Origin of the sequence: Pseudomonas costantinii (genome assembly GCF_001870435.1) — a bacterium.
GTDB lineage: Bacteria > Pseudomonadota > Gammaproteobacteria > Pseudomonadales > Pseudomonadaceae > Aquipseudomonas > Aquipseudomonas costantinii.
Window position 1 is genome coordinate 1 of record NZ_MDDR01000038.1, and the last position, 55,337, is coordinate 55,337.

The 55,337-nt window shown below is 60.3% G+C and carries 54 protein-coding genes (1 of these 54 running past the window's edge); 23 read left to right on the top strand and 31 right to left on the bottom strand.

The window, feature by feature from the left end:
- Positions 1-540: 540 nt before the first annotated feature.
- The 5 genes from accC to BFL40_RS23455 form a co-directional block, all read right to left on the bottom strand.
- The gene (accC, locus tag BFL40_RS23435) at positions 541-1,902 is read right to left on the bottom strand and encodes an acetyl-CoA carboxylase biotin carboxylase subunit (protein WP_071486162.1); all 1,362 of its coding nucleotides are present in this window, start codon (positions 1,900-1,902) and stop codon (positions 541-543) included.
- A gap of 17 nt (positions 1,903-1,919) precedes the next feature.
- Positions 1,920-2,384, bottom strand: coding sequence for an acetyl-CoA carboxylase biotin carboxyl carrier protein (gene accB / locus BFL40_RS23440; protein WP_029297651.1), 465 nt, complete (start codon positions 2,382-2,384; stop codon positions 1,920-1,922).
- A 24-nt stretch (positions 2,385-2,408) separates the two neighbouring features.
- Complete coding sequence (gene aroQ / locus BFL40_RS23445; RefSeq protein ID WP_071486163.1) at positions 2,409-2,864, bottom strand: type II 3-dehydroquinate dehydratase; 456 nt, start codon at positions 2,862-2,864, stop codon at positions 2,409-2,411.
- A gap of 269 nt (positions 2,865-3,133) precedes the next feature.
- On the bottom strand, positions 3,134-5,095 hold the full coding sequence (locus BFL40_RS23450; protein ID WP_071486164.1) for a methyl-accepting chemotaxis protein: 1,962 nt from the start codon (positions 5,093-5,095) through the stop codon (positions 3,134-3,136).
- A 52-nt stretch (positions 5,096-5,147) separates the two neighbouring features.
- Positions 5,148-6,818 (bottom strand): response regulator, encoded by a 1,671-nt coding sequence (locus tag BFL40_RS23455; RefSeq protein ID WP_071486165.1) that lies wholly within the window; start codon positions 6,816-6,818, stop codon positions 5,148-5,150.
- A gap of 312 nt (positions 6,819-7,130) precedes the next feature.
- Here BFL40_RS23455 and BFL40_RS23460 point away from each other — a divergent pair, with 312 nt between their 5' ends.
- The 5 genes from BFL40_RS23460 to BFL40_RS23480 all read left to right on the top strand — a co-directional run bounded on the left by BFL40_RS23460 (position 7,131) and on the right by BFL40_RS23480 (position 12,346).
- Positions 7,131-8,198, top strand: coding sequence for a DUF2333 family protein (locus tag BFL40_RS23460; RefSeq protein ID WP_071486166.1), 1,068 nt, complete (start codon positions 7,131-7,133; stop codon positions 8,196-8,198).
- Between the two features lie 2 nt (positions 8,199-8,200).
- On the top strand, positions 8,201-8,737 hold the full coding sequence (locus tag BFL40_RS23465) for an NUDIX hydrolase (RefSeq protein WP_071486167.1): 537 nt from the start codon (positions 8,201-8,203) through the stop codon (positions 8,735-8,737).
- A 194-nt stretch (positions 8,738-8,931) separates the two neighbouring features.
- Positions 8,932-9,303 (top strand): translation initiation factor Sui1, encoded by a 372-nt coding sequence (locus tag BFL40_RS23470; RefSeq protein ID WP_017849660.1) that lies wholly within the window; start codon positions 8,932-8,934, stop codon positions 9,301-9,303.
- Between the two features lie 143 nt (positions 9,304-9,446).
- Positions 9,447-11,360, top strand: coding sequence for an arginine decarboxylase (gene speA / locus BFL40_RS23475; RefSeq protein ID WP_071486168.1), 1,914 nt, complete (start codon positions 9,447-9,449; stop codon positions 11,358-11,360).
- Between the two features lie 92 nt (positions 11,361-11,452).
- Positions 11,453-12,346: an alpha/beta hydrolase gene (locus BFL40_RS23480; protein ID WP_071486169.1), complete on the top strand. Its 894-nt coding sequence runs from the start codon at positions 11,453-11,455 to the stop codon at positions 12,344-12,346.
- Here BFL40_RS23480 and BFL40_RS23485 read toward each other — a convergent pair.
- Together BFL40_RS23485 and BFL40_RS23490 are read right to left on the bottom strand one after the other, a co-directional pair.
- The gene (locus BFL40_RS23485) at positions 12,291-13,628 is read right to left on the bottom strand and encodes an MATE family efflux transporter (protein WP_071486170.1); all 1,338 of its coding nucleotides are present in this window, start codon (positions 13,626-13,628) and stop codon (positions 12,291-12,293) included. The two genes, BFL40_RS23480 and BFL40_RS23485, sit on opposite strands and share 56 nt — an antisense overlap.
- A gap of 65 nt (positions 13,629-13,693) precedes the next feature.
- Positions 13,694-13,984 carry a hypothetical protein gene (locus BFL40_RS23490; RefSeq protein ID WP_071486171.1) on the bottom strand — a complete coding sequence of 97 codons (291 nt, stop codon included), beginning with the start codon at positions 13,982-13,984 and terminating at the stop codon, positions 13,694-13,696.
- 163 nt (positions 13,985-14,147) lie between these two features.
- On the opposite strand from BFL40_RS23490, the gene BFL40_RS23495 reads away from it, so the two are divergent.
- The 5 genes from BFL40_RS23495 to BFL40_RS23515 all read left to right on the top strand — a co-directional run bounded on the left by BFL40_RS23495 (position 14,148) and on the right by BFL40_RS23515 (position 18,652).
- Entirely contained in the window at positions 14,148-14,456 is a 309-nt protein-coding gene (locus BFL40_RS23495) for a MazG-like family protein (protein ID WP_071486172.1), read from the top strand.
- Positions 14,449-15,198: a methyltransferase gene (locus tag BFL40_RS23500; RefSeq protein WP_071486173.1), complete on the top strand. Its 750-nt coding sequence runs from the start codon at positions 14,449-14,451 to the stop codon at positions 15,196-15,198. Before BFL40_RS23495 ends, BFL40_RS23500 begins: the two co-directional genes overlap by 8 nt.
- 24 nt (positions 15,199-15,222) lie before the next feature.
- Positions 15,223-15,825, top strand: a complete 603-nt coding sequence (locus tag BFL40_RS23505) for a DUF4136 domain-containing protein (protein ID WP_071486174.1) — start codon at positions 15,223-15,225, stop codon at positions 15,823-15,825.
- A gap of 45 nt (positions 15,826-15,870) precedes the next feature.
- Positions 15,871-16,428, top strand: coding sequence for a DUF4136 domain-containing protein (locus BFL40_RS23510; RefSeq protein WP_071486175.1), 558 nt, complete (start codon positions 15,871-15,873; stop codon positions 16,426-16,428).
- Positions 16,429-16,675: 247 nt separating this feature from the next.
- Entirely contained in the window at positions 16,676-18,652 is a 1,977-nt protein-coding gene (locus tag BFL40_RS23515) for a pilus assembly protein TadG-related protein (protein ID WP_071486176.1), read from the top strand.
- Here BFL40_RS23515 and BFL40_RS23520 read toward each other — a convergent pair.
- Positions 18,649-21,381, bottom strand: a complete 2,733-nt coding sequence (locus BFL40_RS23520; RefSeq protein ID WP_071486177.1) for a PAS domain-containing sensor histidine kinase — start codon at positions 21,379-21,381, stop codon at positions 18,649-18,651. The genes BFL40_RS23515 and BFL40_RS23520 overlap by 4 nt on opposite strands.
- Positions 21,378-21,815 carry a TadE/TadG family type IV pilus assembly protein gene (locus BFL40_RS23525; RefSeq protein ID WP_071486178.1) on the bottom strand — a complete coding sequence of 146 codons (438 nt, stop codon included), beginning with the start codon at positions 21,813-21,815 and terminating at the stop codon, positions 21,378-21,380. The genes BFL40_RS23520 and BFL40_RS23525 overlap by 4 nt, the downstream gene beginning before the upstream one ends.
- 72 nt (positions 21,816-21,887) lie before the next feature.
- Between BFL40_RS23525 and BFL40_RS23530 the strand changes: the two genes are divergently transcribed.
- Both BFL40_RS23530 and BFL40_RS23535 read left to right on the top strand, forming a co-directional pair.
- On the top strand, positions 21,888-22,361 hold the full coding sequence (locus BFL40_RS23530; protein ID WP_071486179.1) for a prepilin peptidase: 474 nt from the start codon (positions 21,888-21,890) through the stop codon (positions 22,359-22,361).
- Positions 22,362-22,487: 126 nt separating this feature from the next.
- On the top strand, positions 22,488-23,270 hold the full coding sequence (locus BFL40_RS23535) for a response regulator transcription factor (RefSeq protein WP_071486180.1): 783 nt from the start codon (positions 22,488-22,490) through the stop codon (positions 23,268-23,270).
- A gap of 24 nt (positions 23,271-23,294) precedes the next feature.
- On the opposite strand, the gene BFL40_RS23540 is transcribed toward BFL40_RS23535, so the two are convergent.
- The 8 genes from BFL40_RS23540 to cpaB are packed head-to-tail and all read right to left on the bottom strand — an operon-like array spanning position 23,295 to position 30,710.
- Positions 23,295-23,567: a DUF3613 domain-containing protein gene (locus BFL40_RS23540; protein WP_071486181.1), complete on the bottom strand. Its 273-nt coding sequence runs from the start codon at positions 23,565-23,567 to the stop codon at positions 23,295-23,297.
- Between the two features lie 2 nt (positions 23,568-23,569).
- The gene (locus BFL40_RS23545) at positions 23,570-24,292 is read right to left on the bottom strand and encodes a tetratricopeptide repeat protein (RefSeq protein ID WP_071486182.1); all 723 of its coding nucleotides are present in this window, start codon (positions 24,290-24,292) and stop codon (positions 23,570-23,572) included.
- A gap of 10 nt (positions 24,293-24,302) precedes the next feature.
- Complete coding sequence (locus BFL40_RS23550; protein WP_071486183.1) at positions 24,303-25,196, bottom strand: type II secretion system F family protein; 894 nt, start codon at positions 25,194-25,196, stop codon at positions 24,303-24,305.
- Between the two features lies 1 nt (position 25,197).
- Entirely contained in the window at positions 25,198-26,079 is an 882-nt protein-coding gene (locus BFL40_RS23555) for a type II secretion system F family protein (protein ID WP_071486184.1), read from the bottom strand.
- Between the two features lie 13 nt (positions 26,080-26,092).
- Entirely contained in the window at positions 26,093-27,361 is a 1,269-nt protein-coding gene (locus tag BFL40_RS23560; RefSeq protein ID WP_071486185.1) for a TadA family conjugal transfer-associated ATPase, read from the bottom strand.
- A complete protein-coding gene (locus tag BFL40_RS23565) occupies positions 27,358-28,551 on the bottom strand; it encodes a CpaE/TadZ family protein (RefSeq protein WP_071486186.1) in 1,194 nt (397 codons plus the stop codon). Before BFL40_RS23565 ends, BFL40_RS23560 begins: the two co-directional genes overlap by 4 nt.
- Complete coding sequence (locus BFL40_RS23570; protein WP_071486187.1) at positions 28,548-29,768, bottom strand: type II and III secretion system protein family protein; 1,221 nt, start codon at positions 29,766-29,768, stop codon at positions 28,548-28,550. Before BFL40_RS23570 ends, BFL40_RS23565 begins: the two co-directional genes overlap by 4 nt.
- Before the next feature lie 15 nt (positions 29,769-29,783).
- The gene (cpaB, locus tag BFL40_RS23575) at positions 29,784-30,710 is read right to left on the bottom strand and encodes a Flp pilus assembly protein CpaB (protein ID WP_071486188.1); all 927 of its coding nucleotides are present in this window, start codon (positions 30,708-30,710) and stop codon (positions 29,784-29,786) included.
- 330 nt (positions 30,711-31,040) lie between these two features.
- On the opposite strand from cpaB, the gene BFL40_RS23580 reads away from it, so the two are divergent.
- Complete coding sequence (locus tag BFL40_RS23580) at positions 31,041-31,226, top strand: Flp family type IVb pilin (protein WP_071486189.1); 186 nt, start codon at positions 31,041-31,043, stop codon at positions 31,224-31,226.
- Positions 31,227-31,286: 60 nt separating this feature from the next.
- On the top strand, positions 31,287-31,691 hold the full coding sequence (locus BFL40_RS23585; RefSeq protein ID WP_071486190.1) for a response regulator: 405 nt from the start codon (positions 31,287-31,289) through the stop codon (positions 31,689-31,691).
- Between the two features lie 61 nt (positions 31,692-31,752).
- Here the strand turns inward: BFL40_RS23585 and BFL40_RS23590 are convergent, their stop codons facing one another.
- From BFL40_RS23590 to BFL40_RS23610, 4 genes are all read right to left on the bottom strand, one after another.
- On the bottom strand, positions 31,753-33,435 hold the full coding sequence (locus BFL40_RS23590) for a ShlB/FhaC/HecB family hemolysin secretion/activation protein (protein WP_071486191.1): 1,683 nt from the start codon (positions 33,433-33,435) through the stop codon (positions 31,753-31,755).
- A gap of 185 nt (positions 33,436-33,620) precedes the next feature.
- A complete protein-coding gene (locus tag BFL40_RS23595; protein WP_218176714.1) occupies positions 33,621-35,267 on the bottom strand; it encodes a collagen-like triple helix repeat-containing protein in 1,647 nt (548 codons plus the stop codon).
- A 302-nt stretch (positions 35,268-35,569) separates the two neighbouring features.
- The gene (locus BFL40_RS23605) at positions 35,570-36,418 is read right to left on the bottom strand and encodes a MaoC family dehydratase (RefSeq protein ID WP_071486194.1); all 849 of its coding nucleotides are present in this window, start codon (positions 36,416-36,418) and stop codon (positions 35,570-35,572) included.
- A gap of 2 nt (positions 36,419-36,420) precedes the next feature.
- Positions 36,421-37,773 carry a 3-oxoacyl-ACP reductase gene (locus BFL40_RS23610; protein WP_071486195.1) on the bottom strand — a complete coding sequence of 451 codons (1,353 nt, stop codon included), beginning with the start codon at positions 37,771-37,773 and terminating at the stop codon, positions 36,421-36,423.
- 113 nt (positions 37,774-37,886) lie between these two features.
- Between BFL40_RS23610 and BFL40_RS23615 the strand changes: the two genes are divergently transcribed.
- Positions 37,887-39,164 carry an acetyl-CoA C-acetyltransferase gene (locus BFL40_RS23615; protein WP_071486196.1) on the top strand — a complete coding sequence of 426 codons (1,278 nt, stop codon included), beginning with the start codon at positions 37,887-37,889 and terminating at the stop codon, positions 39,162-39,164.
- A 134-nt stretch (positions 39,165-39,298) separates the two neighbouring features.
- Positions 39,299-40,198 carry a PA4780 family RIO1-like protein kinase gene (locus BFL40_RS23620; protein WP_071486197.1) on the top strand — a complete coding sequence of 300 codons (900 nt, stop codon included), beginning with the start codon at positions 39,299-39,301 and terminating at the stop codon, positions 40,196-40,198.
- A 109-nt stretch (positions 40,199-40,307) separates the two neighbouring features.
- Here the strand turns inward: BFL40_RS23620 and cueR are convergent, their stop codons facing one another.
- From cueR to BFL40_RS23635, 3 genes are all read right to left on the bottom strand, one after another.
- Positions 40,308-40,709, bottom strand: coding sequence for a Cu(I)-responsive transcriptional regulator (gene cueR, locus BFL40_RS23625; protein WP_071486198.1), 402 nt, complete (start codon positions 40,707-40,709; stop codon positions 40,308-40,310).
- On the bottom strand, positions 40,706-42,907 hold the full coding sequence (locus BFL40_RS23630) for a heavy metal translocating P-type ATPase (RefSeq protein ID WP_071486199.1): 2,202 nt from the start codon (positions 42,905-42,907) through the stop codon (positions 40,706-40,708). Before BFL40_RS23630 ends, cueR begins: the two co-directional genes overlap by 4 nt.
- Positions 42,908-43,101: 194 nt before the next feature.
- Positions 43,102-43,482, bottom strand: coding sequence for a hypothetical protein (locus BFL40_RS23635; RefSeq protein ID WP_071486200.1), 381 nt, complete (start codon positions 43,480-43,482; stop codon positions 43,102-43,104).
- A gap of 147 nt (positions 43,483-43,629) precedes the next feature.
- Here BFL40_RS23635 and BFL40_RS23640 point away from each other — a divergent pair, with 147 nt between their 5' ends.
- Both BFL40_RS23640 and BFL40_RS23645 read left to right on the top strand, forming a co-directional pair.
- Positions 43,630-43,827, top strand: a complete 198-nt coding sequence (locus BFL40_RS23640; RefSeq protein ID WP_071486201.1) for a heavy-metal-associated domain-containing protein — start codon at positions 43,630-43,632, stop codon at positions 43,825-43,827.
- Positions 43,828-43,914: 87 nt separating this feature from the next.
- Positions 43,915-45,108, top strand: coding sequence for a multidrug effflux MFS transporter (locus tag BFL40_RS23645; protein WP_071486202.1), 1,194 nt, complete (start codon positions 43,915-43,917; stop codon positions 45,106-45,108).
- Positions 45,109-45,116: 8 nt separating this feature from the next.
- Here BFL40_RS23645 and BFL40_RS23650 read toward each other — a convergent pair whose 3' ends face one another.
- The 3 genes from BFL40_RS23650 to BFL40_RS23660 form a co-directional block, all read right to left on the bottom strand.
- The gene (locus BFL40_RS23650; protein ID WP_071486203.1) at positions 45,117-45,299 is read right to left on the bottom strand and encodes a hypothetical protein; all 183 of its coding nucleotides are present in this window, start codon (positions 45,297-45,299) and stop codon (positions 45,117-45,119) included.
- A 145-nt stretch (positions 45,300-45,444) separates the two neighbouring features.
- A complete protein-coding gene (locus BFL40_RS23655) occupies positions 45,445-46,458 on the bottom strand; it encodes a zinc-binding alcohol dehydrogenase family protein (protein ID WP_071486204.1) in 1,014 nt (337 codons plus the stop codon).
- A 24-nt stretch (positions 46,459-46,482) separates the two neighbouring features.
- A complete protein-coding gene (locus BFL40_RS23660) occupies positions 46,483-46,776 on the bottom strand; it encodes a putative quinol monooxygenase (RefSeq protein WP_071486205.1) in 294 nt (97 codons plus the stop codon).
- A 118-nt stretch (positions 46,777-46,894) separates the two neighbouring features.
- On the opposite strand from BFL40_RS23660, the gene vimR reads away from it, so the two are divergent.
- From vimR to BFL40_RS23675, 3 genes are all read left to right on the top strand, one after another.
- Entirely contained in the window at positions 46,895-47,824 is a 930-nt protein-coding gene (vimR, locus tag BFL40_RS23665) for a transcription regulator VimR (protein WP_071486206.1), read from the top strand.
- A 134-nt stretch (positions 47,825-47,958) separates the two neighbouring features.
- Positions 47,959-48,654: an ArsR/SmtB family transcription factor gene (locus BFL40_RS23670; RefSeq protein WP_071486207.1), complete on the top strand. Its 696-nt coding sequence runs from the start codon at positions 47,959-47,961 to the stop codon at positions 48,652-48,654.
- A gap of 117 nt (positions 48,655-48,771) precedes the next feature.
- Entirely contained in the window at positions 48,772-50,142 is a 1,371-nt protein-coding gene (locus tag BFL40_RS23675) for an MFS transporter (protein ID WP_071486208.1), read from the top strand.
- A 131-nt stretch (positions 50,143-50,273) separates the two neighbouring features.
- Here the strand turns inward: BFL40_RS23675 and BFL40_RS23680 are convergent, their stop codons facing one another.
- Positions 50,274-51,227, bottom strand: coding sequence for an adenosine deaminase (locus BFL40_RS23680; RefSeq protein ID WP_071486209.1), 954 nt, complete (start codon positions 51,225-51,227; stop codon positions 50,274-50,276).
- A gap of 194 nt (positions 51,228-51,421) precedes the next feature.
- Here BFL40_RS23680 and BFL40_RS23685 point away from each other — a divergent pair, with 194 nt between their 5' ends.
- Complete coding sequence (locus BFL40_RS23685) at positions 51,422-52,513, top strand: calcium:cation antiporter (RefSeq protein WP_071486210.1); 1,092 nt, start codon at positions 51,422-51,424, stop codon at positions 52,511-52,513.
- Positions 52,514-52,588: 75 nt separating this feature from the next.
- Here the strand turns inward: BFL40_RS23685 and BFL40_RS23690 are convergent, their stop codons facing one another.
- From BFL40_RS23690 to BFL40_RS23700, 3 genes are all read right to left on the bottom strand, one after another.
- Complete coding sequence (locus tag BFL40_RS23690) at positions 52,589-53,947, bottom strand: 8-oxoguanine deaminase (protein ID WP_071486211.1); 1,359 nt, start codon at positions 53,945-53,947, stop codon at positions 52,589-52,591.
- A gap of 185 nt (positions 53,948-54,132) precedes the next feature.
- The gene (locus BFL40_RS23695; protein WP_071486212.1) at positions 54,133-54,819 is read right to left on the bottom strand and encodes an SDR family oxidoreductase; all 687 of its coding nucleotides are present in this window, start codon (positions 54,817-54,819) and stop codon (positions 54,133-54,135) included.
- Between the two features lie 25 nt (positions 54,820-54,844).
- A complete protein-coding gene (locus BFL40_RS23700; protein ID WP_071486213.1) occupies positions 54,845-55,195 on the bottom strand; it encodes a MerR family transcriptional regulator in 351 nt (116 codons plus the stop codon).
- A gap of 83 nt (positions 55,196-55,278) precedes the next feature.
- On the opposite strand from BFL40_RS23700, the gene BFL40_RS23705 reads away from it, so the two are divergent.
- On the top strand, positions 55,279-55,337 hold the start of the coding sequence (locus BFL40_RS23705) for a hypothetical protein (protein WP_071486214.1). It continues 346 nt past the right edge of the window; only the first 59 of its 405 coding nucleotides appear in the window; it begins with the start codon at positions 55,279-55,281; its stop codon lies off the right edge, out of view.

Below are 55,337 nucleotides of genomic sequence, written 5' to 3' on the forward strand. Positions count from 1 at the left end.
GCGCCTGAGATCAAGATCACAAGCAGATCAAAAGCAGAGCACGGCGGCCTGAAAGCCGACCTGAGTGGTGTGGATCAAAAGCCAGATCAACAGCAGTGGGTGTTTTCCTGATGTATGGAGATTAAAAATGTGGAAGCGGGCTTTCTTGCTCCCACATGTTTTATCGCTTTTGATCTACACCACTCAGGTCGGCTTTCAGGCCGCCGTGCTGTTGATCTTGATCTTAGGCGCCCCATTAACCACGCTGGCCGCAAGTAGGCACGGTGGAGCGGGTAAACCGGCAAGGATGCCGGTTTAGCCGCGCTGGGCCAGGGATGGCCCATCGCGGCGATCCGCGCAGCCGTGCCGGAGTGCGGGCACACCGAGCCACAGCGAGGTGCCGAGTGGTGGGGCAAGAGCCCTTTGGTTACTTTTGGGGCTCTTTTCCAAAAGTGACCCGCTGTAAAAGCGGAACCCATATTAGCCGTTACGCAAATAACGGATATGCCCCCCCCAGAAACAACAGAGCCGCCCGAAGGCGGCTCTGTCAAACCAATCAATTTACTGATTAGCCAGCTTATGTTCCAGGTAGTGAATATTCACACCACCCTCACAGAAGCCCTCGTCACGAACCAGATCCCGATGCAGCGGGATGTTGGTCTTGATGCCATCCACCACAATCTCATCCAGGGCATTACGCATGCGGGCCATGGCCTCATCGCGCGTCGCGCCCCAGGTGATCAGCTTGCCGATCAACGAGTCATAGTTGGACGGAACCTTGTAGCCGCTGTACAGGTGCGAATCGACGCGAACGCCGTTGCCGCCCGGAGCATGGAAATGCTTGACCAGGCCTGGACTCGGGATAAAGGTTTTCGGGTCTTCGGCGTTGATCCGGCACTCCAGGGAGTGGCCGTGGATCTTCACGTCGTCCTGGGTGAAGGACAACACGTTGCCGGCGGCGATGCTCAGCATCTCCTTGACGATGTCGATACCGGTAACCATCTCCGAAACCGGGTGCTCTACCTGCACACGAGTGTTCATCTCGATGAAGTAGAAACGGCCGTTCTCGTAGAGGAACTCGAAAGTACCCGCGCCACGGTAGTTGATGTCGATGCATGCCTTGACGCAACGCGCCAACACTTCGGCGCGGGCAGTTTCATCCAGGCCCGGTGCCGGTGCTTCTTCAAGAACCTTCTGGTGACGACGTTGCAGCGAGCAATCGCGGTCGCCCAGGTGGATGGCGTGGCCTTGTCCGTCGGACAGTACTTGAACTTCCACGTGACGTGGGTTGGTCAGGTACTTCTCCAGGTAGACCATCGGGTTGCCGAACCAGGCGCCAGCTTCCGAACGCGTCTGCTTGGCAGCTTCGATCAGGTCTTCTTCCTTGTGCACCACGCGCATGCCGCGACCACCACCGCCACCGGCGGCCTTGATGATCACCGGGTAACCGACTTCGCGACCAATGCGCAGAGCGGTTTCCTCGTCTTCAGGCAACGGGCCGTCGGAGCCGGGAACGGTTGGCACGCCGGCTGCGATCATGGCGTCCTTGGCCGATACCTTGTCGCCCATCAGGCGAATGGTCTCGGCTTTCGGGCCGATAAAGGCAAAACCGGATTTTTCCACCTGTTCGGCGAAATCGGCGTTTTCCGCGAGGAAGCCGTAGCCTGGGTGGATGCCATCAGCGCCGGTCACTTCAGCGGCCGCGATGATGTTCGAGACTTTCAGGTACGAGTTCGAGGCCAATGGCGGGCCGATGCAGATGCTTTCGTCCGCCAGTTTCACGTGCATCAATTCGGTATCAGCCGTCGAGTAAACAGCGACGGTCTTGATGCCCTCTTCCTTACAGGCGCGCAGGATACGCAGCGCAATCTCGCCGCGGTTGGCGATCAGGACTTTTTGCAGTTTCTTCGCAGGTTTCAACATCGAAGGCGCTCCGCGGTTCAAACGATGGTGAACAGCGGCTGGTCGTACTCAACCGGCTGACCGTTTTCTACCAGGATGGATTCGATGACGCCGGCTTTTTCGGCCGTGATGTGGTTCATCATTTTCATCGCTTCAACGATGCAGATGGTGTCGCCCACTTTCACGGTCTTGCCGACTTCAACGAAGGCTGGCGAGGTCGGTGCCGGAGTGCGGTAGAAGGTACCGACCATTGGCGACTTGACCACGAAACCGTTCAGTACTGGTGCGGCTGGCGCAGCAGGTGCGGCAGCGGCAGCAGGTGCAGCGGCCGGAGCAGCAGCGGCTGGCGCTGGTGCTTGCATTTGTGGTGCGTAGAACTGTTGGGCCGGAGTCTTGCTGTGACGGCTGATCCGTACGGACTCTTCGCCTTCCTTGATTTCCAGCTCGTCGATACCGGATTCTTCCAGCAGTTCGATCAGTTTCTTAACTTTACGGATATCCATGAATCATCAACTCCCAAGGGTCGGTCAGGGGCGCTTGGCCGGTTGTTCAATGTGTTCCAGGGCGGCCTCCAGGGCCAGTCGGTAACCGCTGGCGCCAAGGCCGCAGATCACGCCTACCGCTACGTCGGAGAAGTAGGAGTGATGGCGGAAAGCTTCGCGTTTGTGCACGTTCGATAAATGCACTTCGATGAATGGGATGCTCACCGCCAGCAGCGCGTCACGTAATGCAACACTCGTGTGTGTAAAAGCGGCGGGATTGATCAGGATAAAGTCCACGCCTTCGTTGCGCGCGGCATGGATGCGATCAATCAATTCGTACTCGGCATTGCTTTGCAGGTAGAGCAAATGGTGGCCGGCAACACGGGCCCTTTGTTCCAGATCAAGGTTGATCTGATCCAGGGTCACTGCCCCGTAGACGCCCGGTTCGCGGGTGCCGAGCAGGTTCAGGTTGGGTCCGTGAAGAACCAGTAAGGTCGCCATCGGCTGTTCCTTGTTATTGATGTGAGTACGGCAGAACTCGGCGACTATGCCGCAAAGCCTTTGTGACTGTCCAGTTCTATGCAGTAGGCGGCACGATTAGCGAGGATTGCGCAAAATTTGTGACTGCGGCTCAGAATTCGGTCATTGGTAATACCTGGCGCAAATTCTTTGTAGGAGCTGGCTTGCCAGCGATAGCAGTGGGTCTATGCCAGATTTATATCCTGATAGACCGACATCGCCGGCAAGCCGGCTCCTACAGCGGGTGGTGTTCAGACGCGGAATGCCTGCACGGCAGTGTTGAGTTGCCCGCCCAACACCAGCAAGTGTTCACCCTGACTGCGTCCTTGCCCAATCCGCAGCAAGTTATCCTCACCTAACTGATGAATTCGCTCACTGTTATCGCGAATCTCACTGACGGCGCCACTCTGTTGCGCCGTCACATCGGCGATGCGCACGGCGGTGTCGGAAATGGTCTGGATCGCCCCGACGATTTCGTCCAATGCGCCGTCGGCTGCCTGGGCCTGCTGGGCGGTGGCTTCGGCGTGTTCGACCTGGGCGCGCATGCCCTCCACCGATTGGTGGGCGGCGGTCTGCAGGCTGGCGATCAGGCTCTGGATTTCGGCGGTGGCACCGGCGGTGCGCTGGGCCAGGGAGCGGACTTCATCGGCGACCACGGCAAAGCCGCGTCCGGCTTCACCCGCACGCGCGGCTTCGATGGCCGCGTTGAGCGCCAGCAGGTTGGTCTGGTCGGCAATCGAGCGAATCACCGTCAGCACGCCGCCGATGGTGGCGGACTCTTCGGCGAGTTTCTCGATCATCTGCGCATTTTGTTGCACTTCACCCACCAAGGCATGCAGCCCGGTCAGGCTCAGGCCGATCACCCGCTGGCCCTGTTGCACCGCTTGGCCCGCGCTGCGACTGGCACCCGCGGCCTGGCTCGCATCACCGGCCACTTGCTGGATCGTCGCTTCCAGTTCGCCCAGCGAATCACGAATCTGCGCGGTGTCCCCAGCCTGGCGTTCGGCGCCGTCATGTAGGCCGCTGCTCAGTTCGGCGAGGGCGCGACTGCTGCCGGCCACTTCTTCGGCATTGCCGCGAATGGTGCCCACCAGGTCCACCAGATAAGCGCGCAAGCGGTTTAGGGAGGCCTCGATATCGTGCAGTTCGCGGTTGGTCTTGCCGAGTGCGATCGGTTGGCTGAAGTCGCCTTCGGCCCAGGTCGACAAGGCCGGTGCCAGGTTGGTCAGTACGCGCGCCAGGCGCCGTTGCAAGGTGTCGATCAACAGTGCAATCAGCAGAATCAACCCGATCATCACGCCTTGCATCAGGCGCACTTCGCCCTGGATCTTGCCGTGTTGCGCACGCACCACCGGCTCCAGGCCAGCGATGGCTTGTTGCACGGCGGCGATCTTCAAATGGGTGCCGGCACCCAGTGCGGTGCGTTGCTGGATCTGCTCGCGAGTGCGCTTGAGTTCGGCGGGGTAGCGGGTCAGCAGGCTGTTGAGTTCGCGCTTGAGGTCGACGCCGGTGTCCTGGGCTTCGGCTTTTTCGCTGTTTTCCAAGCCCATCATGGCGGAAAAATCATCGGTGCTGGATTCGGCGCTCGCCTTTACGCCAAGCAATGGCAACTGCGCCAACAGATCGGCCTGGGTGCGAATACTGGCGATCTCACGCTCTACGTCATCCGCCAATTCTGCGCGCCCGCTGCTCACCAGCTTGTCGCGGGCGAGGGAGAGCTTGCCCAGGTGTTGGGATGCAGCCAGCAGTGGTGGCAGATAGCGTGCGGCCTCGGGTGAATTGACGCCCATGGCGTATTGGCCCAGTTGCTCCAGGTTCGCGCCCAACTCGCGCTCTGCCTGCAGCAGCAACGCTTGCGGGTCGCCAGCCAGTTTGCCGGCGGCCAGCAGATCGGTCTTGCTGAACGTATCCAGGTCTACCAGGCTGGGGCGCAGGTTTTGCGCCAGGTCGGCGGGCAGTTCATCCAGGTGCTGTAAGAGGTTTTCCAGGCTCTGGCTGGCGCTGCTCAAGCGCAAGGCATCGCCGCTGGCCAGGTAGTCGTCGATATTGCGCGCGGCCTGATTCTGAAAGGTCTGGGACAGGCCCAAGTAGCGTTCCATCAACAAATAAGGTCGTTCCAGCGCCCGTTGCGACCACCAGAGCGTCGCCCCAAGTGCCAGGCACACGGCCACCAGAAGAAGGGTATTGAGATTGGTCAGCAGCTTCAGGCGCATGCGTGGTTTCAACCGACAGCAAAAGTAAGTGCCTGAAGTTATTGCGTTTTCATTACAGCGTTATGACGGAATCAGTGGATTCCGGTGAAAAGGTGGCACTTTGCTTTGACGTGCGTGCGGTGTGTACGCGGTTACGACCAGCATCCTTGGCGCGGTACAGCGCCTCGTCTGCCTGGGCGGCCATCATCAAGCTGTCGGAACCGTCGCACAGCTCCACCAGCCCGGCGCTGAAGGTGCACCACAAATCCTGGGGCTGGGCCGGGTAGTGGATTTCGGCAAAGCGCTCGCGAATTTCATCCAGCACTTTGCAGGCCGATTCCAGGTCGGTGTCGGGCATCACGATGGCGAACTCTTCACCGCCGTAGCGCCCGATAAAGTCGGTTTTGCGCAAACGCTGCTTGAGAAACAGCGCCAGGCTTTTGATCACGCGGTCGCCCATCGGGTGGCCGTGGCTGTCATTGACCCGCTTGAAGTGGTCGATATCGAGCATGGCAAAGCTCAACGGCTTGCTCTCACGGCGAGCACGGAAGCTGCAGTCTTCGAGCAATTGCAGGATATGGGTGTGGTTGTACAGCCCGGTCAGGCTGTCGCGCACCATTCGCGCTTTCAAGTTTCGCGCACGCGCTGCGCGGTTGCGCACGGTGGTGATCAGGTGGCGCGGTTTGATCGGCTTGGTGAGGAAGTCGTCGCCGCCTTCGCTCATGGCGTCCAGCTGTTTATCCAGGTCGTCTTCGGCCGACAGATAGATGATCGGCACGCTGACATAGCGGTCGTTGTGGCGAATCACTTTGGCCAGTTCGGTACCGGTACAGGCTGGCATATACATGTCGAGGATGATCAGGTCGGGCTGGAAGTCCGCCAGCTCGGCCATGGCCTGGATCGGTTCGATCAAGGTGCGGGTGACGATGCCGGCGCTATTAAGCAGCCGCTCGGTGTGTAGCGCCTGGGCGCGTGAGTCATCGATGATCAGTACTTTATAGGGTTCGTATTGCGCGACGCAGGTCAGCACTTCGATCTTTTCCAGCAGGCTCGAGGCTTCCAGCGTGCCGGTCAGAAATTCCTGACCGCCTGCGCGGACGGCGGCCAGGCGGGTCGGGGTGTCGGTTTCATGCAGGCTGAAAAACAGCAGCGGTAGCTTTTGCTCCAGGCCTTCCTGGGCTTCGGCGGCGAGTGTCAGGCCCAGGCCTGCGCCGCAGAAGTCTACATCCATCACAATCGCCGACGGCAGGCGCTCGGCCATGGACGAACGAAAGGCCGCCACGCTGTCCAGGGACTGGGCGCTCATGCCAAAGAATTCCAGCTGCTTGGCCAGGCGTTCGGCGCGGTCGTGATCGGCCAGCATTACGTAGATCGGCTTGCGCATGGGTGGCAGGAACGTTTGTTCCAGATGGTCGCCTTGACGCAGGCCGGTGCGGGACAGGCGCTGCATCAAGCGATTGAGTTCAGTGATTAACTGGCTGCTCAGGCGACCGCGATTTTCGTCTACTGCCTTCAGGGATTCGCCAATATGTCGCGCCAACTGGCCGTGTTCCGGTTGTTCGAAGCGCTCGGCAAAGCGCAGCAGGCGCAGGTTAGCCTCGCTGAGTTCGGAAAAATCCACGTTCGACCATTCGCTGCGTTGCAGGCGTTGCCAGATCTCAAGAATTTGACGTGCCTGATGAATTACCCGCTGGGCAAAATGGTGCTTGAGACGCTCACGGCTGGGGTCTTCTGGCTCGGTCATATCCTGACTACTAGTTAGGGTGCATGCTGAGGTCGACTGATGGCTCTATGCTAGCACCTCTTTTCTGTTACATGAGTGTCATACGTCAATTAAGTACGAGTCTCTGTTATTCAGTTTTTGACCTTATGGTCGCGCCGCGTAAAAAACGTGCATTCTTTATAGTCGAAGCTCTCTATATTTAAAGCTCGCACGCGCTACTTTGCTTAAAAGCCCCGCGCCGATGGGCACGATGGGGTAGGGTTGTGGTCGGAGTGCTTGAACGCACCCGGACAAATGACGTGCATGAACTCAAGTGATTGAAAGGATATCGCCATGCTGGACTGGAAAAATCGCGCAGGCAGTGCCAAAGGCCCCGCCCCTGAGCCCAAACCTACCAACCGCAGCTACTTTCGCAACTTGCTGATGAGCAAGGCTTTGCTCAGCGTGCTGGCCCTGTACCTGTTGGTCACTGGAGCCCTGGGTTGGTATTGGAGCGAAGAGCCGGCGTTGTTCCCGGTCCAGCAAAATGCCCAGCTTGCCGCCGAGAAGGAAGGCAAGCAGATGGTGCTTGGCTTCACCACCGTCGAAACCCTCAAAACCGTAGCCGGTACCTTGCTGAACAAGCCCGGTGGCTATATTTCCAACGACCGTTTTCCGCCAGGCCTGTGGATGGACAACATGCCGAGTTGGGAGTACGGCGTACTGGTGCAGGTGCGTGACCTGACCCGTGCCCTGCGTAAAGATTTCGCTCGCTCCCAATCGCAGTCGGCTGAAGACGCCGATTTGGCCAAGGCCGAACCACGTTTCAACTTCGACAATAAGAGCTGGATACTGCCGTCCAGTGAGTCGGAGTACCAGGAAGGCATCAATTCCCTGAGCCGCTATGAAGCGCGCCTGTCTGACCCGAATCAACGCGGTGCACTGTTCTATGCGCGTGCCGACAACCTGAACAATTGGCTGGGCGATGTCGCCACTCGACTGGGTTCATTGTCGCAACGCCTGTCGGCCAGTGTTGGCCGGGTCAAGCTGAACACGGCGCTGAAGACTGAAACCCTAGCGCCGGGTGAAGTGCCGCAGCTTGATGAAGAAGTGGTGGAAACCCCATGGATGCAGATCGACAACGTGTTCTACGAGGCTCGTGGCCAGGCTTGGGCCTTGTCCCACCTGCTGCGCGCCATCGAAGTCGATTTTGCCGACGTGTTGGCCAAGAAAAACGCTACCGTCAGCGTGCGCCAGATCATTCGTGAGCTGGAGGCCTCGCAGGAGACCGTTTGGAGTCCTATGATTCTTAACGGCAGTGGCTTTGGCATCCTCGCCAACCACTCTCTGGTCATGGCCAACTATATTTCCCGGGCAAACGCTGCAGTGATCGACTTGCGTCAGCTCCTCAATCAGGGTTGATGATGGACGCTACTCAAAAGGAGGCCGCGCACCGCGCTGCCTCCGATTCTGAACTGATCTGCTGGGTCGACGAGAGAGACAACCTGCTCGGCGAGCTTGTCAGGTCCGACCTTCGCCAGCGCGGCCTGATCGGCCGTTGCACCTTTATCTTCCTGTTCAATTCGGCGGGTTTGTTGTGTGTGCATCGACGCACCCTGAGCAAAGCCCTGTATCCGGGCTTCTGGGATACGGCGGCGGGCGGGATGGTGGCGGCGGGTGAACCCTATGCCTTATCAGCGGCCCGGGAGCTGGAAGAAGAACTGGGCGTCGCCGGTGTGGAATTGACCGAACACGACCATTTTTTCTTTGAAGATGGCGACAGCCGGTTGTGGTGCAAGTCCTACTCCGCGATCTGGGATGGCCCGCTGCGTTTGCAGCCCGAAGAAGTCATGGAAGCGCGATTTTTACCCATCGATGTTGTCCTGCAGGAGGCCGAACAAAAGCCTTACTGCCCGGACGCTCAAGAGGGCTTGCGGCGCTATCTGGCCTCGCGTCGCTAAAGTTGCATAAATTGGCGCCATTTGGCTCTTAGCAAGTCGGCTTTTTGCCGTTACACTGCGCGACTTTTCACCCGAACCACCTTTGCGGTTCGGTAGCGCTGCCCCTGCCTGAGTGGGGCTTCGCGGTCGGTGGTCCCTCTTCTTTTACGAAAGCCGGGCGCCGATCAGTCTTTGTCCTCCCAAGAGGATTGCCGGTGGCCAAAAAAGCCGCATCCTTCGCCGCCCTTGGTGGCTTGGTATTTTCCACCGACGCAGGTCGACACTGCCCGGACTGTCGTCAGCCCGTGGACGCGTGCACCTGCAAACAGACCCTGATCCCTGAAGGCGACGGTATTGCCCGCGTGCGACGCGAGAGCAAAGGCCGTGGCGGCAAGACGGTGACCACCATCACCGGCGTGCCGCTGGCCGAAGATGCCTTGAAAGAGTTGGCCACTACGCTGAAGAAGCGCTGTGGCACCGGTGGCGCGTTGAAAGACGGGGTCATCGAGATTCAGGGTGATCACGTCGAGTTGCTGTTGGCCGAGCTGATCAAGCTCGGGTACAAGGCCAAGAAGTCCGGCGGCTGAGAGCCTCTTCCCGACCTGTGTCTAAACTCTGTCCTGCGAGTGGGGTCTACCCCTCTCACAGGCAAATCGTCATTTTCATTTTTTAGACTGCGCCAGCCCGACAGCGGGCCGGTGTACTTCGACTTCATATATAGGGGACTTCGATGTCCGTACGACGCACACGCAAAGACGATGGCAGCCAATGGACAGTTGCGGACAGCCGCAGTGTTTACGGGATTCGCCATTGGGGGGCCGGGTATTTCGCGATCAATGATGCCGGTCGCGTTGAAGTCCGTCCGAACGGCCCGAACAGCACGCCCGTCGACCTGTACGAGCAAGTCGACGAGCTGCGCAAAAGCGGTTTGTCCTTGCCGCTGCTGGTGCGTTTTCCCGACATCCTGCAAGACCGCGTACGCCAGCTGACCGGTGCCTTCGACTCCAACATCGAACGCCTGGAATACCAGAGCCAGTACACCGCGCTGTACCCGATCAAGGTGAACCAGCAGGAAGCGGTGATCGAGAACATCATCGCCACCCAGAACGTCTCCATCGGCCTTGAAGCCGGCTCCAAGCCTGAGCTGCTGGCCGTGCTGGCCCTGGCGCCGAAGGGCGGTACCATCGTCTGCAACGGCTACAAAGACCGTGAGTTCATCCGCCTGGCGCTGATGGGCCAGAAGCTCGGCCACAATGTGTTTATCGTGATCGAGAAAGAATCCGAAGTCGGCCTGGTGATCGAAGAGGCCGCCAGCCTCAAGGTCAAGCCTCAGGTCGGCCTGCGCGTGCGTTTGTCGTCCCTGGCCTCGAGCAAGTGGGCGGACACCGGTGGCGAGAAGTCCAAGTTCGGTTTGTCGGCGGCGCAGCTGCTGTCGGTGGTTGAGCGCTTCCGCGCTGCGGGCCTGGACCAGGGCATTCGCCTGCTGCACTTCCACATGGGCTCGCAGATCGCCAACCTGGCCGACTACCAGCACGGGTTCAAGGAGGCTATTCGTTACTACGGCGAACTGCGCAACCTCGGCCTGCCGGTGGACCACATCGACGTTGGCGGCGGCCTGGGCGTGGACTACGACGGTACTCACTCGCGTAACGCCAGCTCGATCAACTACGACATGGACGACTATGCCGGTGTAGTTGTGGGCATGCTCAAGGAATTCTGCGATGCGCAGAGCTTGCCGCACCCGCATATTTTCTCCGAGAGTGGCCGCTCCCTGACCGCCCACCACGCCATGCTGGTGGTGCAAGTCACTGACGTCGAGAAACACAACGACGAAATTCCAGAGATTGAAAACAAGGAAAACCTGCCGGAAACCGTGCAATGGCTGGTGGACCTGTTGGGCCCGACCGACATTGAAATGGTCACCGAAACCTACTGGCGTGCCACCCACTATATGAGTGACGTGGCTACCCAGTATGCCGACGGCAAACTGACTCTGGCGGAGAAAGCCCTGGCTGAGCAGTGCTACTTCGCCGTATGTCGTCGCCTGCACAACTCGTTGAAAGCCCGCCAGCGCTCGCACCGCCAAGTGCTGGACGAACTCAACGATAAGCTGGCCGACAAGTACATCTGCAACTTCTCGGTGTTCCAGAGCCTGCCGGACACCTGGGCGATCGGCCAGGTCCTGCCGATTCTGCCGCTGCACCGCCTCGACGAAGAGCCGTTGCGCCGTGCGGTATTGCAGGATTTGACCTGTGACTCCGACGGCAAGATCAAGCAATACGTCGACGAGCAGAGCATCGAGACCAGCCTGCCGGTGCACGCTTTGAACGAAGGCGAAGACTACTTGCTTGGCATCTTCCTGGTGGGCGCTTACCAGGAAATCCTCGGGGACATGCACAACCTGTTCGGTGACACCGACTCGGTGAACATCTACCAGCGTGAAGACGGCTCGGTCTACAGCGCCGGTATCGAGACTCACGACACCATCGAAGACATGCTGCGCTACGTGCACTTGTCGCCGGAGGAGTTGATGACGCACTACCGTGACAAGTGTGCGAGCGCGAAGATCTCCACATCGGAGCGCACCCAGTTCCTCGACGCATTGCGCTTGGGGCTGACCCGTTCTTCGTACCTGTCGTCATAAGTGAAGTGACCCGTTCTAGTGTGGGAGTCGGGCTTGCCCGCCCCCACATTTAGACCTTCGTTTGGCAGTACCTTCTTTGTGGGGTCTGAACGATGTCGAGCAAACTGCTGCAAGCGTTCACCCTGGCGATCGCCGCACTTCTCGCGGCTTGCTCCCCGATCAAAGTGCTTAACGCACTGACTCCCTCCAGCACCTTCACCAAAACATCGGCCATTGCTTATGGCGATGATCCCCGCCAAAAACTCGATATCTACCGCCCCGTCACAGCTCTGCCTGACGCCCCCGTGGTGGTGTTTTTCTACGGCGGCAGTTGGAACTACGGCTCTAAAGATGACTACGGTTTTGTCGGCGAAGCCTTGGCCTCGCGCGGCATCGTGGTGGTGATCGCCGATTACCGGCTTTATCCACAAGTGCGTTACCCCGCTTTTCTTCAGGACGGTGCGAAAGCCGTGGCCTGGGCCCATCGGCACATCGCCGAGTACGGCGCCGACCCCACGCAGATGTATGTGATGGGCCACAGCTCCGGGGCCTATAACGCGTCGATGCTGGCGCTGGACGCGCGCTGGCTGAGCGAGGTGGGTTTGTCGCCTTCGGTGTTCAAGGGCTGGATCGGCCTGGCTGGGCCGTATGACTTCTTGCCGATTGAAAACAGGGAGGTGCGGCCGGTTTTTTTCTTCCCGGATTCGCCACCTGATTCCCAACCGATCAACCACGTCAGCGCCGCAGCACCACCCACGCTGTTGATCGCCTCGACGGACGACAATCTGGTCAACCCCACACGTAATACCGGCGGGCTGGCGAACAAGTTGCGGGCAGCGGGCGTTCCGGTTGAAGCGTTTTATTTCACCCGGACTAACCACGCGACACTGGTGGCGTCTATCTCAAGGCCGCTGCGTTGGTTGGCCCCGGTGCTGGATCGGGTGACGGCCTTTATCCAAGCCACTGATCTTGCCGATTCAAGCGCCAGGCAATCGCCCATAAAGTGAGGCTGCGCAGGGCCATGAACAGCAGGAAGCTTATCCACAGGCCGTGGTTGCCCATACCCTGTAATACCCAGGCAAACGGCAGTGTCAGCAACACCGTCAACAGCATGCCGTTGCGCATTTCCCGGGCGCGGGTGGCGCCGATAAACAGGCCGTCCAGTAGATAACTCCACACAGCTATCAACGGCAGCACGGCCAAGTAAGGCAGGTAGAGGTCGGCGGTTTCGCGCACGCTGGGAATATCGGTTTGCATGGCGATAAACAAGTGCCCGGCGAAGGTGAACAGCAGGGCGAAACCCACACTGGCGATCAGCGACCAGCCGCCTGCTACCACCAGCGAGCGGCGCAAGGATTGGCGGTCGTGGGCACCGATGGCGTGGCCGCACAAGGCTTCGACTGCGTGGGCCAGACCGTCCAGGGCGTGGGCGGTCAGCAACAGACCGTTGAGCAACAATGCATTGGCGGCTACGGTCGCATCGCCCAGTCGCGCGCCTTGTACCGTGATCATGAAAAATACCGATTGCAGCGCCAGGCTGCGGATAAAGATGTCACGGTTCACCGCCAGCAGCGGGCGCCAGCTCTCCCACAATTTCAACGCCGCCCAGGCGATATGCCCGGGGTAGGCGCGCAGGGCTTTTTGCGTCAGGGCCAGGCCGAGCAGGGCGCCGGTCCATTCGGCGACAACGGAAGCTCTTGCCGAACCGACGACTCCCCAGTCCAGGCCGAGTACGAACCACAGGTTCAGGGCGATGTTGACCAGGTTGGTGGTCAGCAGAATCGCCAGTGGCGCGCGGGCGTTTTGTGTACCAAGGAACCAGCCGACCAAGGCATAGCTGGCCAATGCGGCGGGCAGGCCGAACAACCGGGTGTGGAAAAAATCGCGGGTCAGTTGATTCAACTCGGGAGAGGGTTGCATCCATTCAAGGGCCAGTTGGCTCAGGGGGATACCCACCGTCCCCAAAAGCATTGCCAGGCCCAGGGCGAGCAGCAGGCCTTGCAGCAGGATTTGCCGGAGTGCTGCGCCGTCATTGCGCCCGGCTGCCTGGGCGGCGAAACCGGTGGAGCCCATGCGTAAGAAGCCCATGGCCCAGGCGAGGAATGTGTAGAGGCTGGCTCCGACGGCCACGGCGCCCAATTGATGGGCGTGGGGGAGGTGGCCGATGACCATGCTGTCGACCAGCGCTACCAGCGGCACCGAGATGTTCGACAGAATCATCGGCGCAGCCAGGGCCCAGACGCGACGATGGGTGGGGCGGTGGCGCCAGTCGGTGAGTAAGGTGGGCATGCAGGCTCCTTGGGGGAGCGGTAGTGTAACTGGGAGCGTTTGAGAGCCGCCCCGCAATCTGAAATTTAATGCACGATCCAGCTCAGCAACCACAACCCCAGCATCAACCAGATAATCCCCGCGATAATCGACGCTCGCATAAACGCGCGCACTGCCGAGTACAGCAGCATCAGGCCGAGGATCAGGGTGATGATGCTGATTATCGATGTGTCCATGCCCAGGGACTTGGAAAGCCCGTCGACAAAGTCGCCGCCGGCATGTGACAGCGTGTTAAACAGCCCGCTGAACAACTCGACGATAAAGTGGATGATCTGGCCGATTTTGAGACCCAGCCATCCGAAAAAGTCTGTTTGCATGTATGTGTCCTGATGAAAGGGTGGGCGTAGCTGCCGGACCTGAGACTTTGGTCGTTATTGGCTCGCGCGAGTTCCCTTCTAGCATAGAGGTTTATGGCGTGCAGGGATTCACTTGCCTTCGCCGATCATCCCCCCGAAGCTATACACCTTCAGGAGCCCCCGCATGAACCTTGAACACCTCACCGAACGCCTGCACCGCATCCGCGATACCAATGACTGGAAGCAGTTTCACAGCCCGAAAAACCTGGCCATGGCCGCCAGTGTGGAAATGTCTGAGCTGGTGGAAATCTTCCAATGGCTGACCGAAGACCAGTCGCGCCAGTTACCTGCCGACAAACTCGCGCATGCTGGGCAGGAAGTCGGCGATATCGTGTTGTACCTGCTGTTGCTGTGCAGTGAGTTGGGCCTGGACATGAACGAGGTGGTACGCGCCAAGTTGGCCGACAGCGAGCGGCGGTTTGCCCATGAGTGATCGTCATTTCGACCAACTGGCCACGCGCTTCGCCGAGAAAATCTACGGTGGCGCCAAAGGTGCAATTCGCTTGGCGGTGCTGCAGGCCGACCTGACCGAAGCGCTGCCGGATCGCCCGCTGCGTGTGCTGGATATCGGCGCGGGCCTGGGGCATATGTCGTTATGGCTGGCCGAGCGTGGTCATCAAGTGACCCTGGCCGAACCCGCCGAGCCGATGCTCGAAGGTGCGCGTCAGCGTTTTGCCGAGGCGGGGCAGACCGCAACCTTTATCCACGCACCCTGGCAAGACCTGCTCGGCCAACTCACCGAGCCCTACGACCTGGTGCTGTGCCACGCCGTGCTGGAATGGCTGGCTGAACCCCACGCAATCCTGCCGGTGTTGCACCAACTCACGGTGCCCGGCGGCTGGTTGTCCTTGGCGTTCTACAACCGCGATGCGCTGATTTACCGCAATTTGCTTAAAGGGCACTTTCGCAAAATGCGCAAGAACGACATGGCCGGCGAAAAGCAGAGCCTTACACCGCAACAACCGCTCGACCCACGCGAGCTGGCGGCGCAACTAGAAGGGCTTTGGCAGGTCGAAAGCCAAAGTGGCGTACGGGTGTTCCACGACTATATGCCGGTGGAATTCCAGGCCCGCGCCGATTTACAGGATCTGTTGGAGATGGAACTTGCTCACCGTCGTCACCCAAGCTTTGCCGGACTTGGGCGTTATTTGCACTGGATCTGCCGTCCGGTTTAAGCGGCCCAGTTTGCGGAGGTCGAAATGCGTCGTCTCTGTTTGATCCTGTTGTCTTTGGGTTTGGGGGCTTGTTCTACCCCTAATCCTTACGTGGCCGCCTCGGCTCCCATGCCGCCGGCTCCGCCCCAAGCGGCCACTACCTTTGATGCCAGCGCCTATCCGGCGCCAGTACGTGACTACGGCGCCTACCGTAATTGGGGCTGGCTCAACGGCCAACTGCCGGCGGGTTCGGCCTGGGCCGACTCGGCACAGATTGCCGAGGCGGTCAGCGGTGCGCTTGACCAGCGTGGCCTGCGCCCGCTGCATGACAACCGCGCCCCGGACCTTCTGGTCAGCGCCGATGTGCGTCTGGAGAAGCGCCTCAAACAAGTCCAGGACGACTACGGCTACGGATATGGTGGTTACAACCGCTACGGCAACGGCTATGGCATGTACAACTCGGTGCCGGTGGTGCGTACCTACGAGGTGACGGTGGCGGTGGTGCGGGTCAATTTGTTTGATGCCCGCAATGGCCAGCCGGTCTGGAGCACCAGTGCTGAAACCGCCAGCCAAGGCAGCCTCAGCGAGCGCGCCGATGCCTTGCGCGAAGCCGTGCAAAAGGCAATGACGGCCTATCCGCCCAGTTAACAGCTATTCTCATCTAAAGCGCCGGTCGCTTCTTGGAGAACAATCATGTTTCGTCGTATCGCTACGCTCGCTTTTGTAGTGTTGCTGGGCGGTTGCCAGACCAGTCAGGTCAACCACGACTTTGACGCCAGCCGCGATTTCGGCGCCTATCGCAGTTGGGCCTGGAAAGACCCGGCCCTGCAATACCGCCCGGATGATCCACGGATCAAGAGTGATCTCACCGAGCAACGCATCCGCCAAGCCGTTGGCGAACAACTCGATCAACGCGGGCTGCGTCCTGCCGCAGCGGGTACCAAGGCCGACCTGAATGTGCAGACCTACCTGATCGTCGAAGACCGCCAACAGCAAGTCACTACGAACTACGGTGGCGCCTGGGGTGGCCCATGGAATGGCTATTGGGGCGCGCCGATGTACAACGAAACGCGCAACATTACCTACAAAGTGGCGACCATCCAGATCGACCTGCTCGACGGCAAGGACGGCAAGCTGGTATGGCGCGGCAGTGACGAGCAGATGATGAGCAGCACGCCGAATCCGCAGGATCGCAGCACTGCCATCCGCGCCACCGTCACCCAAATCCTTTCCAACTATCCACCCCATTAACAGCGCCACCTAACCCCGTAGGAGCTGTCGAGTGCAAGCGAGGCTGCGATGGGATCGCCTCGGCCTACCTGCCAGCCCGAGTCGTCTGCATCGCAGCCTCGCTTGCGCTCGACAGTGTCTACGTTAGTTTGGGGCGTCCTCAAGTTTTCTGTCAGTCGCCTTCATGGCGACGCCCCAGCCCTTGTCTACACTCATCTACACCTCAGGAGCGTAAGCGCCGAACAGTTCGCCGGCACAGGAGTGCTCGATGTCTCCCCGATTTCACAACAAGCAGCAAGGTGTCATTGGCCTGATGGCAGCCGGCGTGTTGTCATTGGTCTTGATCTGCACATTGTTGGTGGTCGACAGCGGCCGCTTGTACCTGCAAAAACGCGAGTTGCAAGGGGTGGCGGACACGGCGGCACTGGAGGCGGTCAGCCGCAGTGGAACGTGCCTGGCGGGCTTGAGTGCGGCGACTTACGCGGCGCAGAGTGTGGCGCGCAATAATTTTGTGGTGGGTAACGGAAATACCCTGGTGACCAGTTGCGGCACCGTGACCACCGGTGCCTCGGGTTTTCGCACGTTCAGTGCAAACCCGGCAGTGTCGTCGGCGATTCAAGTGGTGGTTACGCAAACCGTCACCACCAGCGTGGCCGGTGGGATTTGGGCAATGGTTTCCGGCGCAACGGTCAGTCTCAACACCGTGTTGACGGCGACAGCGGTGGCGGCGACGCCCGCGCCAACCCTGGCCCAGTTGACCATCAACAGCACCCTGGTCAGCATCGACACTGGCAGTTCCAGTCTGTTGAACCCGCTGTTCGGCGGATTGCTCGGCGGCAACGTCAACCTGACGGTCGCCGGCTGGAATGGTTTGCTCAATACCAACATCAACCTGCTCAGTTACCTCAACCAACTGGCGATCAACCTGAACGTGGCCGCCGGTAACTACACCCAACTGCTCAGTACCAACGTCACCGCCACGCAGTTGATCCAGGCTGCGATCACGGTGCTGACCGCCAACGGTGCAACAGCCGATGTGTTGACTGCGTTGGGCAGCCTGCAAGTCGCCGCGATCAATCAGGCGCCGCTGACGCTGGGGCAGATCCTGCAATTGCAGACAGGCACCACTGCTGCGGCGCTGAATGCCAACCTGCAGGTGTTTCAACTGATCCAGGGCGTGGTGCAACTGTCCAACAGCCAGAGCGCGGTGGCGGCGACCTTGCCTGTGAACCTGCTGGGGCTGGCGAATATCACGACCCAGGTCAAGGTGATCGAGCCGCCGCAACTGTCGGCGATCGGTAACCCGGCGCTGGCGGTGGCCAACCCGCTGGGGCCGAACAAGATTTACGTGCGTACCGCCCAGGTGCGCACCGAGGTGACGGTCAGCTTGCCGGTGCTGAGTAGTTTGTCGGGGTTGACCACGGCGGTGAATAACCTAGTGGGGCCACTGACGCCGGTGGTTAACGGCTTGCTGAGTTTGAACCTGGTTACCACGCTGAACTCGGCGTTGTGCCTGCTGGGGGCTGGCTGCCAGCAATTGGATTTGCTGGTGTTGCCGGGCAACCTGTCGCTCAATATCGTGCTGGATGCCGGGGGCGCCAGCAGTTATGTCACCGCTTACAGCTGCCCAACCGGCAATGCAGGTACTAAGAGTCTGACGGCTTACACCACCACCTCGTTGGCGTCACTGAATGTGGGGACCATCACCAATGCATTTTCCACCACGCAGCCGATGACGGTGGCGCCTTTGGCGTTGATTGATATTGGCACCAAGACCTGCCATGAAATCCTCGGTATTGGCTCCTGTGATACCCGCGTGCCATTCGCCGGTGGGGGGATTGGAATCATGGTGCAAAGCCCGATCGCTGGGAGTAACCAAACCCTGGTGTTTTCCAGTAGCACACCGTTTGCCACACCGCCTAACGTCGGTCTTACACCCACCTACCAGGCCGCCGCACCAGCCACTAACGTGGTCAGCAGCCTTTCCACCACGCTTAATGGCGTAGGCATCACGGCTTATCAGCCGGTGGGGAGCAATCCGTTGGGCAGCCTGGTGGCGAACACGGTGTCGTTGCTCAGCGGCGTTAGCGCCGTCGTGGCGTCGGTGGTGGATAACCTGCTGGGCCCACTGCTGAACCCGATTCTCAACAACCTGCTGAACATGCTGGGCATCAGCCTGGCGAATGTGAACGTCGGTGCCAACCTGACCTGCGGCCAGACCGGCGGAGCCTACCTGGTGATTTAAGCGTCGGTGGCCCTTGGCAGTTCCACGCAAAACCGTGCGCCGTGCTCGCCGTTGCTGACGCTGAGGCGCCCGCCCATGTTTTCTACGATGCCGTAGCTCACCGACAAGCCTAAGCCCGTGCCCACGCCAATCGGCTTGGTGGTGAAGAACGGCTCGAAGATCCGCTCCAGTAACCGTGGGTCGATGCCGCCGCCGTTGTCTTCGACCCAGATGCGCACGTGACGGCTGTCGTGCTCGGTGTGCAAGGCGATCCACGGGCGCAGCTCGGGGTTTTTTTCACGCTGGCTCAGCAGGGCATCGCGGGCGTTGACCATCAGGTTGATCAGCACTTGCTCAAGCTGGTCGACGTAGCCTTTGACCTGCACCGGAATCTCTACCTGGGTCAGGCGCACATCCACACCTTTGCCGCGCAGACCTTCGCTGAGCAACGACAGCGTGCCCTCGACCGACTGCGCCGGGTCGAAGGGCTGCTGTTCGACTTCCGAGCGGCGGCCGAACACGCGCATGTGGTCTACCACCCGCGCCGCACGTTGTACCTGTGCGTCGATGCGCTGGAGTTTCTCGGTGAGGTAATCGATTTGCACATCGCCATTGCTCAGGCGCTTGAGCACATTGACGATGGCCATGCGCATCACGTTCAGTGGCTGGTTGATCTCATGGGCCAGGCCCGTGGCCATTTCGCCGAGGGTGGCCATTTTCGCGCTTTGGGTCAGTTGCTGCTGGGAGCGACGCACTTCGGTGTTGTCGCGGCCCACGGCCTGCACTTCCACCAAAACGCCTTGCTCATCAAATACACCACGGTCAGACCACACCCACCAGGCATGTTCGCGCCCGGGCAGTTGCAGGCTGATTTCGGCGGTGCTGACGGGAAACTCCGGCGTCAGTTGCTGTATGCGCAGCACAAATGCCTCGCGCTGCTCAGCCGACAACCAGTTCCCCAGGTTTATTCCCCGCAACTGTGCAGGCAGGCATTCCAGGTAGTTGGCCAGTGGCGTATTGCCGAAGGTCAAGGTCAGGTCGGGGCGGTAGCGGCAGATCATCGCCGGGGAGTCTTCAACAAGGATTCGGTAGCGCTCTTCGCTGTCCTTGACCTGTTGCGCTGCCAGTGTCGCCTCGGTGACATCCAGCCACAGGCCGACCGCTTCCACCGGCACGCCGAGGTCGTCGCGCAACAGCTTGGCTTCGTCGAGCAGCCAGTGGTAGTCGCCTTGTTTATCCTGCACACGGTAACGACTGCGCGCACTGCCTTCGCGCAGCAGTTGGCGGGTGCGTTGGAAGTACAGGTCGCGGTCGTCGGGATGCACCCATTGCACCAGACTGTCGTGGGTACATTCGGCGAGGGTGCGGCCCAGCAGTGGCAGCAGGCTGTCACTGAAAAACACCGGCTGCAGGGCGCCGTTCACATAGCGCTGCACGTAGATCACCGCCGGTGAGCTGGCGATCACGTTGTCCAGGCGCGCATGGGCGGCGGCGGCTTCCAGCTGTTGGTTCTTGATGTCGCTGATATCGAGCATGAAGCCGATGCAACGGCGCCGTTCGCCCGCGCCCAGCACTTGGCCCTGCACGCGATACCAGATAGGCGCCTGGGCGCTGTCGTCTCGGTTGAGGCGCACGCTGGCGAGCAAGGGTTTGCCCAGGGTCTGCAAATCGCGCAGGCGGCTGTGCAGTTCCTGGCGGTCGGCAGGGTGGATCAGGTTCAGCCAGGTGTCCAGCGCTTGCCGGGTGGGGCCTTCTTCCTGGTCCAGGTTGCGCATCAACTGGGGAGCGAGTTGGATTTCACCGCTGGCGGGCAGTAACTCCCACCAGCCGGTACCGAGCAAACCTTGCAGGGCTTCCAGGCGCTCAAGTTGTTGGTGGTGGCGTTGTTCACGCAGGCGGCTGAGCAGCGGTGCCGCGAGGGCGGCGGCGAGGTTCAGCCAGTCACGGTCGCGGGTGTGCGGTTGGCCACTGTAAGCGCCGCACAACAACCACGCAGCAATGCCTTGGCCATCGCGATAGGGCACAAGGAAACCATCGGCATTACCGAATATGCTGTGCAAACGTGGGTGCTCACCACGCCCATACGGCGCTTGCAGGCTCAACGGGGTGGTGCCGTCGAGGCTGTCCAGGCAAGTGCCGAGGCGCTGCCCGGTGTGCCAGAACAGCGGCGCGTCATGGTTGGCGTACTGGCTGTAGATCAGCCAGCCCTGGTCCTCTTGGTCGAGCAACGCGAGGGCCACACAGGGGATGCGCCAGCGCTGCGCCACGCTGCACAGTTGTTCGTTGAACACCTCGGGCAGTCGGGTGAGGCTGCACACGCGCAGTTGCTCACTCACCAAACTGGTCAATTGATGATTCTGTTCGCGTTGCTCGGCGAGTTGCCTGCCGCCAAGCAAATCGCCGATATCCACTGCATGCAACAACCACCCGTTGCCGTGCGCTTCAACCGTGCCTCGGGTGTGCAGGACTTGCCCGGCGGTGCCCTGGAAATCCAGGTCGAGGCTGTGGCGCTGCCAATCGGCTGGAACGCCTTCAACCGCCAGGGCGCTATGCGCGCACAGCAGGTCTTGCAGGCGCGGCGACGTAGCGTACTGCGCCAGTTGTGGGCGCAGCGTGCCGCTGATGTCGAGCACATGGCCTTGAGCGTCCAACTGCACGTGCAACCCGGCGCAAGAGAGCGCCGGTGTGTCGATGGCCAGCGCGCTGGCGCGGCCGAGCAGGCGACCGAAGAGTTTGTCCCCCGAAGTCAAAACTGCAGGCTCGACTGGGCCTGCAGCGTCACCGGCAATTGCGGCACGCTGCCAATGCCGGGCAAGACAATAAATGGCATCACGTTCTGGAGATTGGTCGATGGGTAGTTGATTTGCACCAATAACAAGCCGTTGACGAAGGTGGTGCTGATTTGGCTCGAGTTGAAATTGAACGCGGGTGGAATCCACCCCAAGCGACTGGCGACCGCCGTATTGGCGGCGTTCACCACCGCGGCATTGTAGCCCTGCATGGTGGGGTCCAGCCCTACGCTCACGCGCACGGCTTCGGCGGTCGCCTGGTTGAACGACTGCATTAACAGCAACGGCAGGCTATAGCTGACCATCCCGTAGAATACGGCGAAAAAAATCACGAACACGCCAATGAACTCGATCGCTGCCGTGCCTTTTTGCTTTCTGGGGAGGCTTGTTTTCATCACCGCGTCTACCCTGACGGCTATTACTTGATATCAGCATAGAATCATTCAGCGAAAAGGGATGTTTTTTACGTGATCCAGTGCGTGGTGGTGGTGGTGTGGTTGGTGGTGTGTGCGGTTCAGGACGTTCGGCAGCGACTGCTCGCCAATCGTCTGACGCTGGGCGCAGCCCTGTTGGCGTTGATCTATCTGCTTTGGACGGGGACCACTTGGCTCGGTGCGTCCGTAGGTGAGGGAGTGTTGGCGTTTATTTTGGCGCTGCTGTTGACCTTGCCGGGCTATGCCCTGGGCCGCCTGGGTGCCGGAGACGTGAAGCTGCTCGTGGCCTTGGCCTTGGCATCGAATGCCCAGTACCTGCTGTGGTCGTTTATAGGGGCTGCGGTAGCCAATTTACTGTGGATCTTACTGGCGCCAAAGCTGTGGCCGTTTATGAGTCCGGGGGTTAAAGCCTGCTTGGGCTACCTGGCACCGCAAGCGTCAAAAAAGCTGCCTTTTGCCCCTTTTTTGCTGGCGGGCTTTGCCGCTGCCTGGTTTTGGATCCATTAGTCGTCATATCGGACTAACGCTATGTACATAGTAGGAAAGTAGGTCTACGTTTAATAAATAGGTGTGTAGGAATATTCGTCGTTAGGGATGGGTCAATCTTTTGGCTGTCCAGGCATGGAGTAGCGCGTGAACAAGCTAGCCTCTGCGGTAAAAGTGCTCGTAGTCGACGATCAGCCGCTGATCGTGGAAGAACTCTGTGAATTTCTTGAAAGCAGCGGTTTCCGCTGTGTCCCGTGTGAATCCAGCCAGCAGGCCTTGAAGCGTTTCAGTGAAGACGATGGTATCGGCCTGGTGCTGTGCGACTTGCATATGCCGGACATGGACGGCATCGAATTGGTCAAGGCCCTGCAAAAGGTCGCCGGAAAACAGCGGGTCTTTGAAGCGATCATGCTGACCGGTCGCGCCGACAAGCAGGATGTGATCAAGGCCCTGCGCGCCGGGATCGCGGACTACTACCAGAAACCGATCAATCTCGAAGAATTGCTGGAAGGTTTGCAGCGCCAGGAAGCCGCGTTGGAAGAGCGCAAAAAGGATCTGCAACTGGGGCACTTGAACCAGAAGCTGCAGTTCCTTTCCGAGTCCATCAACGATCTGTACCAGGACCTCGACAAAGTGCGCCGCAGCCCGCCAGGTCTGGAGGGTGAAGACGTGTCGGCCGAAGACGCCGGGCCGGTGGAAATTCCGGCAATCTTCAACCAGTTGTCACCGCGCCAATTGGATGTCGCCCGACTGGTTGGGAAAGGGCAGACCAACTATCAAATTGCCTGCGAACTGGGCATCACTGAAAACACGGTGAAGTTGTACGTGTCCCAGGTGTTGCGTCTGACGCATATGCACAACCGCACCCAGTTGGCGCTGGCACTTTCGCCTAACAATTCGGCGATGCGCCAACGCGTAACGGCCCACTAAGCGGTGAGTAAAATCCAGCGGCAGCTAATTGCTGCCGCTTTTAGCCTGCCCCCCCACCTTCTGCTCAAAATACTCCGGAATCGGGTGCTTGAAGCTTTCCAGCAAGCGTTGGGACGTCAGGTCGCGCTCGGCGGCGGAGGCCTTCTGTGGTGTTGTTGACGCGACTTTTCCGCTGGACTGCAACGTCAGCCAGCTCTCGGTGACGGCCTGTTGCGGGGACGAGGGGCCGGGTTCAATGGCCATGACGCTCAGGGGCAATGCCAGCACTGCCAGGCTGGCGAGATAAGTCACTTTCATCATCAATTCCTCGGGTTGCTGGATGCATCGCTGACCGTGGCGATCTGGTCTTTGGCCTTGGCGACGGGTGCGCTTGAGCCCTTGAGTTTTTCGGCCCTGGCCTGGGCGTCGGTGACTTGTTCGGGGCTCAGGTTCATTTGGCTGACCAGTTGCGCGGCCTGCTTCCAGTCGTCCTGGTAGATCAGCAGTGTCACCAGATTGATCGCCGCCAGCGGGTCGCTCTGCTTGAGTTCCATAGCCGTGATGAATTCAAAACGGGCGTCTTCCAGGCGCAGTTGGTTGAGGTACACCACGCCCAAGTCATTGCGGATTTTCTCGTCAGTGGGGGCCAGCCGTGCGGCGCGCTGCAAGTGAGCCATGGCTTGCCCATTGTTGCCCTTGGCCGAGTCCAATTGCCCCAGGCCGTGTTCACCTTCGGCGGCCATGCAGGTGCCGAGCAGGCTGCGGTACAACGGCTCGGCCTCACTGCGGCCGAGTAATCGATACGCCTTGGCTTGGCGCAGGCGGACCTGAGGCAGGTTGGCCGGCAAGTTCTGCAGATTGGCCAGGCTGGCGTGCAGCTTGCCGTCGTTGGCCATTTCATCGGCCAGGTTCAGCGACAATTCCTGGTCGGAGCCGGGCTTGGGGCAACTGCCGGTGGCCGTCAGGGCGCCCCACGGGCTTTGGCCATTAGTGGCGCAACCGCCAAGCAGCAACAGGCTCAAACCGGCTATCAACGCTTTCATCGGGCGCTCCTCATAAGTTACTCAACGCCCGGGTGATGCCGATAAACGCCGGCCCCCCGAGCACGATCAGCAAGGCGGGAAACAAAAACACCATCATCACCACCGACATCTTCGCCGACATCTTGGACACGAATTCCTGTATCCGGGTCAGGCGCCGGTCATCGAGCAATTGCTTGAGCGCCAGCAACGATTTCATCGCGCCGCCGCCTTGGTGAACCAGTTGCTGGAGAATGACGCAGGTGTCGGTGAACTCATCCACGGCCAGCAGCTTGGCGGTCTTGCCCAGCTCTTCGCTCAGTTCCAGGCCGGAGTCGACCCGTGCCAGGACCAGGCGCAGTTCATGGGTCAGGGCCGGCAGCAAGCGCTGCGCTTCAATACTGAGCACGCGTAGCGCTTGTTCGACCGCCATGCCGGCCTCGAACAAGATACGTAGCAGCGGAATGAAGGTTGATACTTCGCGCGAGATGCGTTGTTGCCGGGCTTTGGCTGCGCGGGCCAGGATGCGCTTGGGCAGCAGGTAGCCGACCCCCAGGGCGATCAAGGGCGCAAGCCACGGCGAGGCAACTTTGGGAAACAGCAACTCCTGGGCCACCAAGACAATGCCCAACAGCACCAGCGGCGTGCCGATCTGGCAGGCCGCGAACATGGCACGCTGGCTGGATTTGCGCCAGCCGATCCGGTTGAGCAGTATTTGGGTTTCGTTGTCCAGACTGACTGAGCGTTGCGCGATCGGGCTGTTACCCAATTGCCGCATCACGCTGCCGAAGGTGTTTTCACGACCCATCCGGCCCTGCAAGCGCTGGGCAACCAGGCGTTGGCCGCGCCGGTGTTTCATCAAGTTGGCAAGCAGCAGCGCCAGGGCTGCCAGGAACATCACGGCGCTGATCAGCAGCGAAATAGCCATTTCATACGCTCCTCAACATGCGCCACAAGGTGAGGCCGCCCAGCATCTGCATGCCCAGGGCCACGAATAACAGGATGCGGCCGGTGCCGTCGTTCCACATGGTCATCAGGTACGCGGGGTTGACCGCCAGGAAATAGCCGATCATCGAGATGGGCAGGGCGCAGAGTACATAGGCGGTCACACGGGTCTCACCGGTCAAGGCGCGTAGCTGGCGAGCGGCTTGCTCGCGCTCGCGGATCATCTTGATCAGGTTCTCCAACAATTCGCTGGCATTGCCGCCATAGCGGTGGTTGACCTTCAAGCCCAGCGCGAACAGGCGGAACTCGTCGCGCTCATAGAATTCGGCGAAATCGTGGACAGATTCCGGCAGGCTGACGCCCAACTGTACGTTGCGCTGAATACGGCCCATGGCGCGTTGCAGTGGGTCCTCGGCAACCTCGATGCCGCCCAGCACCGCGTCGGCCAGGGTGCGCCCGGCCTTGAGGCTGCGCACCGTGTGGTCGAGCAATTGCGGCAACTGTTCGATCATTCGCGTGATTAGCCGTTGGTAGCGCCAGGCGATGTACAGGCGCAGCAGCAGAGGCGGCAATACCAACATCACCAATAGGCCGATCCAACTGGCAACCATCAATCCCAGCACGGCGCCCAGGGCCCATGCTGCTAGCCAAAGCCCCAGGCTGTCGGTGGGTTTGCCCAAGCCTGCGCGTAGGAACATGCGTTCTACACCGCTCCATCGGCTGGCCTCTTCGGCATACTGCGGCTGACCTTCGGCGAGACGGCTCAAGACGCGTTCGGTCTGCGCACGGCGCAGGCCGTTTTGAAACGATCGAATCGACAGTCCGATCAGGATCAGGCAGATGAGTAGCAGGATGGCCCCGGTCATGGTTGTGTCCCTTTCAAGGCAGTGCCGGTTCGTGGCGCAGTTTCTCGCCGGCGGGGTTGACCGCCTCACGCAGGAACCCGAAGCCGGTACGCCGGTCATGGCGAAACAGGGTATTGGTCACATACACGTCTTCGCGTATGCCCACCACCTCGACCACTTCGCTGACGCAGCGGCGGCCATCCGGCAGCCGGGTCAGTTGAATCACCACATCCAGGGCCGCGCAGATCATTTGCCGCAGGGTCTTTTCGGCCACCACCCGACCGGTCAAACCCACCAGGGTTTCCAGGCGCAGCAGAGCATCCATGGCGTTGTTGGCGTGCACGGTACTCATGGAGCCATCGTGACCGGTGTTCATCGCGGTCAGTACGTCGAGCACCTCCACGCCACGGATCTCGCCGAGAATAATACGGTCGGGGCGCATCCGCAGGGCGTTGCGGATCAGGTCGCTGGCCTTGACTTCACCGTGGCCTTCGGCGTTCGGCGGTCGGGTTTCCAGGCGCACCACGTGGGGGTGGCCCAGTTGCAATTCGGCCACGTCTTCGATGGTGACGAGACGTTCATGGGGGTTGATCAATTGGCTGAGGATGTTCAGCAGTGTAGTTTTACCGGTGCCGGTCCCCCCGCTGATGAGGATGTTGCAGCGCTTGCCCACCGCCACCTGAAAGAAATCGAAGATGTTCTGGTCGATGGTTTGCATGGCCACCAGATCGCTGCTCTTGAGCATGTCCTTGCGAAACTTTCGGATCGACAAGCACGGCCCGTCCAGGGCAATCGGCGGGATGATCGCGTTGACCCGGCTGCCATCGGGCAAGCGCGCATCGACCATCGGTGACGACTCGTCCAGGCGCCGACCCAAGGGTGCAAGGATGCGTTGCATGACGCGCTCTACGTGGTGGGAGTCGATAAAGCGCAGGTCACTTTGGTGCAGCAAACCGTCACGTTCGATAAACACCCGGTGCGGGCCATTGACCAGGATTTCAGTGACGGAAGGGTCGCGTAGCAGCACTTCCAACGGGCCGAAACCGGTCAGCTCGTCGACGATTTCTTCGGCCAGGCGCTCCATCTCGTAGCGGGAAATCGCCAGGTGCATGCGGTTGATGTATTCGGCCACCTTGTCGATGACAAATTGCGTCAACAATTGGCGCGAACCTTCCAGCAGATTTTTCCCCGACTCCTCAATGGCATCGATGATGTAGCGATGCAGCACCAGCTTCAGGCCATCGTGGTCGGTGTTACCACCGATACCGCGAGCGGGCGCGCCGAAGAGTTTCTCGCCGTTCATTTACCCGTTCCCAGCAAACGTTCCAACCAGCGGGTAGCCGGTTTTTGGCCAGTTTCCGAGCGTTTTGCCAGGCGCTCGCCGAGGCTTTTCAGACCGAGTGTCAGGCTTTCTCGCGGGACCAGGGCGAATAGGGTTTGCCCCTGGTTTTTCGCGTTCAGGCGTACCTCCGGGCTTAACGGCAACACGGCGATCACCTCCAGGCCAAAGCTTTTGCCCAAGGCTTCGGCGTCGGGCGCGCAGCCTTTGATATAGCGATCGACCAAGAGCTTGGCGTGCTCCAGCTTCATGCCTTTTTCGCGCCACTGGTTCAGCACGGCGAGGTTGCGGCGGCAGTCCAGCACGCTCTGATCGGTACACCACAACAGCTTGTCGCAGTGGCTGACAAAGGTGCGCAAGGCTTCGCTGTCCGGCTGGCCGGACAGGTTCACCACAATGTGCTGGAAGTGCTGGCGCAACGCGCTGAGCAGCATGTAAAGCTCGGCGGCGCTGGTCAGCTCCAGGGGCTCATCATTGGGCGCGTAGGCGAGGATGCGCAGGCCATCTTCCGTCGAGGTAAAGGCGCTGTTGATCAAGGTGGTGTCCAACCGCCTGAGGTGGCGCAACGCATCGCCGAAATTGAACGAACTTTCCAGCCCCAGCAGCGCCAGGCTGTCCCCTCGGGGCAGACCCAGGTCCAGCAGCAGGGTTTGCTGGCCGCTATTTTGTACCACCAGCGCCAGGTGGCTAGACAACAGCGCGCCGTCGGCATTGCTTTGGGTGCCGTACAGCACGGTAAGGCCGCCCAGTTGGGTGTTAGTGGTCACGGGAGGCATGCGTTTGCTCAGGCGGCGCACCAGCCCCGCCACTTCACTGGAGCGTGAACCGTAGGCGACAAAATCCCGTGCGCCGGCACGCATGGCATTCAGTACCAACTGATTGTCCATGCCGTCCCCGAGGGCGACGATGGCCAGCATCGGCTTGGCTTCCAGCGCGCCTTCGATCAGCGCGCTTTGGGCGACCACATGCTCGCGGTCGAGGCCGATAAACACCAGGTTGGAGAAGGTCACGTCCACCAGGGCAAGCAATTCATCAAGGGTGCCGCTACCGGCGCTAACCACTTGACCAAGCGGCGCCAGCGCGCCCTGCAGCCATTCCAGGTCGGTGGTGTTACGGGTGATTGCCAGAAACGTCTGGCTCAGGCTATCGCTCATTGGGACAACCCGTTGAGCCGGTCAAAATTACCGTTTTCCAGGAAGTACAGGCGGTACCAGTTCGGGTCGTAATTGCGCAGCTTCTCACCCGGTAAGGATGGCAATTGGGCGTTGGCCGCCAACGGTTGCACCAGGTGCGGCGTGACGATCATCAGCAGCTCTTTGTCCTGGCGGTTAACCGAGGAGTCGCGAAAAAACGCACCCAGGATCGGGATGTCGCCCAAGCCGGGAAACTTGCTGATGCTGGTGGTATTCGTGCTGCTGATCAGGCCGCTGATCACGAAGCTTTCGCCGTCAGCCAGGGACACGCTGGTGTCGGTGCGGCGGACGGTCAGGGCCGGCACCGAGATATTTTGAATGACCACGGCATTGGTGTAGTCCAACTGGCTGACTTCCGGTGCCACTTTGAGGGAAATCCGGTTGTGGTCGATCACGGTGGGGGTCAGGGTCAGGCGAATCCCGAATTCTTTGTACTCGATCGAGATGTTGTTACTGCCACTGCTGGGCACCGGGATCGGTATCTCGCCACCGGCGAGGAAGGTCGCGCTTTGCCCGCTCATGGCCACCAGGCTTGGGCGGGCGAGGGTGTAGGCAAAGCCACTGCTTTCCAGGGCGTTGATCATCGCTGAGACTCGGCCACCCCCAAATCCTATATTGAAGTTGTCAGTACTCACCGGCAGTTTGAAGGTACTGGGTGTGGGGGAGACCAGGTTGGGACTGCCGAGAAAAAAGTTGTTACCGATGCCCAGAATCTTGGTGCTGGCCTCCTTGAGCTTAGTGCGGCTGACCTCGACAAAACGGATGTCGGTCTGCACTTGGCTGGGCAGCGAGGGGTCGTCCGACGGCGACAAAGACAAGCTGGTCAGTGCCGAGGTGGCCTTGCCCTTGACGAACACCATGCTCTGGCGTGGCGTGTTGGAGCACGCAGTCCAGACCATCAGGCTGGTGGTGCCGGGGGCAACGCCGGTCAACAGAAACCCTCGGTCGCCATTAAGGTGGACATCGGCGACTTTCGGGTCGCCAATCGCCAGGCGCGTGATGGCGACCGGTGACTGCAGTTCCTGTTGCATGCCCTCGCCTACCGAGAGGGCGGCGGGCAATTGGCCCAGGCTGCCGCAGTTGCCTGGGGAGGCCAGGGCCAGGCCCACAGACAGGTTCGACAGCATCAGGGCGCAGGCGATTTTCAGCGTGAACACTGGTGCGAAACGTCGGCTCATGCAAAGCATCCTTGTTCAGTCGGGCGTTTGTTGGGTTGCTTGATTGCCGCGTATCACCTCGACGCCGGAACGGCGTGGGCCGCTCAGGGCCAGTTTTTTCGGTGCTTGGGCGAAGGCTAGTTGAGTGAATTGGTAGAGGTCGCGGTTGGCGCTTTGCAACTTGTCCGGTGCATCGTTTTCGCCCGCCCAGTAGTGGCTCAGCAAACGTTCATCGGCGCTGCGCACGGCCAGGCGCAAAGTGCCGGCCTGGGTGGCCAACATCAGCCGGCTCAGCAAAGGTTCGGGCACAGCCAGCACCACGGTGCGAGCGGGTGCACGGCGTTGGGCTTTTTCTTCAGCGGTTGCCGGTGGCAGCGAGGCGGGCGTGCCGTCGTTGCTCAGGCCCATTTGGTCACCGATGCTGAGTACCCGCATGGCGGGGACCACGACTTGTGCCGATTGCTCGAGGTTGGCGGCGTCTTGGCGCAGGTACAGCAGCACATCCACGTAGTCGCCTGGACTCAACTGGCCGCCAGCGCCAATCACTTCATCAATGGCGACGGCCAGGGCGCGTTCATCCGGACGGATCATGCGGGCCAACGGGCCACCCGAGGTGAAACTTTCTTCATTTAGCCAGGTGCCGGCGCGCAAGGCCCTCCACGGCGTACGGCCGATGGCTTGGTCAACATTGGTCATGCTGCCAGCCGGCGCCGTGCGCAGTTTTTCTACAGTGAGGTCAGCGGTGGTCAGGGCAACAAAGGGCGGCACATCGTGAGCCAGTACGACTACCGGTTGGCGGGTTTGGTCTTCCACCACGGCAATGGTCTTTTCGACAGGAGCGGCCTGTGGCGGCGGAGGCGGTGCTGGAGCAGGCTCCCGGCTGAGGACCAACCCCCAATAACCGGCAAATAACGCACCGACCAAGAGCACACCGGCCAGTATCATGCTGAGACGAGTGTTCATGACGGCTCTCCTTTTCCTGTTGCACCACACAGCCCGTGTATCCGAACGGACTCATTTCGCAACTTGGCTGCTATGAACAGTGACTAACTATTTCGCTATTTGAAGGTAGTTCAGCTAGGACAAAATGCCATTACTGACAGAAAGATTTCTTACAAATACGAAAGGATCCTTTGAAAACACGGATTTAAGGCGCCAATAAAACGCTTACTACTTTGTGATTAATCCATTCTTACAGTTGTGAGGGTGAGGTTTGTTGACAATGCTCCAGTGGCACATCGCAATTACTGTGCAGCACTGTGATAGGGCGCCGAGTCGCCAAAGGAGAGTCTTATGTTCCTTGATCTTTTGATGAAGCTTAACGTTCAACTCCAGCTGCTTTTTAATCGCAAAGATGGCGCGACGGCGATTGAATACCTGATTCTCGTGGCGATTGTGGCGTTGATCATACTGGCCGCCGGGACTACGCTGTCACCACAGATCACTGCTCTGTTTACAAAAATCACAAACGCCATTTAGTGACCTTCACAGCACCTTATGAGCACACTCGTCAGTGACTGGTCACGTTAGGAGTTGCTCATGAATGCTGCTTCACCTCTTCGCCAACAGATCCTGTTGGTGGACGACGAAGAAGATGCCCTCGTTGAACTGGCTGAGTCGCTGGAGAACGAGGGTTTCGTCTGTTTCACCGCCACCTCCGTCACTGCCGCTTTACAGGAACTGACCCTGAATCCCGATATCGCTTTGGTCATCACTGACCTGCGCATGCCTGAGGAAAGTGGTATCTCCCTGATCAAGCGCCTGCGTGAACACACCGATCGCCAACACTTGCCGGTGATTGTGATGTCGGGGCATGCCGAGATGGATGACGTCAGCGATATGCTGCGCTTGCAGGTGCTGGATCTGTTTCGCAAGCCCATCTACCTGGTGCGGCTGATCGATACCCTCGACAGCCTTTTCCCCCTGAGAAAATCTTCGCTGTAGGCGCGGGCTTCTTGTGGTGAGCGGGGTTACCCCGCTCGCCACACATCCCCCGTCCTCTCATTCAGAGTTGGTAGCTGAAACTCAACGTATACCGCGGCCGCCGGTTGAAACTGTCCAGGGCGATATCCGACATCGGCTTAGCTGCCTCCAGAGCAATGTTGTAGTACTTGTTATCACCGAAGCGCAGGCCCACAGCGGCCGATGACATGTCGTTACCTTTGACCGGCAGCTCGTTGAACCAGGTCTTGGCGCGGTCGAGCACGACGTAGGGTTGCAGGATCTTCACCCAGTCACCGGCGCGGTTGAAGCTGTAGTTGACCTCATATGCCACGCCCCAGCCCTTGTCGCCCGAGGCCTGATCATCGGGGTAGCCCCGACCGAAGTTTTGCCCGCCGAAAGTAGCGCGCTCGCTGTCGGGCAGGGTGTTATCACTCCAGTAGAACGCCCCCGACGCCACCCCTTGCCAGTTATCGAAGAACTTGTCGCTTTGCACACCAGAGAGACGCAGGCGGAAGAAGTCCAAGTCCGGCTTTATCCCCGCCAGGTCGCTGCGGGTGCTGGCGCCCAGGCTGTTGATGCCCTGGTACAAACCGGCGCTGAGGATGCGCAATTGTCGCGTGTCGGATTTGCGCCAGTCGCCCTCGAAGGCCAGCGCGCGCAGGTTGGTTTCGATGTCGAAGCGCTGCGGGTAGCCCACCAGTTGATAGCGTGTGGTTTGATCCACTGCATACAGGCGCGTGCCCAGGGTCAAGGACTCGGTGGGCGAGGCAATCAGCGGGTGGCTCAGGCCAATCGTGTAGCGATCAATCGACTGGTGCGGCTTGAGTTCAAAACCGCCATCGAGTTGTACATTGGTCTTGGGGTCGGCGCGATAACGTTCGGCGCCGAACGCCAACTGGCTGCCCTCGGCATTGATGAACTGGCTGTAGCCCACGCGGTAGTAGTGCTCTTTGTCGTCGCCTGGCGGGAACAGGCCGCTGACGTTGAGCTGCTCACCCATGGATGTCTGGGAGTTGCTGGTGGCGGTGAGCAACGCTTGCGTGCCACTGCGGTTGTTGTCGACCAGGCTCATGCTGGTGGTGAACGGCTTGCGGCTGGCCTGGATCACCATGTGCGTGGCGCCATCGGTAGTGCCCGGCGGGGGCACTTGCGCTTGCAGGGTCACTCCGGGGATACGACTCATGAGGGTGGTATAGCGTTCGAAGGTCTTGCGCGTCAGCGGGCGTTCGGCCAGGAGTTTGTTGGCAAGCTTGTCGACGTAGGCCGACACCGAGCCGATGTCGCCGCTTTGTTGGTAATCCTTGATGTAACCCTCCACCAACACCACGCGAACCAGGCCGTTTTCGAAATTTTGTTGCGGCAGGAATGCGTAGGACAACAGATAGCCGTCCTCTTGGTAGCGACGGGTGATGCTGCGAGTGGCTTCGATCAATTGTGCGAGGTTGGTCTCATGACCAATCAACGGCGCGTAGGCCTTGGCCGTCTCGGTGAGTGGGTAGATCGTGCCGCCGTCGATCTGCAACTTGCGGATGGTGACCTTGGTGTCCATCAACAAGGGTTGGCCTTGGGTGGGCGACGCCTCCGGCACTTGGGTCTGTGGTGTGACAGGTCGATAGGCGTCGGCGGGGAGGTTAGGCACCGGCAGGTTGCGGATGGTGTCGTTGCTGTTAAGGAAGCTGGGAAGGGTTTCGGCCTGGACGTAGGCACTGAGGGTAAGCAATAACAACGGCGTCAACACGCGCATAGGACACTCCATGGTCAAACTGCAGCAGCGTTTCGGGCCCGCCGCGTTCTGGGACGCGGTTCGGGAAAGCCAAGCATCGTTCTTTAAAACAAGCCCCATAAAAAAGACGAGAGACTTATAGGGTCTCTCGTCTCAACCAAGCGTAGGCGCTGTAGGGGAGGCCGTCTATTCGGCCAGGTGCAATTCTATTTTTTGCCGGTCAGTCCACCCAACAAACCTCCAAGGCCGCCACTGGTGCCAGTGCTTGTGCTGCCACCGGTCGAGGCGCCGCCTATGTTCAGGCCGCCGAGCAGGCCGCCACCGCTGCTGGTACCGCCAGTCACCAGCCCACCCACCGAGGCCACGGTACCGCCGACTGCCGTTACGGTGGTGCCCAGGGTGTTGGTGATCGGGTTGGCGTTGGCTGCGGTCAGGTTAGTACCCAGGCCACTGACAGCACCGCCGACTTGAGCCACCAGACCGTTGACTGGAGCGCCAAGACCCGTGGTGTTACCGATGTTTTGAGTCAGGCTGGCGACACCGGACGTCACAGGGTTCAGGGCTGCGCCGACATTAGTGGCCAGGCCTGCGACCGGAGACGTGGCGGCGGTGTTGGTGATGCCATTGCCGCCGATGATGGTGCCGAGGGAGGCGACAGTGCCGCCCAGTGCGCCACCGGTTACACCGGCTGCACTGACAGTGCCGTTGGTGTTGCCGGCATTCAGGCCGTTACCCACGTTGGCAATCAGGCCACCCAGCAGTTCCGGCAGGCCGGAAGCTGAGCCGCCACCGGCGGGTGCGACATAGCCACCGGATTTGTCGAGCACGCCGCCGACGCCAGTCAGTACACCGCCTACGGCCGTGGTGACAGGGTTGCCTGTACCGCCCGCACTGGCGACTTGAGTGCCCAGGCCTGTCACGGTGGAGCCGACTTTATCCAGCAGGCCATTGACTGGGCTGCCCAGGCCGGTGGCCGTGCCGAGGTTGCCGACGGTGTTTTCCACCAGGGACACCACAGGCACGAGGACTTTGCCTCCGACAGTATTTGTCAGCGAGCCCAGTGGGCCAGTTGTACTGGCGGTACTAAGGGTATCGCCGAGCATGGTCACGGCTTGGCCGACCTTATCAACCAGGCCTCCCGCTGCGCCGCCGACACCACCGGTCAAACCACCTACGACTGGAATACCACCCAGCGTGGTTCCCAGGGATTGACCCACATCCGAAACGCCGGTGCCCAAATCAGCGACGCCATTGCCTACGCCAGCGACGGTTATGCCCAGGGAGTTGCTGTTAGTGCCCAGGGAGCCAAGGCCCGTGGTAACGCCGGTACCGATGCTGGTCACGGCGTTGCCGGTGGCAGTGACCAGACCGCCAGCTGTCACACCGACAATGGGAACGCCGGTCAAGGCCGAGCCGAGATCACCGACCGCCGAGCCTACATTACCCACAGTGCCGCCCACGGCGCCGACAATTTGGCCCGTGACCAGAGGGGTTGTCGAACCTGTGCCGCCGCCAGTACCACCACCTGTTCCACCGCCGGTGCCACCGCCAGTACCGCCACCTGTTCCACCACCAGTGCCACCGCCAGTACCGCCACCTGTTCCACCACCGGTGCCACCGCCAGTACCGCCACCTGTTCCACCGCCAGTGCCACCGCCAGTGCCACCACCAGTACCACCACCGGTGCCACCGCCTGAACCACTACCGGTTCCGGCCCCGGAATCAGGAGAAGACGCCGCAACGCTGGTGTGGTGTCCGCCACCACCGCTGCTGCAGCCGCCGAGGCTCATCGCCATGATCAGGGCCAGCGCGGTACTTGTTTTCCACAGCACTACTTGAGTTTGAGTTTTCATGATTGAGTTCCCTTGCACCTGTACAACCTGGGTTGTTTTCAAACACTCGTTATTTCTAGGGATAACGATGCGTTTGTCCGTGTGGCTATAACAGGCCAGGGCACTCTTTCATGCAATGCTCAACTTGGTATTAACGATTTATATACTGACGAGGCTTAAGTGCTTGGTGACTAATCCTAAAGGTGTAGTTGGTGGGTTGTGTGTGGGGTTTATGTGTTTAAAATCAGTGTATTAAGTAAAGTAGATAGCTTGATAAGTATCGCTATAACTTAAGGTGTATATATACAATTAAGCCGTGTTTTTCAGGCGATGGGCTGCCACTTGCCTATCATGTGTTCAATGTTGTTCGTTCCGTTTAACAGTAATTCACCGCGGGGGCCGGGAGCGCTGGTTAGTAAGGTGACTTCACTGGGTAGGCGTACCGGCTTATTAAATTCGACGAGTATTTCAACGTTGGCGACAGGCAGGTGTTCGCCCAACGCCGCGAGGGCGTGCGCCTTGTTCCACAACCCATGAGCGATGGCCTGGGGAAAACCGAATAACTTGGCGGTCAGTGCGCTCAGATGGATCGGGTTGTAATCGCCAGACACTCGGGCATAGCGCCGGCCGATGTCGGCGGGGGCTTTCCAGCGGGTCAGTTCGCTGACCCGCGTGGGGCTGGGTAAGGTGCCATCCGCCGACTCGCCTTCGAGCTTCACGCCTCGGCAGAGCATGCGGCTCTCGGCTTCCCACAGCAGGCCGAGGGAGTCCTCGATGCGGGTCACCACTTCAAAGGTTGCACCCTTGGCGTGCGGCTTCAGGTTTTGCGTGTGCACAGTGACAGTCAGATCACTCACGGAACCCAGTGGTCGATGGATACGTATGCAGTTGCGCAGGTGAATCAGCCCCAGGAGTGGGAACGGAAAGTTTTTGGCGGTCAGCAGTTGCATCTGTAGGCCAAACGCAAGGATGTGTGGATAAGTCGCCGGTAGAAACGGGCTGTCGGCAAAGCCACAGACTTTGCGATAGGCCGCCACGTCCTTGGGATTGACGCTCACTCGGCAGCGCAACCCTTGCTCTGGCAATGTACTGCCGGTGATCTTGCGTTTGAGCGCCGCGCGCCAATACAGCGGCGGTAAAAACGGCGTGCTGCCTAAGGTCTGCCAATCCATGCTTACGCTCCCAGTAAACTTTGCCCACATACCCGTAGTGCCTGACCGCTGACTGCACCGGAGCCCGGTTGACCGAGCCAGGCCACCGCTTCAGCGACGTCTTGCGGCAGGCCGCCCTGGCCCAACGAACTCATGCGCCTCCCGGCTTCGCGCAGAGCGAAGGGGATATGCGCAGTCATCTGGGTTTCGATAAAACCAGGCGCCACGGCATTGATGCTGATGCCGCGTTCTTTGAGCAGCGGTGCCCAAGCCTGGGCCAAGCCGATCAAGCCCGCCTTACTCGCGGCATAGTTGGTTTGCCCGCGATTGCCGGCAATGCCGCTGATCGATGCCAGTAGCACCACGCGAGCGTTGTCGTGCAGTGTGCCGCTGTCGAGCAGGGCCTTGGTCAGCACTTGTGGTGCATTGAGGTTGACCGCCAGCACCGCATCCCAATATTCCGGGGTCATATTGGCCAGCGTCTTGTCGCGTGTGATACCTGCGTTGTGCACCAGAATGTCGAGGCCGTCCGGCAGATGTTCAACCAATTGGCTGGCAGCGTCCTCGGCGCAGATATCCAGCACAACAGTGCGCGCACCCAAGCGTGCAGCCAGGGCTTCGAGGTCGGCTTTGGCCTGGGGCACATCGAGCACGATCACGTCGGCGCCGTCGCGCGCCAGGGTTTCGGCGATGGACGCACCAATGCCACGGGCGGCGCCGGTGACCAGCGCTTTGCGCCCGGCCAGGGGGCGAGTCCAATCCTCGACGGGCGTGGCGCAGGCTGCCAGGCGAATGACCTGACCCGAGATATAGGCACTTTTGGGCGACAGGAAAAACCGTAGCGCGCCTTCCAATTGGTCCTCGGCGCCTTCGCCCACATACAGCAGTTGCAACACACCACCGCTGCGCAATTCCTTGGCCAGGGAGCGACTGAAACCCTCCAGGGCTCGCTGGGCGCTGGCGGCGAATGGATCGCTGAGACTTTCTGGTGCACGACCAAGAATCACCAGATGCGCACTGCTATCCAGGTTTTTCAGCAGCGGTTGGAAGAATTCGCGCAGTTGCTTGAGCTGGTCGGTGTGCTGCAATTCGCTGGCGTCGAACACCACCGCCTTGAGTTTTGGGCTGTGCCCAGGAATCCATGCGGTCAGGGTCAACGGTTCAGGGCCGTAGCGGTAAATGGCGTCGGTAAGTTTGTTGGCAAACACCGCTACCTTGGCTGCCAGCGCCCCTCCGCCTAGTAGCAACGCCCCTTCCACCGGGCGCAGGCGCCCGGCTTGCCAGCGTTCCAAGCGTACCGGCGACGGCAGGCCAATGGCGGCGACCAAGCGATGGCCGAGGCTTGAGTTGGCGAAGTCGATATAACGGTCAGACATGGAACGCTCTCCAAAGGCTGGGGTTCAAAAGGTTGACCACCCCGGGGCGGTAGTCGTTCGATCAGCCTAGGCTAGGCTTGATGATTCCACCCACATCCATCAGGGAGCTTTCCATGACTCAATTGCGCCGTGTAGCGATCATTGGCGGTAACCGCATTCCTTTCGCCCGTTCCAATGGCCCGTATGCCACGGCGAGCAACCAGGACATGTTGACCGCTGCCCTGGAGGGCTTGATCGAACGCTATAACCTGCACGGCCTGCGTCTGGGCGAAGTGGCCGCTGGCGCGGTACTCAAGCATTCCCGCGACTTCAATCTCACACGTGAATGTGTGCTGGGCTCGCGTCTGTCGCCGCAAACCCCGGCCTATGACATTCAACAGGCCTGTGGCACCGGGCTTGAGGCGGCGTTGCTGGTGGCTAACAAGATCGCCCTGGGCCAGATTGAGTGCGGCATTGCGGGCGGGGTGGATACTACGTCCGACGCGCCGATCGGCGTGAACGAGGGGCTGCGCAAGATCCTGCTGCAAGCCAACCGCAGCCAATCCATGGCGGATAAATTAAAACTCCTGTTACAACTTCGTCCGCATCACCTCAAGCCGGAGCTGCCGCGCAACGGCGAACCGCGTACCGGATTGTCCATGGGCCAACACTGCGAATTGATGGCGCAGACCTGGCAGATTCCCCGCGCCGAACAGGACCAGCTTGCACTGGAAAGTCACCAGAAAATGGCTGCGTCCTACGCTGAAGGCTGGCACAACGATTTGCTCACGCCGTTTCTCGGCCTCACCCGTGACAACAACCTGCGCCCCGACCTGACCCTGGAAAAACTCGCCAGCCTCAAGCCGGTGTTTGAGCGCAGCGAAAAGGGCACACTCACCGCAGGCAACTCTACGCCACTCACCGACGGTGCATCGTTGGTGCTGCTGGGCAGTGAGGCCTGGGCCAAAGAGCGCGGCTTGCCGATCCTCGCGTACTTGCGTGATGGTGAGGCGGCGGCGGTGGACTTCGTCAACGGCGCCGAAGGCCTGTTGATGGCCCCGGTGTATGCCGTGCCTCGTTTGCTGGCGAGGAATGGCCTGACATTGCAGGACTTTGATTACTACGAAATCCACGAGGCATTCGCTGCCCAGGTTTTGTGCACGCTCAAGGCCTGGGAAGATGCCGACTACTGCAAGACGCGCCTGGGGTTGGACGCGCCACTGGGCTCCATCGACCGCAGCCGGCTCAATGTCAAAGGTAGCTCTCTGGCAGCAGGGCATCCGTTTGCTGCTACTGGTGGGCGCATCGTCGCCAACCTGGCCAAGCTGTTGGACGCCGCCGGTAGGGGGCGTGGGCTGATTTCGATTTGCGCCGCCGGAGGCCAGGGTGTGACGGCGATTATCGAACGCTGATAAAGCATGAAATTGGCATATCTGATGCATTCTTCGGTGGTCAGAGGTCGGTAGCCCCTCCCACCGGCGAGCCGATTGCCGTATAACGAGTGCCACACGCGTGTTTGGTAATACAGGACCCACAATAAAAGCTGATGAAGACTCCTAAACGCATTGAACCCCTGATCGAAGACGGTCTGGTCGACGAAGTGCTGCGCCCACTCATGAGTGGTAAAGAAGCAGCTGTTTATGTGGTGCGCTGCGGCAATGAATTGCGTTGCGCCAAGGTTTACAAGGAGGCAAACAAACGAAGTTTTCGTCAGGCGTCCGAATACCAGGAAGGCCGTAAGGTCCGTAATAGCCGTCAGGCCCGCGCCATGGCCAAGGGCTCCAAGTTCGGTAAGAAAGAAACCGAAGATGCCTGGCAGAACGCTGAAGTGGCGGCGCTGTTCCGCCTGGCCGGTGCGGGCGTTCGCGTGCCCCAGCCGTTCGACTTCCTTGAAGGCGTGCTGTTGATGGAACTGGTGGCCGACGAGTACGGCGACGCAGCGCCGCGTCTGAACGACGTGACGCTGGAGCCGGACCAGGCGCGCGAATACCACGCCTTCCTGATTTCCCAAATCGTGCTGATGCTGTGTACCGGCCTGGTGCACGGTGACTTGTCCGAGTTCAACGTACTGCTTACGCCAACCGGCCCGGTGATCATCGACCTGCCCCAGGCGGTGGATGCGGCGGGCAACAACCATGCGTTCAGCATGCTGGAGCGGGACGTGGGCAACATGGCTTCCTACTTCGGGCGCTTTGCCCCGGAGTTGAAGAAGACCAAGTACGCCAAGGAAATGTGGGCGTTGTACGAAGCCGGCACCTTGCACCCGGCCAGCGTCTTGACCGGCGAGTTCGACGAGCCGGAAGAGCTGGCGGACGTGGGCGGTGTAATCCGCGAGATCGAAGCGGCGCGGCTGGATGAAGAGCGTCGCCAGGCGATTCGTGCGGCGGATGACGCGCCACCGAGCAAGGTGTCCGACGAGCCACCGCCACCGCCTTGGATGCAGTGATCTCCCGGAAAATGATCGTTCCCACGCTCCGCGTGGGAATGTAGCCAGGGACGCTCCGCGTCTCAAGAGCGTCCAGTGAGGCGTTCCTACGCGGAGCGTAGGAACGATCTCAGGCGCAGCAGTTGCCCGATGCCAACTCCTTGAGAATCGGACAATCCGGCCGATGATCGCCCTGGCAGTGCTCCACAAGGTCCTGCAACGTATCGCGCAGTTGTCCCAGCTCGCGAATCTTCTGGTTCAACTCCTCAATATGCTGGCGCGCCAAGGCTTTCACGTCCGCGCTGGCCCGTTGCCGGTCTTGCCACAGGGTCAGCAGCTTGCCGACCTCTTCCAATGAAAACCCCAGATCCCGCGAGCGCTTGATAAACGCCAGCGTGTGCAAGTCGTCAGGACCATACACGCGGTAGCCGCTGTCGGTACGGTGGGCCGCTTTCAGCAGGCCGATGGATTCGTAGTAGCGAATCATCTTCGCGCTCAACCCGCTGGAGCGGGCAGCTTGGCCGATGTTCATGGGCGTTGATCCTCCAAGTCCTTGGGTTTCCAGGTTTTCAACAGCAAGGCATTGCTCACGACGCTGACGCTGGATAACGCCATGGCCGCGCCTGCGAGTACCGGGTTGAGCAGGCCGAACGCTGCGAGTGGAATGCCGATCAAGTTATACACAAAGGCCCAGAACAGGTTCTGGCGAATTTTTGCATAGGTCTTGCGACTGATCTCCAGCGCGGCCGGCACCAGGCGTGGGTCGCCGCGCATCAGGGTGATACCGGCCGCGTGCATCGCCACGTCGGTGCCGCCGCCCATGGCGATGCCGATATCGGCCGCCGCCAGCGCCGGGGCATCGTTGATACCATCGCCGACCATGGCCACCACGCCGGTTTTTTTCAGCTCGGCGACGGTGGCGGCTTTGTCGGCGGGCAGCACTTCGGCGTGTACATCGTCGATGCCCAAGGCTTGGGCGACTACGCGAGCGCTGCCTCGGTTGTCGCCGGTGAGCAAGTGACTACTGATGTGCTTGGCCCTGAGTTGTTCTACGGCCTCCAGCGCGCCAGGTTTGAGCGTATCGCCAAACGCGAACAGCCCAAGCACGCGGGGTCGTGCGCCTTGTTCGATCAGCCAGGACAATGTGCGGCCTTCGGCTTCCCAGTCTTTGGCGGAGCTGGCCAGGTCACCCGCGTTCAAACCGCTTTCTTCCAGCAGACGGCGGTTGCCCAAGGCCAGTGGCCGACCCTCGAGTGTGCCTGCAATACCGCGCCCGGTCAGGGATTGGCTGGCGCTCACATCGGCCACGTTCAAGCCTCGCTCGCGGCAGGCATCCAGTACGGCCTTGGCCAACGGGTGTTCGCTGCCGCGTTGCAGCGCGCCGGCTTGTTGCAGTAGCAGGGCTTCATTGCCGTCCACCGCCGCCAAGTGGGCGATTTTGGGTGCGCCGGACGTCAGGGTACCGGTCTTATCGAAGACTACGGCGCTCACTTCATGGGCGCGCTCCAGGGCTTCGGCGTCCTTGATCAGAATGCCGTGGCGCGCAGCAACGCCGGTGCCGGCCATGATCGCGGTTGGTGTGGCCAGGCCCAGGGCGCACGGGCAGGCGATCACTAATACGGCGACTGCGTTGATGATCGCAGTCTCCAGCGATGCGCCGTAGAACCACCAACCGACCAGCGTGATCAAGGCCAGCACCAGCACGGCCGGTACAAATACCTGGCTGACTTTATCCACCAGTTTCTGGATGGGCGCCTTGGCGGCCTGTGCGTCTTCCACCAGGCGAATGATTCGCGCGAGTACACTTTCAGCGCCGAGGGCCAGGGTGCGCACCAGCAGACGGCCTTCGCCGTTGATGGCGCCGCCGGTGACGATGTCGCCCGGTTGTTTCGGCACCGGCAGGCTTTCGCCACTGATCAATGCCTCGTCGGCATGGCTTTGGCCGACCACCACTTCACCGTCCACCGGGAAGCGCTCGCCGGGTTTAACCAGCACCAGGTCATTGAGCTTCAACGTGCTGATGGCGACGTCTTCTTCGCGACCTTCAACTACGCGGATCGCGCGCTCCGGGCGCAAGGCCTCCAGGGCGCGGATGGCGCTGGCGGTCTGGCGTTTGGCGCGGCTTTCCAGGTACTTACCGAGCAGCACCAAGGCGATCACCACCGCCGACGCTTCGAAGTACAGATGGGGCATGGTGCCCGCTGGCGCGGTAAGCCATTCATAGATGCTCAGGCCGTAACCGGCGCTGGTGCCAATGGCCACCAGCAAATCCATATTGCCGGCGCCTGCGCGCACGGCTTTCCATGCGGCTATATAGAAACGCGCACCCAGGATGAATTGCACCGGCGTGGCCAGGGCGAACTGCACCCAGGCGGGAAGCATCCAGTGCAGGCCGAAGGGTTCCACCAGCATCGGCAGCACCAATGGCAACGCCAGCAGAATAGCCAGCAGCAAGGCCCAACGCTCGCGATGCAGGCGCTGGGCTTGATTGGCTTGGGTGGTGGTTTCACTTTGGGGCAGGGTGGCGGTGTAGCCCGCTTTGTCGACGGCGGCGATCAATACGCCGGGGTCCATCTGGCCCAGCACTTCGACATGGGCGCGCTCGTTGGCCAGGTTGACGCTGACGCTTTGCACTCCCGGCACTTTGCCCAGCGCGCGCTCGACACGGCCGGCACAGCTGGCGCAGGTCATGCCGCTGATGGGCAGGTCAAACGTGGTCGATCCATTCATGGGGCAGTCCTCCAAGAGAAGTTGCCCCTAGGATCAACCTTGACCTGTGGGGAAGGTCAAGCGCCGATTGTTCCCACGCTCTGCGTGGGAATACACCCCGTGACGCTCTGCGTCACCCTTGCGCTGAGGTGTCGGGACGCGGAGCGTCCTATGAGGCATTCCCACGTAGAGCGTGGGAACGATCCTTCAGGAAATCAGTATTCCAATGCGGCGGGTTTCAGGTACATGCCGTCCGGGCCTTGGGCAATGCGCAGCTTGCGCACATCACCGGCTTTCAGCGTGATGTTCTGCGCCGGCGGCGCGAGCATGCCCGGCAGGCAGCCTGGCGACTGGCCCGGCAGCAGCTTGAGGCGCAATGACACATTGCCAGCAGGCAAGTTGAACGAGGTGGCCTGTTCCTGGAACAGGCGCCCGGCCAACTGGTCCTGAATGTAGAGGCCAATCTCGCAATTGGTCGGCACTTCCAGGCGTTCCCGGGAAATGATCAGCACCGCATAGTCCTGATCGGCGCTGACCTGGGGCGCAACAGCAGACAAGCTCATCAGGCCGACAAGGGCAAAAAACGACCAGCGCATGGCGAATGCTCCGTGGTTCATATCTAAGATGGATGAAGCTTGGCCGAGGCGGCTGCCGAATACCAGCCCGGCCGATATTTTCAGAACTTGACCTTGCCATCATGGCAAGGTCGACACTGCACTCACCCTCATTAAAGGAGTCATGTCATGCAAGTATTCAGCGTTGAAGGAATGACCTGCGGCCATTGCGTTCGGGCGGTGACCCAGGCGGTGCAAAGCCAAGACCCGGCGGCGAGTGTGAAGGTCGACCTGGCGGCAAAAGAAGTGGGCGTTGAAAGCCGTCTGTCTGCCGATCAGGTCATCAGCCTGATCACCGAAGAAGGCTACAGCGCCAAGCTCGCGTAATATTTCCGATAGTTAGCGAGCTAACGTAATGTTCATGGCACCCAAGCGCGGCTAGACTGTCGGGCTGCCGACTCACTTGGGTGTCTGATGAACCTCCGCATAATTTTGATTCTGGGCGCCTTGAGCGCCTTCGCGCCGTTGGCGATCGACTTTTACTTGCCGGGCTTTCCGGCAATGGCCACAGCGTTTGCCACCGACGAAAAACATATCCAACTGACCCTGGCGGTGTATTTCGGCGGCTTGGCCATCGGCCAATTGATCTATGGCCCGCTGGCGGACCGCTTTGGTCGGCGCGGCCCGCTGCTCAGTGGCGTGACCCTGTTTACCTTGGCGTCTTTCGCGTGTGCCTATGCGCCGTCCCTGGAATGGCTGATCGGCGCGCGTTTCGTGCAGGCCCTCGGCGGTTGTGCGGGCATGGTGATTTCCCGTGCAGTGGTCAGCGACAAGTGTGATGCCGTGGGTTCGGCGAAGGTGTATTCGCAACTGATGTTGGTAACGGGCCTGGCACCCATCCTCGCGCCGTTGGCGGGCGGTGTGATGGTCGGGATATGGGGCTGGCAGTCGATCTTCCTGGCCTTGTCGATCTTCAGCGTGATGGCGGCCATCGCCGTGGCGCTCGGGTTGCCGGAGACCTTGCCGGCCAATCAACCACGTCAGCCGCTGTCCGGGTCGCTACGCCGGTATGTCAGCCTGTTGTCAGACCGGGTCTATCTCGGTTACGCCCTCACGGGTGGCATCTCGATAGCCGGGATGTTTGCCTACATCGCGGGTTCACCCTTCGTCTTTATCAAACTGTATGGCGTGCCCGCAGAGCATTACGGCTGGGTGTTCGGCTCCAACGCCGCCGGCTTTATTCTGATGGCACAAGTGAATGCGCGATTGCTGTCTAAACGTGGCCCGGCGTTTTTGCTGTCGCGCACGGTATGGCTTTACATGCTGGCCGCGTTGACGCTGCTGGGCATCACCGCCTTGCACACCGATGCCCTATGGCCGTTGCTGGTGCCGTTGTTTATCTGCATCGCAAGCCTGGGCTGCATTTTGCCCAACACCTCGGCCTGCGCCATGAGCGGGCAGGGCGCACGGGCCGGCAGCGCGTCGGCGTTGCTCGGTTGCATTCAGTTTGGTGTGGCGGCGGGTGCCGCGTCGCTGGTTGGCGTGTTGCACGATGGCACGGCAATGCCGATGGCGATGGTCATCAGCTTGTGCGGTGTATTGGCGGTGACGGTGGCCGTATCGACCCAGCGCCTGCAACGGGCGAGAGCCGCGCAGGCGCAGGTCTGAAGTGCGGATCAGCCAGCGGCGGAGCGTTGCTGGCTGAGGGGAATGCGGTGGGGCGCCTGAATACGCGCTTGCAGGGTGTCGGCAAAGGCGCGGGCCTCGGCTTCGTTGCGGAAGGTGAAAGCGTCGCCGTCGAGACTGACCTGCCATTTGTGGCCTGGGGATTTTGCTAACGCTTTTATCAGGATCTTCATTGCTGACTTCCTCACGTAAAAGAATCGTGGCAAAGGCGGCCAATATAAACCCGAATACGTTCACAAATATGACAAAGATCAACTCTCGGACTAATGGTGCCATCCATCACTGCGGTGAATAACAGACGGCACCGATACCTCTTTTTCAGAACCCTTCCAGCACGATCTTGCCCTTGGCTTTACCGCTTTCCAGCAACGTGTGGGCACGACGCAGGTTCTCAGCGTTGATAACGCCGAAGTGCTCGCCTACCGTGGTTTTCAGGGTGCCGGCGTCGATCAGCTCAGCCACGCGGTTGAGCAGGTTGTGCTGTTCGATCATGTCCGGCGTCTCGAACATCGAGCGGGTGTACATGAACTCCCAATGCAACGACAGGCTCTTGCGCTTGAGCTTGCTGATGTCCAGCGCCTTTGGATCGTCGATCAGAGCCAGCTTGCCTTGGGGCTGCAGGGCTTCGACCAGTTGATCCAAGTGATGGTCGGTCTGGGTCAGGCTGGCAACGTGGGTCACGTGCGGGTGGCCGGCTGTTTTCAACACTTCGCTCAGTGGTTGGCTATGGTCGACGACTAAGTCTGCGCCCAGGGCCTTGGTCCACTCTTTAGTTTCCGGGCGCGAAGCGGTGCCGATGACGTTGAGTGCGGTGAGTTGCTTGGCCAGTTGGGTCAGGATCGAACCCACGCCACCGGCGGCGCCGACGATCAGCAGGCTTTGGCCTTCATCCTCTTTACCCTCACGCACTTGCAGGCGCTCGAACAACAATTCCCAGGCGGTGATGGCCGTCAGCGGCAGCGCGGCGGCTTCGGCAAAACCCAGGCTTTCTGGCATATGGCCGACGATGCGCTCATCAACGGTATGCAGTTCGCTGTTGCCGCCTGGGCGAGTCAGCGAGCCGGCGTAGAACACCTTGTCACCGGTCTTGAACAGTGTCACTTCGCTGCCGACGGCCTTGACCACACCGGCCACGTCCCAGCCCAACACTTTGGCCGCGCCGTTTTCCGGGGCGACGTTCTGGCGCACCTTGGTGTCCACTGGGTTGACCGAGATGGCTTTGACTTCCACCAGCAGGTCGCGTGGGCCGGCGACCGGCTCGGGCAGTTCGATGTCTTGCAGGGATTTTGGGTCGTTGATCGGCAGTGAGGCGTAGTAGGCAATGGCTTTCATGGAGGCTCCGGAAAAGGGTGGTAGTCAGGCGAGAAACTTCAGGCGCTTGAGGTCGAAATGTTCGAGCACGTCAGCAGCCTTGGCGCGAAAATTCTGGATATGCGCGCTTTGGTCATGATCGGCCAACGCCGCGTCGTCGCTCCAGCGTTCGAGCATGTAGAAGGTCTCGGGGTGTTGCAGGTCCTGGTGCAGGTCGTATTGCTCGCAACCGGCTTCCAGGCGAGTGGGTTCCAGCAGGCCGCGCAGCAGGGACTCGAGGATGGCGTGTTGGCCGGGCTTGGCGATCAGCGTGGCGATGACGTTAAAGGCTGTGGACATTTTCAACTCCTGGCACGTGATGAACGGGATGGGCAGATGATTGGCTATTTCCCGTGAAGATAAAAGCGGCTAAAACAGAGGTCTGTTTCAACAAAATTTTGATAATGGACGGAGATGCATGCTGCGCTTTGATGATTTGCAATTGTTTGTGCGCGCGGCGGACCTCGGCAGTTTGTCGGCCGCAGCACGGGTCATGGACCTGTCGCCTGCAGTGGCCAGCGCTGCGCTCAAGCGTATCGAACAGCAACTGGGCACGCGCTTGCTGGCGCGCTCCACCCGCAGCCTGCGTTTGACCGCCGAAGGTGAAGGCTTCCTGGAATACGCCCGCGCTGCGTTGAGTTCGCTGGACGAAGGACGACGTTTATTAGCCAGTGGCCAGGATCATGTCAGCGGTGTGCTGCAACTGTCGGCACCCTCGGACTTCGGTCGCAACCAGCTGTTGCCGTGGCTGGATGAGTTTCAGCGTGAATACCCGCAACTGAGCGTGCGCCTGTTGCTGGGCGACCGGATTGCCGACTTGTTCCGCCAGCCGGTGGACATCGCCTTGCGCTACGGCGAGCCCGAGGACTCCAGCCTTATCGCGCTGCCCATCGCCCCGGACAATCTGCGGGTTTTGTGCGCCGCCCCCAGCTACCTCGCACGGCATGGCGAACCCCTGCATCTGGAGCAGTTGGCCCAGCACAATTGTTTGTTGTACATGCTCGGCAGCCGGGTGCACGACCATTGGAGTTTTCACGACGGCAAGCGCGAAGTCAGCCTGACGGTTACCGGTGACCGCTTCAGTGACGACGCCGACGTAGTGCGACGCTGGGCGGTGGCGGGTGTGGGTATTGCCTACAAGTCCTGGCTGGATGTGAGCGCTGACGTATTGGCGGGGCGCTTGCGCGTGATCCTGCCGGAGCTGCGCGGCGAGCGTACGCCGCTGAATTTGCTGTGTGCCCATCGCGCGCAATTGAGCAAACCCATCAACCTGCTGCGGGAAATGCTCGTGTCCCGCTGTGCGACATTGACTGCGCAATGGCCGGAGCGATTGACCGCTACGCAATAGCCTCCAGCAAAGCAGGAAATTTCCCTCAGATCCCGTCCCTATCCACGCTGTCAGACGTCGCGGAACCGGCGGCTTGCGCCCCTATACTTTGGCGCCAACCGCAGCAGACAAATGATTTAACAGGGAGTGAACACATGGAAGAGGCACCTTGCATCAGTCAGATCGCCAGCTTGCTCGCCGAGCCCAAACGCACCGCCATGCTCTGGGCCTTGATGGACGGCTCGGCCAAGTCTTCAGAGGAATTGGCGACGCTTGCCGGGCTGTCACCGGCGTCGGCCAATGCCCATTTGGCGCGGCTGACCGGGGGCGGTTTGCTGCGGATTGAGGCCCAGCGTGGCAAGCGGCTGTTTCGTGTGGCGGCCGATGATGTCAGCTCTGCCATCGACGCCTTGGCCAGTACCACCTTGGCCAGTGCTGCGCGCAGTACGCCGAATACTCCACCGCTGGCCTTGGTGGCGCCGTCTCCATTACGGCATGCGCGGTTGTGCCGTGGTCACCTGGGCGGTGAGCTGGCGGCGGGGCTTTACCAGCGGATGCTGGAAGCGGGTTGGATCGAGCGTCATGAGCAGCGCACCGACGTCACCGTCAAGGGCGCGCGGCATTTGGCGGGCTTGGGTATTTTTACCCAGGCGTTGGCATCGCCCGTGGCCTGCGACTGTTTTGATTGGAGTCAGCAGCAAGCGCACCTGGGTGGTGCATTGGGGGCGGGGTTGCTGCAGCTATTTTTACAGTCCAATTGGGTCAGCCTGATCAACGAGTCCCGCGCGTTGCTCGTCACTGACAGTGGGGTTTCGGAAATCAACCGACTGGCCGCGCCCGAACGGTCTTAGTCTCGCCCTTGCAAGATCAAGCGTCGTTCAGAGTTTCAATCAGGTCGTATCCAGCAATAACCAGGCAAAACGATGCCGCACACTCGCTTTGGGGATTTTTCACATAGGGGGTGCGGCATGGGTATGCAAGGCTATAGCGCAGCGGAACGGCTGGAACGGTTACCCATCAGCGGTTACCACCGAATCATCTTCATCATCATTGCCCTGGCGTTTTTCTTCGACTCCATGGATTTGGCGATGATGACCTTCCTTTTAGGTTCGATCAAAACCGAGTTCGGCCTGAGCACGGCCCAGGCCGGGTTGCTCGCCAGTTCGAGTTTTTTCGGCATGGTGGTGGGGGCTTCTTTATCCGGGATGTTGGCGGATCGCTTCGGGCGCAAGCCGGTGTTCCAGTGGAGCATCGTGTTGTGGGGTATCGCCAGCTACCTGTGTTCCACGGCGCAGACGGTGGAGACACTGACGCTGTTTCGTATCCTGCTGGGGATTGGCATGGGCATGGAGTTTCCCATCGCGCAGTCGATGCTCTCGGAGCTGATTCCAGCCAAACGACGCGGGCGGTATATCGCCTTGATGGATGGCTTCTGGCCGCTGGGCTTTGTGGCGGCGGGCGTGCTGTCGTACTTCTTGCTGCCGGTAATTGGCTGGCGCGACATCTTCCTGGTGTTGGCGGTGCCGGCGGTGTTTGTGTTGGCGATCCGGTTTTTTATCCCGGAATCACCGCGCTGGCTTGAGCAGGCCGGGCGGCATGAGACTGCGGATAAGGTGTTGCAGGGCATTGAGCAGAAGGTCCGTCATTCGCTGGGCCGTGCCGATTTGCCGGAACCGATCCGCTTACCGAGGGTGGAGAGTACGCCGGGGAATTTCTTCTCGGCGTTTCAGCAACTGTGGTCGGCGCAGTATCGCCAGCGCACCATGATGATCTGGAGCGTGTGGTTCTTTGCCTTGCTCGGCTTCTACGGGCTGACGTCCTGGCTGAGTGCGCTGTTACAGCAGTCGGGTTTTGCCGTGACCCAGTCGGTGTATTACACGGTGATCATTTCCCTGGGCGGGATTCCCGGGTTCCTGATGGCGGCCTGGCTGGTGGAGCGCTGGGGCCGTAAACCGGTGTGCGTCGTGACCTTGCTGGGCGGCGGGGTGATGGCGTTTCTGTATGGGCAAAGCGCTGTGTTTGGCGGCAACGTGGGGTTGCTGATTACTTCAGGTTTGTTGATGCAGTTCTTTCTGTTTGGCATGTGGGCAGTGCTGTACACCTACACGCCGGAGCTGTATCCCACGTCGGCGCGGGCGACCGGTTCCGGGTTTGCTTCGGCGATTGGTCGGGTGGGCTCGTTGTTGGGGCCGTTAGTGACCGGGCTGGTGTTTCCGATTACCGGGCAGGGCGGGGTGTTTGCCTTGGGCGCGCTGTGTTTTGCGGTGGCGGCGCTGGTGGTGTGGCTGTTTGGGATGGAGACGAAGGGGAAGACGCTCGAAGAGCTGAGCGAAATTTAACAGGCAACACAAAACTACTGTGGGAGCGGGCGTGCCCGCGATGGCGGTGTGTCAGTCACCTTCAATGTTGACTGTTCAACCGCTATCGCAGGCAAGCCCGCTCCCACATTTTTTAGCCAGCGCTTACTCAGTTATGGCTTTACCAACCGCGCATCCAGGCTGTTTTGTGCCAGGCGTTTGGCCTGGTCCTGGGTCATGCCCAGCGAGGTATACAGCGCATGGAAGTTCTCGGTGACATAACCGCCGAAATACGCCGGGTCATCCGAGTTCACCGTTACCTTCACGCCACGCTCAAGCATGTCGAGGATGTTGTGCTGGGACATGTCGTCGAACACGCAGAGTTTGGTGTTGGACAGCGGGCACACGGTCAGCGGGATCTGCTCGTCGATGATGCGCTGCATCAAGCGCTCGTCTTCGATGGCGCGCACGCCATGGTCGATACGCTGGATTTTCAGCAAGTCGATGGCTTCCCAGATGTACTCGGGCGGGCCTTCTTCGCCGGCGTGGGCCACGGTGAGGAAGCCTTCGTGACGCGCACGGTCGAACACGCGCTGGAACTTGCTCGGCGGGTGACCCATTTCCGAACTGTCCAGGCCTACGGCTACAAACGCATCACGGAACGGCAGCGCCTGGTCGAGGGTTTTCTCGGCTTCGGCTTCGCTCAAGTGGCGCAGGAAGCTGAGGATCAAACCGCTGGTGATGCCCAGTTGCTGCTCGCCATCCTTCAGTGCTGCGGCGATGCCATTGAGCACCACTTCGAACGGCACGCCACGGTCGGTGTGGGTCTGCGGGTCGAAGAAGGGTTCGGTGTGGATCACGTTCTGAGCTTTGCAGCGCAGCAGGTACGCCCAGGTCAGGTCGTAGAAATCCTGGGAGGTGCGCAGCACGTCGGCGCCCTTGTAATACAGGTCGAGAAACTCTTGCAGGTTGTTGAAGGCGTAGGCCTTGCGCAGGGTTTCGACGTCGTTCCACGGCAGCGCAATCTTGTTGCGTTCGGCCAGCGCGAACAGCAGCTCAGGCTCCAGCGAGCCTTCCAGGTGCAGGTGCAATTCAGCCTTGGGCAGGGCATTGAGCCAATCGTACATTTTCTAAATTCTCATCAGGTGCAATGGTGGCATTCTACAGGCCATGGCTGAAATAATCGGCAAAACCTGACCAGCAGGAGAGTATTGGATTTATTCACGCAAGGGCGGCGTGAACTAAGGTGTAACGAAACGTTAGCGACGTGGTGCAGTCTGTACCCCATCAATGACTGATTAGCCGTACGAAAAGGCCCGGAATGCTCACATCCCTCAAGCAAGAAAAATTCATGTTCCTGGCGCTGATTGCCGCCATCGCCGCTTACCCACTGGAGCACTGGATGCTGAACAGTGGGCAGGGGGTGGCTCTGCTCGGTGGCATGGTGTTGATCGGCTTTATCGTCGTGGCCTCGATGCGCGTGGCGCACCACGCCGAACAATTGGCGGAAAAGGTCGGCGACCCTTACGGCACCATGATCTTGACCTTGGCTGCCGTGCTGGTGGAAGTGGTGATCCTGGCGATCATGATGAGCAACGAGCCATCGCCCACCTTGGTGCGCGACACCATTTATTCGGCGGTGATGCTCGATATCAACGGCATTCTCGGCCTGGCCGCGCTGATGGGCGGCATCAAACATGGCGAGCAGTCCTACAACGATGACTCCGCGCGCAGCTACAGCGTGATGATCCTCACCGCGATGGGCGTGTCGATGGTGGTACCGGAGTTTATTCCCGAGGCCGACTGGAAAATTTACTCAGCCTTCACCATCGGCGCGATGGTGTTGCTCTACACCCTCTTCCTGCGCATGCAGGTTGGGCCGCACAGTTACTTCTTCAGCTACAGCTACCCGGAAAAACGTCGCAAGAAGCAGGCGGAAGAAGAGGCGTCGCCGCCGATCAACCTGGCGTTTTCCATCGGCACCTTGGTGTTTGGCGTGATTGTGATTGGGGCACTGGCCGAGGTGATGTCCAAGACCCTCGATCTGGGCCTGGAAGGGACGGGCGCTCCGCCGGTGATCACGGCGATCGTGGTCGCCGCCATTTCGGCGGCGCCGGAAATTTTGACCGCATTGCGTGCGGCATTGGCCAACCGCATGCAGTCGGTGGTCAACATCGCGTTGGGTGCGTCGTTGTCGACGGTGATCCTGACGGTGCCGGTGATGGAGGCCATGGCGCTCTACACAGGTCAGCCGTTCCAGATGGCGATGACGCCGGTGCAAACCGTGATGGTGTTTATCACGCTGATTGTCAGCGCGATCAACCTCAACGATGGTGAAACCAACGCCATCGAAGGGATGACCCATTTCGTGTTGTTTGCGACCTTTATCATGTTGTCGCTGTTGGGGTTGTAATCGCTTTTCCAGAACACCACAGAACCTAATGTGGGAGGGAGCAAGCCCCTTCCCACATTTTGGTGTGTGTTTGGCTTAGGTTCCGGCGATCAGTTGCCGCGCCGCCTGGGTGTGATCGGCGATCAAACCTTTCAGGTCGAGGCCTTCAACTTGGCCGTCGATGACTCGCCACTTGCCCGCCACCATCACCCGGTCCGCACGATCGGCGCCGCACAGCAGCAGCGCCGAAATCGGATCGTGGCTGCCCGAGAAGCGCAGCTCGTCGAGCTTGAACAGCGCCAGGTCAGCCTGTTTGCCAACAGCCAACTCACCGATATCCGTACGGCCCAACAACTGCGCCGAACCTTTGGTGGCCCAGCCCAGCACACCTTCGGGGGTGATCTTTTCCGCGCCGTAACGCAGCCGCTGGATGTACAGGGCTTGGCGTGCTTCAAGGATCATGTTCGACGCATCGTTGGAGGCGGAACCATCCACACCCAGGCCGATGGGCGCGCCGGCGGCGAGCAGGTCCAGGGTCGGGCAGATACCCGACGCCAGGCGCATATTTGAGCTAGGGCAATGGCAGATACCGGTGCCGGCGGCGCCGAGGCGTGCGATTTCGTCCGGGTTGAAGTGAATGCCATGGGCCAGCCAAGTGCGCGGCCCGAGCCAGCCGACGCTGTCGAGGTAGTCCACGGTGCGCAGGCCGAAACGCTGCAGGCAGAAGTCTTCCTCATCGAGGGTTTCCGCCAGATGGGTATGCAGGCGCACGTCGAGGTTGTCTGCCAGCTCGGCGCTGGCTTGCATGATTTCCGGTGTGACAGAAAACGGTGAGCAGGGCGCCAGGGCAATCTGGATCTGCGCGCCGTCGCCGCGTTGGTGGTATTCGCGGATCAGGCGTTGGCTGTCTTCGAGGATTACTTGGCCCTGTTGCACGGTTTGCTGTGGTGGCAGGCCGCCGTCGGCTTCACCCAGGCTCATGGATCCGCGGGTGAGCATGGCGCGCATGCCCAGTTCGCGCACGCTTTCAACTTGCACGTCGATGGCGTTCTCCAAACCCTCGGGGAATAGATAGTGGTGGTCCGCCGCCGTGGTGCAGCCCGAGAGCAGTAATTCGGCCAGTGCGACTTTGGACGCCAGCGCGAGTTTTTCCGGGGTTAGCCGTGCCCAGACCGGGTACAGGGTTTTCAGCCATGGAAACAACGGCTGATTAACCACCGGTGCCCAGGCGCGGGTCAGGGTTTGGTAGAAGTGGTGGTGGGTGTTGATCAGCCCGGGAAGGATCACATGTTCGCGAGCGTCGAACACTTGCCCACAGGGCACCGCGGGCTCTCGTCCCCAGGCCAGCACTTCGGTGATCACACCGTCTTGCAGCACTAAGCCGCCACGGGCGTCGAGGCCATTGGCAGTGAAAATCGCGAGGGGGCTTTTTAACCAGATACGGGTCGCAGGCATTGGCCGGCTCCTCTGAATGATGGGTTCAGGTTTGCCAGCTCAGTGTTGCCCTGTCTGCTGATCCAGGGTCGCCGGTGAAGGCGAGGTGGGTAGATTACGTGTAGTTCGAGATCTGGTCTAGCTGTAGGAGCGTGGTGTCCTTGAGTCTATCGCGGGCAAGCCCGCTCCCACATGTTGACCGTGGTTTACCAGGCGATGGTGTCGCCTTTGTAGTCCACGAAGTGATGGCCGCCTTTACCGGTGAACGCATTCACCTGATCCACCAGGCCGCGCACGCTGGTGTCGACGTCGATGTGCGCGTTTTCACCGCCCATGTCGGTCTTCACCCAGCCCGGGTGCAGCGACAGCACGGTGAGTGTGTGATCGCCCAGTTGGGTGATAAAGCTGTTGGTCATCGAGTTGAGTGCCGCCTTGCTGGCCTTGTACAGCGCCAGGTCCGAGCCGTCGGGAATGGTCACGCTGCCCAATACCGAACTCATGAACGCCAGCACACCGCTGTCTTTGCGGATCTGCCCGACAAAGCGTTGTGCGAGGTTGATCGGCGCCACGGCGTTGGTGAAAAACAGCTGCCCGACTTCCGCCAGGGTGGCGTGGCCAGGTTCCTGATTGGCCGGGCCTTTGACGCCAGCATTGACGAACAGCAGGTCGAAAGTACGTTCCTTGAGGCGCTGGCTCAGGGCGATCACGGCTTGCTGATCGTCCATATCCAGCTTCTCGATATGCACCGGGCCAACGGCTTTCAGGGCATCGGCTTTGTTCGGATCACGCACGGTGGCGGTCACGTCCCAGCCGTCCTGGAGCAGTTGCTTGACCAGGCCAAGGCCCAGCCCGCGTGAGGCGCCGATAATCAATGCGGTTTTTGGCGTAGACATGAAGGGCTTCCTTTGGAATGGAGGTTCACGGATTTAATGGGCAACGCTGCCCGAGCCTTTGCTGCAACTCCTGGCGCAGTTGGTCGAGTTCGCTGATGCGGGTTTCGATCAGGTTGAGCTTGTCTTGCAGCAGTTGTGTGACGGCGCTTTCGGGGTCGGGCGCCTGCCACAGGGCGGCGACGCTGCTGCCGATCTCGCCGAGGCTGAAGCCCAGGCGCTGGGCGGTCTTGATGTAAAGCACCAATTGCAGCATGTCCGGCGGGTAGTCGCGGTAACCGTTGGCGCTGCGTTGTGCGGCAATCAACCCGCGCTGCTCATAGAAGCGCAAGGTGTCGCGGCTGACCTGGCTGGCCTGGGCTAATTCGCCGATACGCATGGAATGGGCTCGAGGGGGCTTGACCTTGGAGCATACTCCAGGCTTTAGCCTGCTGGCTTCTTGAATTAAAGGAGCTTGTTGATATGTGGACTACCGACCAATACCGAACACTGGTGCGTGCCAGCGCCTGGTACGACTTGAT

What these genes read in the sequence shown, in the direction of transcription:
- accC (WP_071486162.1), bottom strand. Translation starts at nt 1,902, where the DNA reads ATGTTGAAACCTGCGAAGAAACTGCAAAAAGTCCTGATCGCCAACCGC.
- accB (WP_029297651.1), bottom strand. Translation starts at nt 2,384, where the DNA reads ATGGATATCCGTAAAGTTAAGAAACTGATCGAACTGCTGGAAGAATCC.
- aroQ (WP_071486163.1), bottom strand. Translation starts at nt 2,864, where the DNA reads ATGGCGACCTTACTGGTTCTTCACGGACCCAACCTGAACCTGCTCGGC.
- BFL40_RS23450 (WP_071486164.1), bottom strand. Translation starts at nt 5,095, where the DNA reads ATGCGCCTGAAGCTGCTGACCAATCTCAATACCCTTCTTCTGGTGGCC.
- BFL40_RS23455 (WP_071486165.1), bottom strand. Translation starts at nt 6,818, where the DNA reads ATGACCGAGCCAGAAGACCCCAGCCGTGAGCGTCTCAAGCACCATTTT.
- BFL40_RS23460 (WP_071486166.1), top strand. Translation starts at nt 7,131, where the DNA reads ATGCTGGACTGGAAAAATCGCGCAGGCAGTGCCAAAGGCCCCGCCCCT.
- BFL40_RS23465 (WP_071486167.1), top strand. Translation starts at nt 8,201, where the DNA reads ATGGACGCTACTCAAAAGGAGGCCGCGCACCGCGCTGCCTCCGATTCT.
- speA (WP_071486168.1), top strand. Translation starts at nt 9,447, where the DNA reads ATGTCCGTACGACGCACACGCAAAGACGATGGCAGCCAATGGACAGTT.
- BFL40_RS23480 (WP_071486169.1), top strand. Translation starts at nt 11,453, where the DNA reads ATGTCGAGCAAACTGCTGCAAGCGTTCACCCTGGCGATCGCCGCACTT.
- BFL40_RS23485 (WP_071486170.1), bottom strand. Translation starts at nt 13,628, where the DNA reads ATGCCCACCTTACTCACCGACTGGCGCCACCGCCCCACCCATCGTCGC.
- BFL40_RS23490 (WP_071486171.1), bottom strand. Translation starts at nt 13,984, where the DNA reads ATGCAAACAGACTTTTTCGGATGGCTGGGTCTCAAAATCGGCCAGATC.
- BFL40_RS23495 (WP_071486172.1), top strand. Translation starts at nt 14,148, where the DNA reads ATGAACCTTGAACACCTCACCGAACGCCTGCACCGCATCCGCGATACC.
- BFL40_RS23500 (WP_071486173.1), top strand. Translation starts at nt 14,449, where the DNA reads ATGAGTGATCGTCATTTCGACCAACTGGCCACGCGCTTCGCCGAGAAA.
- BFL40_RS23505 (WP_071486174.1), top strand. Translation starts at nt 15,223, where the DNA reads ATGCGTCGTCTCTGTTTGATCCTGTTGTCTTTGGGTTTGGGGGCTTGT.
- BFL40_RS23510 (WP_071486175.1), top strand. Translation starts at nt 15,871, where the DNA reads ATGTTTCGTCGTATCGCTACGCTCGCTTTTGTAGTGTTGCTGGGCGGT.
- BFL40_RS23515 (WP_071486176.1), top strand. Translation starts at nt 16,676, where the DNA reads ATGTCTCCCCGATTTCACAACAAGCAGCAAGGTGTCATTGGCCTGATG.
- BFL40_RS23525 (WP_071486178.1), bottom strand. Translation starts at nt 21,815, where the DNA reads ATGAAAACAAGCCTCCCCAGAAAGCAAAAAGGCACGGCAGCGATCGAG.
- BFL40_RS23540 (WP_071486181.1), bottom strand. Translation starts at nt 23,567, where the DNA reads ATGAAAGTGACTTATCTCGCCAGCCTGGCAGTGCTGGCATTGCCCCTG.
- BFL40_RS23545 (WP_071486182.1), bottom strand. Translation starts at nt 24,292, where the DNA reads ATGAAAGCGTTGATAGCCGGTTTGAGCCTGTTGCTGCTTGGCGGTTGC.
- BFL40_RS23550 (WP_071486183.1), bottom strand. Translation starts at nt 25,196, where the DNA reads ATGGCTATTTCGCTGCTGATCAGCGCCGTGATGTTCCTGGCAGCCCTG.
- BFL40_RS23555 (WP_071486184.1), bottom strand. Translation starts at nt 26,079, where the DNA reads ATGACCGGGGCCATCCTGCTACTCATCTGCCTGATCCTGATCGGACTG.
- BFL40_RS23560 (WP_071486185.1), bottom strand. Translation starts at nt 27,361, where the DNA reads ATGAACGGCGAGAAACTCTTCGGCGCGCCCGCTCGCGGTATCGGTGGT.
- BFL40_RS23565 (WP_071486186.1), bottom strand. Translation starts at nt 28,551, where the DNA reads ATGAGCGATAGCCTGAGCCAGACGTTTCTGGCAATCACCCGTAACACC.
- BFL40_RS23570 (WP_071486187.1), bottom strand. Translation starts at nt 29,768, where the DNA reads ATGAGCCGACGTTTCGCACCAGTGTTCACGCTGAAAATCGCCTGCGCC.
- cpaB (WP_071486188.1), bottom strand. Translation starts at nt 30,710, where the DNA reads ATGAACACTCGTCTCAGCATGATACTGGCCGGTGTGCTCTTGGTCGGT.
- BFL40_RS23580 (WP_071486189.1), top strand. Translation starts at nt 31,041, where the DNA reads ATGTTCCTTGATCTTTTGATGAAGCTTAACGTTCAACTCCAGCTGCTT.
- BFL40_RS23585 (WP_071486190.1), top strand. Translation starts at nt 31,287, where the DNA reads ATGAATGCTGCTTCACCTCTTCGCCAACAGATCCTGTTGGTGGACGAC.
- BFL40_RS23590 (WP_071486191.1), bottom strand. Translation starts at nt 33,435, where the DNA reads ATGCGCGTGTTGACGCCGTTGTTATTGCTTACCCTCAGTGCCTACGTC.
- BFL40_RS23595 (WP_218176714.1), bottom strand. Translation starts at nt 35,267, where the DNA reads ATGAAAACTCAAACTCAAGTAGTGCTGTGGAAAACAAGTACCGCGCTG.
- BFL40_RS23605 (WP_071486194.1), bottom strand. Translation starts at nt 36,418, where the DNA reads ATGGATTGGCAGACCTTAGGCAGCACGCCGTTTTTACCGCCGCTGTAT.
- BFL40_RS23610 (WP_071486195.1), bottom strand. Translation starts at nt 37,773, where the DNA reads ATGTCTGACCGTTATATCGACTTCGCCAACTCAAGCCTCGGCCATCGC.
- BFL40_RS23615 (WP_071486196.1), top strand. Translation starts at nt 37,887, where the DNA reads ATGACTCAATTGCGCCGTGTAGCGATCATTGGCGGTAACCGCATTCCT.
- BFL40_RS23620 (WP_071486197.1), top strand. Translation starts at nt 39,299, where the DNA reads ATGAAGACTCCTAAACGCATTGAACCCCTGATCGAAGACGGTCTGGTC.
- cueR (WP_071486198.1), bottom strand. Translation starts at nt 40,709, where the DNA reads ATGAACATCGGCCAAGCTGCCCGCTCCAGCGGGTTGAGCGCGAAGATG.
- BFL40_RS23630 (WP_071486199.1), bottom strand. Translation starts at nt 42,907, where the DNA reads ATGAATGGATCGACCACGTTTGACCTGCCCATCAGCGGCATGACCTGC.
- BFL40_RS23635 (WP_071486200.1), bottom strand. Translation starts at nt 43,482, where the DNA reads ATGCGCTGGTCGTTTTTTGCCCTTGTCGGCCTGATGAGCTTGTCTGCT.
- BFL40_RS23640 (WP_071486201.1), top strand. Translation starts at nt 43,630, where the DNA reads ATGCAAGTATTCAGCGTTGAAGGAATGACCTGCGGCCATTGCGTTCGG.
- BFL40_RS23645 (WP_071486202.1), top strand. Translation starts at nt 43,915, where the DNA reads ATGAACCTCCGCATAATTTTGATTCTGGGCGCCTTGAGCGCCTTCGCG.
- BFL40_RS23650 (WP_071486203.1), bottom strand. Translation starts at nt 45,299, where the DNA reads ATGAAGATCCTGATAAAAGCGTTAGCAAAATCCCCAGGCCACAAATGG.
- BFL40_RS23655 (WP_071486204.1), bottom strand. Translation starts at nt 46,458, where the DNA reads ATGAAAGCCATTGCCTACTACGCCTCACTGCCGATCAACGACCCAAAA.
- BFL40_RS23660 (WP_071486205.1), bottom strand. Translation starts at nt 46,776, where the DNA reads ATGTCCACAGCCTTTAACGTCATCGCCACGCTGATCGCCAAGCCCGGC.
- vimR (WP_071486206.1), top strand. Translation starts at nt 46,895, where the DNA reads ATGCTGCGCTTTGATGATTTGCAATTGTTTGTGCGCGCGGCGGACCTC.
- BFL40_RS23670 (WP_071486207.1), top strand. Translation starts at nt 47,959, where the DNA reads ATGGAAGAGGCACCTTGCATCAGTCAGATCGCCAGCTTGCTCGCCGAG.
- BFL40_RS23675 (WP_071486208.1), top strand. Translation starts at nt 48,772, where the DNA reads ATGGGTATGCAAGGCTATAGCGCAGCGGAACGGCTGGAACGGTTACCC.
- BFL40_RS23680 (WP_071486209.1), bottom strand. Translation starts at nt 51,227, where the DNA reads ATGTACGATTGGCTCAATGCCCTGCCCAAGGCTGAATTGCACCTGCAC.
- BFL40_RS23685 (WP_071486210.1), top strand. Translation starts at nt 51,422, where the DNA reads ATGCTCACATCCCTCAAGCAAGAAAAATTCATGTTCCTGGCGCTGATT.
- BFL40_RS23690 (WP_071486211.1), bottom strand. Translation starts at nt 53,947, where the DNA reads ATGCCTGCGACCCGTATCTGGTTAAAAAGCCCCCTCGCGATTTTCACT.
- BFL40_RS23695 (WP_071486212.1), bottom strand. Translation starts at nt 54,819, where the DNA reads ATGTCTACGCCAAAAACCGCATTGATTATCGGCGCCTCACGCGGGCTG.
- BFL40_RS23700 (WP_071486213.1), bottom strand. Translation starts at nt 55,195, where the DNA reads ATGCGTATCGGCGAATTAGCCCAGGCCAGCCAGGTCAGCCGCGACACC.